This window comes from Collinsella sp. LCP19S3_D5, assembly GCF_052121415.1.
GTDB lineage: Bacteria > Actinomycetota > Coriobacteriia > Coriobacteriales > Coriobacteriaceae > Collinsella.
In genome coordinates this window covers 1-47,373 of record NZ_JBQKEH010000016.1, presented here as the reverse complement: position 1 = coordinate 47,373, position 47,373 = coordinate 1, and the positions used below count along the sequence as shown (strand labels likewise).

The window sequence follows — 47,373 nt, the reverse complement described above, 5'->3', positions numbered from 1 at the left end:
CCGATCTCCCGGGGCCGGCCGATCCGGCCCTCAGGGTATCGGGTTCCCACATTCATCCGCACATGTACGGATGAATGTGGGAGGTGTTCGGATAAAGTTGATAATCAAGGGGAGCGATGCAATTTAAAAAATGCCAAGTTTTTGGTTTGCACTTTGCGATTCCTCGTGTATACTGACTTTCGCATTTAACGGAGAGTTGTCCGAGTGGCCGAAGGAGCACGATTGGAAATCGTGTAGGCGTCAAAAGCGTCTCCAGGGTTCAAATCCCTGACTCTCCGCCAGTTAATTCCAAAGCAGGCCTTTGTGCCTGCTTTGTTTTTACCCCACGCGGAGGGGTGGCAGAGTGGTTGAATGCGGCGGTCTCGAAAACCGTTTGGCCTGTATAAGGTCACGAGGGTTCGAATCCCTCCTCCTCCGCCATTTTGGTTGAGAAAGCTCCCAACAAAGGGAGCTTTTTTGTTTTGAGTCCCTTACAAACAAATACGGCGGAGGAGGGGTTCGAACCCGCCAGGGCGTTCAACACCAACCCAGATCTCCAAACATGTACATCGCCCTCCAAAGATGTCAAAAAATGTCGTTTTTGGAGGCTGATGTACATGTTTGGAACCTGTGACCGCGCCCAGTCCCGACCGTTTACCGAGCAATGGGGTCACGACCTCCCACAACCATGTACTATGTACGGGCGTTTTCCAATCCAACTACCCAAAGGAACCCACCTTGCCCGTCATCGCCACTGTAATCGTTACCGCACACGCCTCGGATGCCATGGTTGCCATCCCGTTTTGGCTCGAGATGTTCGCTGTCGTCGCGGCGTCGATTTCGGGTGTACTGGTTGCGCGCGAGCACAAACTCGATCTGGTGGGCGCTGTCGCGCTCGCCGTGGTCTGCGGTCTGGGCGGCGGTCTTTTGCGCGATATGACGCTCCAGGTGGGCAACGTCTACATCCTTAACCAGCCCATGGCGCTTCCGCTGTCCATCGCCACGGCGGCCATCATCTACATCTTCCCTGCCATCGTCGACAAGCCCGACAAGCTCATCCCCCTGCTCGACATCATCTCGGTGGGTATTTATGCGGCAACCGGCGCAGATAAGGCGCTCGTGTACGGATTTGCACCGGTCGTGTGCATCATGATGGGCTTTTTCACCGCGGTAGGCGGCGGCATGCTGCGCGATGGTTTTATGGGTGTGGTGCCGGGTATTTTCCAGCGCACCAACTTCTATGCCATCGCGGCTATCGCTGGATCGGCAAGCTATGTTTGCCTTGTCATGAGCGGCCTGGTCAGCAAAGTCGTCGCGCTGGTCGTTTGCGTCGTAGTGACCATGGGCCTGCGCTGGCTCTCGCTGCGCTTTGACATCAAAAGCCCCACCGAGGACGATATCGCGCGTTTTCTACATCGTAAAAAATAGATAGCACGGCCCGGCCTATCGCAAGGTGACAGCCTATCCACAACCGGCCGCAGGCCCGATATCCCACGACACCTTACGTAGGCAATTGCCCATGCAGAATACTGCAACCGCGAGTTTCTTTTAGAGCGAAGGCGCAATGGGTACCATATTGGGCGTATGCAAATCACCAAGCAAAGGATTCACCATGCCTCACAACCAACCCGCGGCGGCGCAACGTCACAACATGCGCGGACACCTCATTATGGCCTTCGCGCTTATCGCGCTGGCGTTTACCGCGCTGCCTTCCATGGCATTCGCCGGCACCGACACCGCGGGTAATGTTTTCGTGTCCGACGGGGATTCCAGTCCATCCGGCGTCGGGGGCGATCTGTACTGGGCCGGTCAAAGCCTTAGCCTGGACGACGCGTCCATCGACCGCGATATCATCGCCGCCGGCGAAAGCCTGTCGATTCGCGACTGCACCGTAGGCGGCGCCGTTCGCCTGGCGGCGCGCACCATCGATATCGCCAAGACCACCATTGATGGAAGCGTGACAGTTGCCGCTCAGCACGTCGTACTTAACTCCGGCAGTACCGCCAATTGCTTCTATGCCGCAGGTGAGACGGTTGCCCTGCGCGGCTCCGCCAAGTCGGCAGCGCTCGCGGGCAGTACGGTAACCATCGACGGCACTGTCGATGGCGATGTTGAGGTCTGGGCCGACAAGCTGGTGCTCGGCAAAAACGCCAACATTACCGGTACCGTAAACGCTCATGTCTCACAGGATCCCGAACGCGCCGACGGCGCCAAAGTGGGAGCCCTCAAGATCGACCGCACCGAGAACGAGGATACCTCCACCATCAACGACGTCATCGGCGGCATCGTTGCCGCAGCTCTTTCCACCTGCTTTGTCGCGATTCTCCTTGAGCTTGTCTTTCCGCGTGCAACAGCCAGCGCGGCCGGCATGCTTCACCAGCACCCCGCCCCGCTGTGGGTGAGCGGTCTTTTGGGCACGGTAGCCGCCGTTCCCGCCATCTTGCTGCTCATCATCTCGATTGCCGGCCTGTCGCTCGCCGGAGCCCTGATGTGCGGCGTCATCGGCATCGCCCTGGTCTCGGCGGCCTTTGCGGGCACCGCGGTCGCACGCATGGTCGGGCACAGCCAGAACCGCTACGCCATGGCCGCCGTGGGCGGCGCCATCGCCGGCGCCCTTACGGCACTTCCCCTTATGGGCAACTTTATCAGCGGCGTAGCCTTCGTCTTTATGCTGGGCTATCTCATTCAGATCATCTGGCGCAGCGCCCACGTCAAACCGCAAAAGGCCCCCAACACCCCGGGCCTTCCCTCCGCCTAACCGCCAACCACCGCAAAGGTGTCCTTCCTCTTTGTGGTGGTACAAAAAGGGCGCCGGCCGCGATGGTCGACGCCCTTTCTTGTGAATGCTACAGAGCTCAGCGCTTATTTGTTGACCTGACCGGCGCGAACGGCAGCCTTCTTGCGATCGGTGGCGTTGAGCAGACGCTTGCGCAGACGGATGTTCTTGGGGGTGATCTCCACCAGTTCGTCATCGGCGATGTACTCCAGTGCCTCCTCCAGCGAGAAGGTGCGAGGCGGCACCAGCTGCACGGAGATATCGGAGGTCGAGGAACGCTGGTTGCCTAGGTTCTTGGTACGGGCGATGTTGACGACCATGTCGCCGGCCTTGCTGCGCTCACCCACGATCATGCCCTCGTAGCACTCGACACCCGGCTCAACAAACAGCTGGCCGCGCTCCTGCAGCGTGCCCAGGGCGTAGGCAACGGCTTTCTCGGTGGTCATGGAGATCATGGCGCCGTTCTGACGGTTGCCGATCTCGCCGGCGTAAGGACCGTACTCCAGGAAGGTGTGATAGAACACGCCCTCGCCGTGAGTGACGTTCATGATGCGGTTCTTAAGGCCCATGATGCCGCGGGTCGGGATCTTAAACTCAAGGTGCGTCACGATGCCCGAGGTGTCCATGCTGGTCATAATGCCGCCAGAGGTGCCAAAGACCTCGACGACCTTGCCCGAGTACTCGTCCGGGCACTCGACGACGGCCTGCTCGACGGGCTCCATCTTGTTGCCGTTCTCATCCTTCTTAAACAGAACGCGGGGACGGCCGACCTGGAACTCAAAGCCCTCGCGACGCATGGACTCCATCAGGACGGACAGGTGCAGAATGCCGCGGCCCGAGACCTCGACGCCGCTCTTGTCCTCGAGCTCCTCAATCTTCATGGTCACATTGTTCTCGGCCTCGTTGAACAGGCGCTCCTTGAGCTGACGAGCGCCCACAATGTCGCCATCGCGGCCGACGAGCGGAGAGGTCGAGGCCTCAAAGACGATGGACAGGGTCGGCGGATCGATCTCGATAGGCTCGAGCTCGACGGGGTTCTCGGGATCGGTGTAGACATCGCCGATGTCGGTGCGCTCGATACCCACGACGGCGGCAATGTCGCCGGCGCCGACTTCCTGGCACTCGGTGCGGCCCAGGTAGTCGAAGGTAAAGAGCTGCTTGACGGTAGCGGTGGCGCTGGAACCGTCGTTCTTGACGACCAGGATCTGATCGCCCTGGCGAATGCTGCCGGAGTACACACGGCCAATGCCGATGCGGCCGACAAAGTTGGAGTGGTCGATGGTCACGCACTGCATAGCGAGCGGCGCGGTCTCGTCAACCTCGGGCGCGGGCATGTCGTCGATGATCATGTCGAGCAGCGGGTACATGTCCATGTTGCCGTCGTTGGGGTCAAGGCGGGCAAAGCCATTCATGGCGCTGGCATAGACCACGTGCTCCATGGCAAACTCGAGCTGGTCGTCGGTGGCGCCCAGGTCGGCCATAAGGTCCAGACAGTCGTTGTAGGCTTTCTCGGGGTTGGCGCCCGGACGGTCGATCTTGTTGATGACGATCATGATCTTAAGGCCGGTGTCGATGGCGTGGCGTAGGACAAAGCGGGTCTGGGGCATGGGGCCCTCAAAGGCGTCGACCAGCAGCAGGGCACCGTCGGCCATGCGCAGCACGCGCTCGACCTCACCACCAAAGTCGGCGTGGCCCGGGGTGTCGATGACGTTGATCTTAACGTCCTTGTACTCGATAGAGATGTTCTTGGCGAGAATCGTGATGCCGCGCTCGCGCTCCTGGTCGTTGGAGTCCAGGACGCGATCCTCGACCTGCTGGTTGGCACGGAAGGCGTCCGTGGCACGCAGGAGCTTGTCGACCATCGTCGTCTTACCGTGGTCGACGTGGGCGATAATGGCGATGTTCCTCAGATTGTCTACGCGCATGTAGTTCCCCTATCTTCTATCTATATACAAACGGCACGCGTATGCGACCCGTCCAGCAACACAACGCTCGGCGGGAATATTGAGCCTTTTACCGAAAACTCGTTTATTTTAGCGATTCTAGATGAGAGGGGTTTCCTCACCTGCAGGTTCAGGGTCGCTCCACATAAAACCATCGCCGGCGCCCATGCCCTCGTACAGCACATATGCCGAAAAACCGCTCTCGAGCGTGGTCTCGAAGAAGCTAACGAGCAAAGCGTCGTGATATCCGCCCTCGATCTCCACACAGCCGGTGTAGCCGATGGCATAGCGGGCGATGCGGCCCAGGCCTTCGTCCTTGAGACCCATCTTGTGCTCGGAGATAAAGTTGGTGGCAGCCTCCAGGCATGCTTCCTCACCGTCCTCGTCGAGAGCCGCAAGATAGCGGTTGGAGGCGGCATCCTCGATCGCCACGACAACGCCCGGGTTTTCACCGGCGGCAAGGTCGTCCAAAAACGCACCGATCAGATCGCACACCATGGCGTCGAGCTCGGCGGAGACGTTACCGGCGTCCTGCATATCCTGTGCCATCTTTTGACCTTCCCATCGCATTCGGCGTCGTTATAACTCCTGTGCCTCGGCCGCGATTCTGGCGGCAGCGTCACGGGCGCGAACCATATCCGCCGCGCGCTTGTCGAGCACCTTGATCTGGTTGGTCAGCATTACCGCATCGACCACGCCCCAGATCACCAGGCCCGTCGAAATCGAAAACCCAAGCGCACCAACTGTACCACGAAGCCGCGACAAGATTACCGCGGCAAGCGCGGAGACAACAACCATCTTGATATAGGAGTCACGGCGCTCGCGAAGAGTGCGAGCCTGCGTCACATACGCAATGCGCGCGGCCTCAAATGCCTCGGCGCGCATATGGGCCTCACGCGCGATAGCGGCTGCTTCGGTCGACACACTGGCACCCATCAGCGCTCGCCGTGCATCGTGCTCAACCGACATTTAGAAATCATCGGGCGAGAGGGTGTGGACAAACTCGTCAAACTTCTCGAACTCACTCTCGTCGTCAACCTCGTCGGCAAGCGGAGAGACGGTGCCCAAGCGATTCATGATGTCGTCCTCCACAAACATGGGGGCATTGCTGCGCACGGCAAGGGCGATAGCGTCGCTCGGTCGTGCGTCAAGCATACGCTCGCCCCTATCGGTGTGCACGACGACCGTCGCGTAGAACACCGGCGGCTCGGCGCGCACGATCTCGATACGCTCGATCTTCGCTCCCACCACTTCGATGGTATCGAGCAAAAGATCGTGGGTGATGGGGCGATCGGTGCGGCCGGTATCGATACCGCGGCTGATGGCCGCCGCCTCGTAGGAACCGGTCTGGATGGAAAGAGAGCGCAGCGGCGCGGACGAATCCGACTTACGGCAACGCTCGCGCAAGACGATCAGCGATGGCACGGGACCGGCGGCCATGACGATGGTCTCTATGTCGACACGAACCATGGAACACCTCCGGTACGTTGTGATTGGCATGCGCGGCAGCTCCGCCGCATTGAATAGCTATACTACCCAAACTTTCGCACCGCACACAAAATCAAAGTAGTTAATTTGGGACGGGGCTATTTTGACTACTTTTGTTGGATTAGAAAAAAGCCCCGAGGCAATACCCCAGGGCTCTTAACGTTTTGATGGTGGACCTGACAAGATTCGAACTTGTGACCTCCCGGTTATCAGCCGGACGCTCTAACCAACTGAGCTACAGGTCCATCATGGTGGAGGTTAGGGGGATCGAACCCCTGACCTCAGGCTTGCAAAGCCCGCGCTCTCCCAGCTGAGCTAAACCCCCACGGAGACAGTAATAAACACCCCAGCGGCGACTCGGCTCTCGCTGGGGTGTTTATTGCGAAAGAAAGTGGTGGACCTGACAAGATTCGAACTTGTGACCTCCCGGTTATCAGCCGGACGCTCTAACCAACTGAGCTACAGGTCCATCGCGCAAGGGATATATTAGACGAGTCATTACGCACGCGTCAACAACTTTTTTGAAAATCTTTGAAGGGTGTCGGCCCCGGCTGCCCGGCGTGGGGTTCAAAGATTGTCAAAAAAGCGGTCGGCGCGCAGTGCGCCGACCGCCGATATATGGGGTCTGATGATTTTTACCAGCTAGGGCCTCTTACTCGTCTAGGAGATCTTCTGGCATGTCGTTGCCGTCGCCTGGGTCGACTGGGGCCTCTTCGGTGACGTCTGCGGTCTCGGCACTTTCGCCCTCGGGCTTCTCTTCGGCGGCCGTCATGCGGGCAACGGCGCACACGCGGTCGTCATCGCTTACGGTCATCATCTTGACACCCTGCGTGGTTCGACCGGTCTGGCTGATCTCGTCGGTCTTGACGCGAATGACCGTCGCGCCCTCCGTCACGATAAACAGCTCGTGCTGCGGGCCGACCGCCTTCATGGCCGCAAGGTTGCCCTTGCGCTCGGTCATTTGGATGGTGTAGACCCCCTGGCCGCCGCGGTTTTGCTCCGGATAATCCGAGACCGGCGTGCGCTTGCCGTAGCCGCACTCGGTAATGACAAACAGGTCGCCCTCGCCGTTGGTGACCTCCATGCCCAGGACACTCACGCCGTCCTTCATGCCAATGCCGCGGACACCGCTGGTGTCGCGGCCGGTAGCGCGAACCTGGTCCTCGGGGAACATGATCGCCTTGCCCGCAGTGGTGGCCATGATGATCTTGTCGCCCTCGCGCACGCGGCGCACGGCGAGCAGCGCGTCGTCGTCCCTCAGGTTGATGGCGATGAGGCCATCGCGGCGGCTGCGATCATAGGCGCTCATCACGGTCTTCTTGACCATGCCGTTCTTGGTGGCAAACATCAGGTACTCATCGGCGGGGAACTCACGACAGCTAATGACGCTCGCGATCTTCTCGCCTTCCTCAAAGGGAAGCAGGTTGACGATTGCGGTGCCGCGCGCCTGGCGCGTACCAACCGGCAGCTCGTGCACCTTCAGACGGTAGACCTTGCCCTTGCTCGAGAAGAACAGCACATACTCGTGGGTGGACGCGATAAACATCTCGTCGATAACGTCGTCCTCTTTAAGGTTGACGCCCGACACGCCCTTGCCGCCGCGCTTCTGGGCGCGGTAAGCGGCCACCGGGATACGCTTCACATAGCCGGTGTGGGTGATGGTCACGACCATGTCCTCGTCGGCGATGAGGTCCTCGACGTCCAGATCCTTCTCGACCTGGCTGATCTCGGTACGGCGCTTGTCGCCAAACTTCTTGGAGATCTCGCGCATCTCTTCCTTGATGACGCCCAGAATCTTCTCCTCGTGCGTCAGCAGGTCCTCGTAGTAGGCGATAGCACGGCGCAGGCCGTCCAGCTCTTCCTGGATCTTGTCGCGCTCCAGGCCGGTCAGGCGACGCAGCTTCATCTCGAGGATGGCCGTGGTCTGCTCGGGCGTAAAGCCAAAACGCTCGATCAGGCGGCTACTGGCCTCGGCATCGGTCTGCGAGGAGCGGATGATGCTAATGACCTCGTCGATATGGTCGAGGGCCATAAGGTAGCCCTCAAGGATATGTGCACGGGCCTTGGCCTTTTTAAGGTCAAAGTGGGTGCGGCGGGTGACTACGTCAACCTGGTGGTCGATGTAGTGCTGCAGCATCTCGCGCAGGCTCAGGCATTTAGGAACGCCATTGACGAGCGCCAGATTGTTGGCACCAAAGGTGGTCTGCAGCGAGGTGTACTTATACAGGTTGTTAAGTACGACCTGCGGGATAACGCCCTTCTTGAGCTCAATGACCAGACGGATGCCCTTTTGGTTGGACTCGTCGCGCATATCCGAGATGCCCTCGATGCGCTTGTCGTTTACGAGCTGGGCGATTTTCTCCTGCAGGGTGCCCTTGTTGACCATGTAGGGAATCTCGGTAAAGACCAGGCGGCTGCGGCCGGTCTTGGTGGACTCCACATGGGCCTTGGCACGCACGGTGATGGAACCGCGGCCGGTCTCGTAGCTCTGCCTAATGCCGGCGCTACCCATGATGATGGCACCAGTGGGAAAGTCCGGGCCGGGCATAATCTGCATGAGCTCGTCGACGGTGGCGTCGGGGTTGTCGATCAGGTAGCAGGTGGCCTCGATCGCCTCGGTGAGATTATGCGGGGCGATATTGGTGGCCATGCCTACAGCGATGCCTTGGCTGCCGTTAACCAGCAGGTTGGGGAAGCGTGCGGGCAGTACCACGGGCTCGGCGAGCGACTCGTCGTAGTTGGGCTGCCAGTCGACGGTATCCTTCTGCAGGTCGCGGAGCAGTTCCATGGCGGGCTTTGCCAGACGGCTCTCGGTGTAACGCATAGCTGCGGCACCGTCGCCGTCGATGTTGCCAAAGTTGCCGTGGCCGTCGATAAGCGGCGTGCGCATGGAGAACCACTGCGCCAGACGAACCATGGTCTCATAGACCGCGGAGTCGCCGTGGGGGTGGTACTTACCGATAACTTCGCCGACCGTCCAGGCCGACTTCTTGTGCGGGCGGTTGGGGTAGATGCCGCTCTCGTTCATGGCGTACAGGATGCGGCGGTGCACCGGCTTTAAGCCGTCGCGCACGTCCGGCAGGGCGCGTGCCGTAATGACCGACATCGAGTATTCGATAAACGACTGCTTCATCTCGCGGCCAAACTCCGAAATCTGGAGCTGGCCGCCGTTGATGTCCTCGCCGGCCGAGGCACCGCGATCGACCGCGCCAAAGCTCTCCTCGAGCTCGGCGTCGTCATCCTCTTCCTCTTCATCCTCGACATCGGGGTTGTAGGAATCCGGATCGCCATCCTCGCCCTGCTCGGCGCGGGCGAGCAGGCGCTTCAGATCATCGGGCATACCGGCGTCGCCGGCCGCGTCCATACCCTCGTTGTTGTTGATATCGTCTGCCACGTTACCTCCTCATGGTTTGCGTGGTCCATTAGTTCCCTACCACGGAGACGGCTTTTCCAGGTGCCGCAGATTCGCCCGAAAGAGGAGGGAAGCGTACTTGGATACGCAACCGACGATTGAGGGCGAAGGTGCGGTGGCTGGGAAAGCCGAACAGGTTAGGCATCTAAGAAGCGTGCATCATGCGCATGCTTTTCAATGTACTCGCGGCGATAGCCCACCTCGGAACCCATGAGCTCGCGTACGGCACGGTCCGCCACCACGGCATCCTCGATCGTCACGCGCTGCAAAATGCGGGTCTTGGGGTCCATCGTCGTCGAGGCAAGCTGCTTGGGGTCCATCTCACCCAGGCCCTTGTAGCGCTGGACGGTATAGCCCTTGCGCTTCTTGGTGATCTTGCCATCCTTGGCCTTGCCGTCCTCGTCGGTGTCGTCGGGGTTCAGGCCCAGGCTCTGAATGGTGTCACGCAGGATCTCGTCTTCGGGCTGTCGGCCGTTGGGATACACGTAGTGGATCTTGTTGCGCACCTTAATGCCAAAGATGGGCGGGCAGGCAACATAGACATAGCCGGCATCGATCAGCGGACGCATGTACTTGTAGAAGAACGTCAGCAGCAGGATGCGGATATGCGCACCGTCGACATCTGCATCGGTCATGATGATGATCTTGTGGTAGCGCGCCTTGGTGATATCGAAGTCGCCGCCGTCGCCGGCGCTCGTCGTGACGCCGCAACCGATCGCGGTGATCAGCGACTGGATGGTGTCGCTCGAGAACGCACGATGGTCGCCCACGCGCTCGACGTTCAGAATCTTGCCGCGCAGGGGCAGAATCGCCTGGATGTCTCGGCGACGGCCGTCCTTGGCCGAACCGCCTGCCGAGTCGCCCTCTACGATGAAGAGCTCGGTCAGCTCGGCATCGCGCACCGAGCAGTCGGCGAGTTTGCCGGGCAGCGACGCCGTCTCGAGCAGGCTCTTGCGACGGGTCGCCTCGCGCGCCTTGCGGGCGGCGCAGCGGGCCTTGCAGGCCTGCTGCGCCTTCTTGACGATCTCGCGGGCGGGCTTGGGGTGCTCCTCGAGGTAGTCGGCAAGACCGTCGGTCACGATCTTGAGCGTAAGCGCGCGCATGTAGGAACTACCGAGCTTGGCCTTGGTCTGGCCCTCAAACTGCGGATCGGGCAGCTTGACCGAGATGACGGCCGAGAGACCCTCGCGCACGTCGTCACCGCTCAGGTTGGCCTCTTTCTCCTTAAGCAGGTTCTGCTTGCGGGCGTAATCGTTAATCACGCGGGTGAGGGCGGTGCGGAAGCCCTCAAGGTGCATGCCGCCCTCGGGGGTGTAGATGTCGTTGGCAAACGACATGACGTTCTCGCCATAACCGGCGTTCCACTGCAGGGACACCTCGACCTCGCCCATCTTGGCCACGGGCGCATCCGGGTCCGATTTGCCCTCAATGTAGATGGGCTCCTTAAAGGCCTCGGGGACGTCCTTGCCGTCGTTGAGGAACTTGACGAAGTCGATGATGCCGCCCTCGTAGCAAAACTCCTCCACGCGGGGAGCCGCCTCGCGCTCGTCAGTCAGCACGATTTTGAGGTTCTTGTTGAGAAACGCCGTCTCTTGCAGACGATTGTGCAGTGTATCGAAATCGTAGACGCAGGTCTCGAAGATCTCGTCGTCGGGCCAGAAGGAGACGGTGGTGCCTGTCGAATCCGAGGTGCCCACGACCTCCATCTTCTTGACGGTCTTGCCGCGCGAGAATTCCATCTCGTAGATATTGCCGTCGCGGCGCACCTGTACGACCACGCGCTTGGACAGGGCGTTGACAACGGAGATGCCCACGCCGTGCAGACCGCCGGAAACCTTATAGGCCGAGTTATCGAACTTACCGCCGGCGTGAAGGATCGTCATGACGACTTCGAGCGTCGGAATCTTTTTGACAGGGTGCTCGTCGACGGGGATGCCGCGCCCGTTATCGACGACCGTAATGGAGTTGTCGGCGTGGACCGTCACCTGAATCTCGGTGCAGAAACCGGCCATGGCCTCGTCGACGGAGTTGTCAACGATCTCCCACACCAGGTGGTGCAGACCGCTGGCGCTCGTCGAGCCGATATACATGCCCGGGCGCTTACGGACGGCTTCGAGACCCTCGAGGATCTTAATTTCGCCGCCATCGTAATCGTTTTCGCTTGCCACACGTCCTCCTTCGGTTAAGAAAATCTGTATAGCCTTACTATTTTATCGTAAAAAATACCCTCGGGGACGAGGGTATTTGCCTATACAAGGCCACCAGATGCGATTTAAGACTCTTTTTTGCTTTGCACGCCCTTGGCCCACTCGGCACTGGCCCTCATGGCGTTCTGGAGAGCCTCACGCAGTTTTTGGTCTTCGATGGGCGACACCTGGCGCTCGATCTCGGCACGCTCGGCTTCATTCAGATCGGCATGCGGCGCGGGCGGGCGCTCGGGCGCGACCGGGCGCAGGCGCTCTTTTGCCGCGGGCGGCGTGTGGCCGGGGCGGGTCGTCTTAAATACCAGGCCATCCACATGCGCGCCGGCACGCTCCATGCGTGCGCGGATTATCTCGCGCAAAAGCGTCATCTCCTGTGTCCACGAGGGCGAATCGAGATACACCAGCAGCTCGTTGGACTCGGGAAGATAACGCAGCCCCGTCACATGCCGGCCCTCGCGCGTGCCCGAGCACACCGCGTTCCAAGCACGGTAGACCGCACGCGATTCCTCGGCGGCCTCCATTTGCGCACGACGCTCGGGCGTAGCCGACGCCAAGATGCGCTGGCGCTCGGCACCCAAAAAGTCACTGAAGGCAGCCGTGCCGTTCTCACGCTCGTAATTAGCATGCCTCACCCATGCTCACCACCTTGGCTCGATCAAGCAACTCATCGGTAAAGTATCCCAAATTGGTGGTGGTTATGACTGTCTGGATGTCGTCGCCGATCAGCTGCAAAAAAGCGGCGCGGCGATCGCCGTCGAGCTCGCTCATCACGTCATCCAAAAGCAGCAGCGGGGCGGTACCCAGAATATCGCGGGCTACGGCCACCTCGGCCACCTTCCAGGCCAGGACCAACGTACGTTGCTGACCCTGACTGGCAAACGAGCGGGCCGAGCGGCCGGCGACCGAAAACTCAATCTCGTCGCGGTGCGGACCCACGAGTGTCACGCCGCGGCGGATTTCCTCGTCGGCGCGCTCGTCGAGCGCCGCGAGCATGCGCTCGTATGCCCAGCCCCTCAGCTCCTCGCGGTCATCGGTCTGGGGCAGCTCTCCCAACGTGGACGCATAGGCCACATCGGCCTCCTCCCCGGACGCAACCAGCCCGTAGGCATTGCGCACGTGGGCGTCCAAGCGATCGAGCAGGGCCAAGCGGTGCACCAGCAGGGCCGATCCGGCGCGGGCAATCGACTCATTCCACGCACCGAGCATCTCACGGCAGCGCCATGTCTCTTTGAGCAGGGCGTTGCGCTGCGTCACGCAGCGGCCATAGGCGCTTGCCAGATCGGCATAGCGGGCGCTCAGCTGCACACCAAAGTCGTCGAGCGCAGCGCGACGCACGCTGGCACCGCGCTTAACCATATCCAGATGATCGGGGCAGAACAAAACACTCGGCAGCACGCCGCGCACACCAGAGGCGGCACATCGCTTGCCGTTGCGGCTAAACGAACGCTTACCGTCCTCCACGCATAGGCCCATGTCCAGCACGCGGCCATCGCCCTCGAGCCTAAGCTCGGCCTTGCACAAACCCGTGCCGTCGTGCACAAGCTCGACGGCAGTGGAATGCCTAAACGAGGCGCCGCTCGTTAGCAGCTGCAGCGCCTCTATGAGGTTGGTCTTTCCCGCCGCGTTGGGCCCCGCGAGCACCGTCACGCCATCGCTCAGTTCCAGGCGATAGCTATCGAAGCTGCGGTAGCGCGCGACGGAAAGATCGCGGGCGAACATGGCCATAGGGCGCCGCTAGATGCGCACCGGCATGACCAGGTACAGATAGTTGATCTTGTCGTAGGACTTAAAGATGCCGGCCTGCGAGTAGCTCTTGAGCTCCAGCGTGATCTCCTTCTCCTTGGACAGGGCGTTGAGACAGCCAAAGATGTAGTGGTAGTTAAAGGCAATGGTGCCCGACTCGCCCTCGGCCTCGACATCGATCGTCTCCTGCGCCAGATCCTGGTCATTGGAGATGGAGGACAGGCCCATCTGGCCGTTCTCGACATCGATCTCAAACTTGACGGCGGGGTTGGCGCTCGCGATGACCGCCACGCGCTTGAGGGCGGCATTAAAAGCCGCCACGTCGATCTTGACGCTCGTTACGCACGAATCGGGGATGAGCTGCTTGTAGTTGGGATACACACCCTCTATGCGGCGCGACACGTAGGTGGTGTTGCCGGCTTCAAAGACAACCTGGGTGTCGGTGGCACCGATCATAATGGTCGCCTGGCCCGCCATGATGCTCAGGGCGTCGTTGAAGGCATCGGCCGGCACGTTGAGCTCAAAGGAGCCCTCGAGCGTCGAGGTCTCCACCTGCGTATCGCACACGGCCAGACGGAAGGAGTCGGTCGCCACCAGGCGCACGGTGTTGTTTTCGACTCTCATATGCACACCGCCCAGGATGGGGCGGGCCTTGTCGGTCGAGGTGACGCGCCACACGCGGCTGACCATCTCGGACAGAATGTCGGTCGGGAGCTCAACGGCGCTCTCGATGGCATAGGCCGGGAACTCGGGGAAATCGTTGGCATCGAGCGTATTCAGGCGGAAGGAACTCTTCTCGCAACCGATCAGCACCTGGCGCTCCGAAAGCTCAAAGGTAACTGGGGCATCGGGAAGGGTCTTGGTGATGTTGGAGAGCATCTTGCAGGGGATTACCATCTCACCTTCCTCTTCCACATGTGCCGCGATGCGGTGACGAATCGAGATAGTGTAGTTAGAGGTCTGGAATTCCAAGATGCCGTCTTGTGCCTTGATGAGCACGCCCGACAGAATAGGGAGGGTGGATGCCGAAGCGACACCCTTCATGACGACGCCGATTGCTTGCGTAAGCGAGCTCTGGCTGACGGTGAACTTCATCTTTTAATACCTTTCTATAGATATAAATATCTTAATAATAGTAATAGTACTGACGAAACTGTTGATTACTCCCAAACATGCAGGTCAAACCCAAAAAGAGAATCGACAGTTCCCTGTGTGCAACAGGGGTCGTTTTCCACGTTCAAAACCTGCGCAAAACTTTTCATCGGAGCGGGCTGGGTTTTAGACACCTTATGCCCGCGGTTTCGACAAGTTTTCAACAGGTGTGCCTATTTCCCTACGAGCGCAGTGTAATTTTGTCTCGTAGCGATTTGAGGTCCTCGGTCACGGTCCGGTCTTCCTGGATCATCTTCTGGACTTTTTTGTAGCTCGTGCTGACGGTCGAGTGGTTGCGGTTGCCAAACTCCGCACCCACGGCGGTGGTTGTCATCTCGCACATCTCGATCGCTAGGTAGATGGCGATATGGCGCGCCTTGGCGATATTGGCATTGCGGCGCGGACCAATGAGCTCCTCATGCGTCACGCCGTACTGCTCCTCGATAACAGACTGAACTGTCTGCACGCTGATCTTTTTGGCCGACGTGTCGAAGTACTGGCTGGCGATGGCATCGATGTCGTCGAAGCTCAGCTCGCTACCCTCGCGCTCGCGGTCGCCCGCCTCCCCGGCGCAGCGCTCGCAGAAGCTCTCGAGCTCACGGATGTTGGTGCCTGATACCTCCGCCATATGTTTAAAGTGCTCGTCGGTCAGATGTCCGCTGTCGCCACCGTAGGCCGCCAGCAGCGAGTCGTCGCCCGCCTCGGGCGCCGCCGCGATCGTGTTCTCGTAATAGCGCTGCAGAATCTTGTACTTCATCTCGTAGCTGGGCTCTGCTACCAAGCAGAGCATGCCAGCGTTAAAGCGGCTGGTCAGACGCTCGTCCATGTTCAGGTCCTTGGGCGCACGGTCTGCGGCAATCACGACCTTCTTGTTGTTGCGGATAAACTCGTCCATGAGCTGGAAAAAGTAGTCTACGCTCGCGCGCTTGCCGATGATGTTTTGGATGTCATCGATGATGAGCACGTCCACGCCGTGGTATGCCTGCATGATGGGAGCGTTACTCTTCTTTTGGCGGTCGAATTCTGTCATCAGATCATCGATGTATGCCTGTGAGTTGGCGTATTTCACTTTGATCTCGGGCGACTTCTCGGCGAGCTCGTTTTTGATGGCGAGCAGCAGGTGGGTCTTGCCTAAGCCCGATTTGCCATAGATGAACAGGGATGTGCAAGTACCGCGTTCGTCTGCGAGTGCGGCGAATTTAAGCGCCGAACGATAGGCGTGGCTGTTTTCGGGGCCGTAGACAAAGTTTTCGAAGGTGAATTTTGAGTTGGCTACGAGGGGTGCGCCATCGGCGTCCTGCTCGCCCGGCGCCGCAGCCGCAGGCACGCTCACAGGCGATGTCGAGGCTGGTTTTGCGCTCTTGGCGGGTGTCACGCCCTTCATCTGATTCATCATGCGGCGGAAATCGTCGGCCGACAGCGTGTTTTTGATCGCGATGCCCGGTTCTTCGCCCGGCGCCGCGTCGTGCGCGACGGGCATGTGTGAAACGCTGGGCGCGGTTGCTATCGGCACGGCTGTTGCGTGGGGCATGGTTTCACGGGAAACATCGCCCGCATTGGTCTCCGGGGCCGTCACGGGGGCGGCGGTCGTCAAAGGGGGAGTGACGGGTGCCGCCCCCGTGACGCCTGTCGTGGGACCCTGCGGTGCCACGATGTTGAGCGCGATCGGCGCAAAGGCAATCTCTTCTAGGTAGTGCTCGATAGTCGGCTGGTGCTTTTTGAGCTGCGCAATGGCAAAGCGCGACGGTGCCTCGATGGTCAAGGTATCCTCGGTCAGGCTCACGGCACGCGATTGCCCCAACATGTTGATGAGGCGTGCATCTTGGCCGTCGCGCTGGCAAAAGGCGATGGCATCCTCCAGGATGATGCTTGCTTCCTCGTCCACTGTCTCTCCCGTTCCTTAACTTTGGGCACGCACGCGAGCGCTGCCGAGTTCGGTCAGATGGTATTTCTGACCGTGTTTGATTACCAAGCCGGCCTGCGCCAAGTCATTGAGTGTGCGTGACCACGTGGGTGCGGAGTTTCCAAATGCTCGCGCCAGGTCGGTGGCGCCGCACTCTTGGTTTTGAGCCAGATATCCCAGCGCCGCGTTGCCGCGCTCGCTCACAAATACGTCCGGTTGCGGCTGTGCGTATTGATTCGCCGCATTAGGATACATCATTTGAGCTGCTGGTTGTTGAGAACTCTGCATGGTTGGCATCGGCTGTTGAAAACTTTGCGGCCACTGTTGGTATGGCTGCGGCGGCATCTGCTGGGCCCAGGGATGGTACGGCTGCGGCATCTGCTGATACGGCTGCTGATAACCCTGGGGGTACTGCTGCATATATTGCTGGGGGTATCCCTGCTGCGGCATATATTGTCCCGGATATGCCTGCGGGTACGGTTGGAAGCCCATCTGCCGAGCTCCTTGCATGCCCGCCACCTGCTGCATCGCGGCTGCATCCAAATCGGCCGGGACCATGGACTCCGCCGAGCCTTGAGTTGTCGTCTGTCCCGCGGGCTGGGGGTCCTGCATGGGCGGCATGCCGGGTTGATGCATCTGCTGCGAAACCATGGGCTGTTGCAGTGGGGGCGCGGCCATGGTTTGCTGCGGAGTCATCATTGCTTGCTGCGGAAATGCTCCCGGCAGTGGGTATTCCTGCTGCTGGGCATCGGGGCGCACGGCTGCCCCGCGCCCTCCCGCGCGCTCAATTTCCTGCACGCGCTTGGGGTCGAGGCTCACCGTGACCACGGTGCCGTTGCCCATGTTATCTTCGATGGAGACTGCCCCGCCGGCGTTTTCCAGGTATTCCTGCACCATGGGAAAACCTGCCCCGGTGCCGCGTATATACCGCTTCATCTTGCTGTTTGCGCTGGTGACGCCAAAGTCGAAGGCGCGCTCTTTGTCGTCGATGCCCGGACCTTGGTCGGCAAAGCGGATAGTTTCCCCGCCGTCCAGGATCGAGATAATGGGCTCGGCAAAGTGGGCGTGGATAAAGTTTTCGACAATCTCGCGGATAACCATGAGCGAGATGTGTCCGCCTTGCTCTTTCATGCACTGGTAGACGGTGTTAGTCGTCTCTTCCAGATACGTGCGGATGTCTTGCGGCTCGATGACGATCACGCGCGGGGTCGAAAGCATGTCGTCATAGACGGCGATGCGCGCCGCATACATGGTTTTCGGTGTCTGTTTCGATGTCTGCTCGCCCTCTTCGCGCTCTTCGCGTACGCCGTTGATGTGCTCGTTGTCGGGTGCCGGGTCACCGGAATCGACCATGGTGTAAAAGTCGTCAGACATGCCGCTCGCAATCTTTCAAAAGGTTTCGGATAAATAGTAGCTCACCGCGCAATGTTTCTCATCTTTCGACAAGTTTTCAAAACATGTTGAAAACTTTGGAAAATGGGCGAAAAGTTCTCAACATTGCCAACATGACCTGTTGAAAACTCGGTGAAATATCGTGAAAAGTTGAACTCATACTCAAAAACTCATCCGGCTTATGGCGGAACCGTGTGAACTGCGCAACCTTTTACCTTTGATTTCTTGACATTTGAACATTGATTTCCCTACAATCTTCAAGCTCACGTGTCTATATCTGCGTCCGCGCCCTCGCGGACACTCGAAATGCAGCAGGAGGAACTTAAGATGAAGCGTACGTATCAGCCTAATAAGCGTAAGCGTGCCAAGACCCATGGCTTCCGTGCCCGTATGGCCACCAAGGGTGGTCGTGCCGTGCTCGCCCGTCGCCGCGCCAAGGGCCGCAAGCGTCTCACTGTCTAGCAGCGATACACACATCTCGCATGAAGACTATTAAGTCTCGGCAAGATTTCGAGCATGTGTTCAGTCGGGGGCGTCGTTTCAATCATCCTCTGATTCGAATGACCATATGTGAATCGGTTGGCGAAGGCGACTCTGGAAGGGTCGCCTTCGTTGGTGCTAAACGACTCGGTTGCGCAGTTGTGCGCAACCGTTCTAAGCGTGTGATGCGCGAGGCCGCCCGCAGCTGCGGATTTCCCGTTGCGGGTTATGACATCATCTTGTTCGCGACCCCCAAGACGAGGATCTCGTCGCCGGAGGAGATGAACGAGGCATTGCGTTCGCTTGTGATACGCGCCGGCGTTGCCGGGGAGGAGCGATGAGCAATCACGTTTTGCGACGTGTTGCCATCGCTCCTATTCGCATATATCAACAGGTTATTTCGCCCTTATTGCCTGACGCCTGCATTTATTATCCAACGTGTTCTCATTACGCCGTCCAGGCTATCGAGAAATACGGTGTTTGTAGAGGCTGCTGGCTTGCCGTGAGGCGCATCGCTCGCTGCAATCCCCTGCACGTCGGCGGTTATGACCCTGTGCCCTAGCGGGCACTCGCTATCGGAGGAAAAATTACATGTGGGATTGGATCGTTAACATCCTTTTCGAGCTGCTCAAGCTCATCCAGACCTTTGCGGTCGACTGGGGCCTGTCCATCATTATCCTGGTGGTCATCGTCCGTCTGCTGCTGACGCCGCTCATGCTCAAGTCGACCAAGTCGACGGCCCGTATGCAGGTGCTGCAGCCCAAGATGCTCGAGATCCAGGAGCGCTACGCCGACGATCCCCAACGTCAGGCCGAGGAGATGCAGAAGTTCTACAGCGAGAACAAGTTCAATCCGCTGTCCGGCTGCCTGCCGCTTCTGATTCAGATGCCTATCCTCATCGCCCTGTTTACGCTTCTGCGCAACCTGCCGCATTACTTTAACGAGGGCACCTTCTCGTTCTTCAACATTCTGCCCGATCTGACTACCACGCCGAGTGCCTCTTTTGCCGATGGCTTTATGGTCGCACTGCCTGCGCTGGTTTGCCTGATTCTGTTTGCTGTCCTGACCCTGATTCCGCAGCTGTACATGTCGCGCAATCAGACTGGTCAGCAGGCCCAGAGCATGCGCATGATGGCCGTCGTCATGACCGTCATGATGCTCTGGATGGGTTGGAGCCTGCCCGTTGGTGTTCTTTTGTACTACGACGTGTCTTCTGCCTGGCAGGTCATCCAGCAGATCTTTGTGACGCAGAAGGTTATCGAGAAGGCTAAGGCCGAAGAGGAGGAGCGTCTTAAGAACGCCCCGCTGCAGGTTGAGGTCACGCGTCGCGAGAAGAAGCCGCGCCCGCACAAGAAGAAGTAGCGGTATAGTAATCTTATTTAGGTACCTAACTTTTGGAGTACGTTATGTCTGAAGAGATCGTCGAGGATATGCTTGAGGAGGTTGCCCCGCAGGCCGCGGGCGATTATCTCGAGATTGCACAGCGCTACAAGGCTGGTGAAGAGCTTACGGACGAAGAACTCGACACCATTGCCGATGTTGCGATTTCTATTCTTCGTTCCATCCTTTCGCATTTCGACGCGGCCAACTCTCCTATCGATGAGTATGAGGGCGACGAGGGCGAACTGATTCTTGATGTAACGGCTCCCGACCTTGCCGTCCTTATTGGTCGTCATGGTCGCACCCTTGATGCCCTTCAGGTTATGTTCTCGCTGTTGGTGAGCCGCAAGCTAGGCTTTAGGTATCCGGTCGTCGTCGACGTCGAGGGATATAAGAGCCGCCGCCAGGACAAGGTTGCCTCTATGGCTCAGTCTGCTGCCGAGCGGGCAGTGCGCACTCATAAAAGCGTTTCACTTCCGCCCATGAATGCCTACGAGCGCCGTCTGGTTCATATTGCTCTTCGCGGCAACGATGCCGTCGACACGCATTCTGAGGGTTCTGACCCCGATCGTCATGTTGTGATTGTTGCTCGATAACCTAAACGAGCTTATCTTAAGGGGGGCGTGGTTTCCACGTCCCCTTTTTTTGTCAAAAGTTCTTGATACACTGATTTATGTCAGATAGGAGTTTGTCTTGTTTGTACTAACCGATGATCAGACAAGCCAGATGCTTAGTCGTCTAATTTCGTATTGCGAAGACTATTCTTTAAAGGTCTCCAATGATGCCCTTCGCTCCTGTATTGAGCATCTAGATCTTGTATTGGAGTCTAATAAGACGACCAATCTTACGCGCATCCTAAATATCGAAGATGCGGCTGTTCTTCATATTCTTGATTCGCTTGTGTTGCTTCCCTATATAGACATAGCTCCAGAAGGCGCTTTGTTAGACATGGGTACTGGTGCTGGGTTTCCTGGTATCCCTTTGACAATTGCTAGCGGACGTAAGGCTACCTATATCGATTCTGTTGGCAAGAAGGTTGATGCCGTTAACTCATTTGTTGAGGCTCTCAGTCTCAAGCATGCTCACGCGGTTCATGATCGTCTTGAAGAATATGCCCGAAGCCATAAGAAACAGTTTGCTGTTGTTACTGCTCGTGCACTTGCACCGTTACCAGTTCTCGTCGAGTACGCTTCACCATTTCTAATAGATAGTGGTCTCTTTGTTATTACTAAGGGAAACCCGTCAGACGTCGAACTTCAGTCTGGTCTAACTGCCGCTAGCATATGCGGGTTCACCACATTTATGACAGATGATTTAGATTTGCCAAATGGCTTGGGTCATCGCGAGTTTATCATTCTAAAAAAATCTCGTCCGGCAGCTATTTCGCTTCCACGTGCTAATGGCATGGCGAAGAAGAATCCGCTTGCCTAGATGTTTCACGTGAAACATAATGGATAGTAATTACTTGTTATGTTTCACGTGAAACATAACAGATGATGAATCGGAATGTTTCACGTGAAACATCCTCCGTTTAACAGCTTAAAATACACCAGGAGGGACCGTGGGATTTCGCGACGTTAAGCGTTCAAAGAGCGCAAAAGACACGCGTATCATTGCAATCATCAATCAAAAGGGTGGTGTGGGTAAGTCCACCACAGCAGTAAACCTTGCAGCAGCACTGGGTGAACAGGGTCGAAAGACGCTGATTGTCGATTTTGATCCACAGGGTAATAGCACGAGCGGCTTTGGAATCGAAAAAGAAGAACTCGATAACTGCATCTATGATGCATTGCTGAATGATGTTCCGGCAGAATCGCTTGTTCTGGATACAAATTGCAGTAAAGTATTTCTAATTCCGGCTACTATCCAGCTTGCAGGTGCCGAAATTGAGCTTGTAAGCGCAATTGCACGAGAAACACGCTTGAAGGATCTGCTTGAGCCTGTTAAGGATGAGTTTGACTTTATATTTATCGACTGTCCGCCTTCACTTGGCTTGTTGACTATTAATGCGTTGACGGCGGCGGACAGTGTTCTGATTCCGATTCAGTGTGAGTATTACGCACTCGAAGGTGTCACCAAGCTGCTTGAGTCGATGAAGATGGTCAAAACACGCCTAAATAAGAGCCTTGATACCTATGGCGTGCTTATGACGATGTATGATTCGCGAACATCGCTCTCAAATCAGGTTGTCGAAGAAGTGCAGTCGTACTTTGGCGATAAGGCATTTAAGACCTTGATTCCGCGTACGGTTAAAATATCAGAAGCACCGTCGTTCGGTGAGCCGGTAATTACATATGCGCCGCAAAATAAGGGTGCAAAGGCGTATATGAACCTTGCCAAAGAGGTGATCAAGCGTGCCTAGTCCTAGGAAGCGTGGCGGTTTGGGTCGCGGACTCAATGCATTGGTATCCGAAGCAGAATATGAGACCGGTGGATCTGCGACGTCCGCATCCAATACTGCTTCGAAAACTAAACTTCCAATCGAAGATATCGTTCCAAACCCCAACCAACCCAGAATTCATTTTAATGAGACCGAGCTTCGAGAGTTGAGTGAGTCTATTCAGGAGCATGGTGTTCTTCAGCCGCTTCTTGTACGCAAGCACGGTAATGGCTATGAGATTATCGCGGGTGAGCGCCGTTATCAGGCTTCTAAGCTCGCTGGACTTGAGGAAGTTCCTGTCATCATAAAAGATGTTGATGATGAACAGATGCTTGCGCTTGCATTGATTGAAAATCTGCAACGCTCTGATCTCAATCCCGTCGAAGAGGCTAAGGGGTATCGACAGCTCATCGATGCGAGTGGCATGACTCAAGAGGCCTTGTCGAAGGCTGTTAGCAAGTCTCGCTCTGCAATCACCAATTCGCTGCGCCTACTTGATCTTCCAGAGGTTGTTCAGCAGATGATCTTTGAAGGTAAACTGACTGCTGGCCATGCTCGTGCAATTCTTGCAGTTCCATACGAAGATGCACGCATTAAGTTAGCTGAGAAGGTTGTTGCGGAAGGATTGTCCGTCCGCGCGACAGAAAATCTTGCTCCGTTGTTTTCTGCCGGAGAGACACCAAAAACGCCTCGAACCGCAACGCCTCAGTCTTTTAAGAAGGCGGCACGCGTTCTGCGTCAGGTGTTTAACACGAACGTTCGCGTAAAGAGCTCGCGCGGCAAGAACAAGATCGAGATTGAATTTAAGGATGAAGAGGAACTCTCTCGCATTCTTGGCGAAATCATTCAGTTTGATCAAGGAGGTCAGGATGAGGAATAAAGTTCTGATTGCTGTCGCTTTGGCTGCTACTGTTGCAGTTGGCGCTTTTGCCGGTTATAAGATTGCGACAGATGATGAATTGCGTGGTCGTTTACTTCGCGGAGCGCAGGATATCGTTGATACCTCAAAAAAGAAAATGGATGTTATGACCGAGGACGTTGCCATGCGTACGGCTCAGATGACTAAGAATCCCAAGATCAACCAAGATTGGGTTAATCATCAATGGGAAAATGTAGGCTTTTAGGTACCTAACAATGACTCATCTATTCTGAAGGGTTCCTTGTCTGATCACCAGTACAGGGATCCCTAATATCGTCCTAAATAATGCTGGACAATCGTATGATGCAGATAATCGATGAATATGAAACAGCCCCGGTTGCAATTAAGCAACCGGGGCTTTCTGATGTTTCACATGAAACGTTTGGGCTGGTCTCCCCTACGCGTTCTTCTGAACTTTGAAACGCTGCTTGAGTTGGCCACAAGCCGCATCGATATCGTTGCCGCGGGAGTTGCGGATCGTGGTCTCGATGCCACGGGACTCAAGACGGCGTTGAAGGTCTTCTACCTTATGGATCGGTGACGGCTTGAGCGGGCTGCCCTCAATATCGTTGAGTTGAATCAGGTTGACGTGGCACAGCGTGCCCTCGCAGAAGTCGCAGAGCGCCTGCATTTCGGGGTTGGTGTCGTTGACGCCCTCGATCATGGCATATTCGTACGTCGGACGGCGGCCGGTCTTCTCGGTGTAGAGCTGCAGCGCCTCGTGAAGGCGCAGGAGTGTGTATTTCTTGACACCGGGCATGAGCTTATTGCGTGTGGACTGAATGGCGGAGTGCAACGAGACGGCCAGGGTGAACTGCTCGGGAATATCGGCAAACTTACGGATACCGGGAATAACACCGCTGGTAGACACGGTGAGATGGCGCGCTCCAATGCCGATACCGTCGGGGTCATTAAGGATGCGCAGTGCCTTAAGAACCTCATCGTAGTTGGCAAAAGGCTCGCCCTGGCCCATAAACACTACGCTTGTCGCGCGCTCGCCAAAGTCATTGGAAACGTGAAGTACCTGGTCGACGATTTCCTGGGCGGTCAGCGAGCGCCTGAGGCCGTTGAGACCGGTAGCGCAAAAAGCACAGCCCATTCCGCAGCCGGCTTGGGTGGATACGCAGACAGAGAGCTTGTTACGACGGGGCATGCCGACGGTCTCGACAGAAATGCCATCGTGGTACTCGAGTAGGTATTTACGAGAGCCGTCCTTGGACACCTGCTTGGTGAGCTCGGTCGGCGTGTCGAAGGCAAATGCCTCCTTTAACTGCTCACGGAAAGCCTTGGGAAGGTTGGTCATATCGTCAAAAGAACAAACGTTCTTCTCAAAAACCCATTCAATGAGCTGCTTCGCGCGGAAAGCGGGCTGGCCGAGTTCGGCCACGAGCTCGCGAATATCGTTTTGGCCCAAGTCGCGAATGTCCTGAGATTTAGTCCTGGGATTCATGGAAGCCTTTCGATTTTGGGGAAACGTAAGGGGTATCGCTACAATATGGTATCAGCTGCAGAAATCATAGAGGAGGAGTCTGCCCATGCCGGGTAAAAGCCTAGAGAACATGCACGTAGCGGTCTTGGCGGGCGGCCATTCCGCCGAGCGCGAGATTTCGCTCAATTCGGGAAAGAACGTCGTGGTGGCCCTAAAGGAGGCTGGCTACACTTCGGTGGAGCTGCTCGATACGGCTGCCGATGATTTTATGGTGACTATGGCAACTGGCGATTTTGACGTGGCGTTTATCGCCATGCACGGCGCCGGCGGCGAGGATGGCGCCATGCAGGGAGCCATGGAGACGCTGGGTATCCCCTATACGGCGTCGGGTGTGCTCGCCAGCGCGTGTGGCGCCGATAAAGAGGTTTCAAAGCTTCTGTATGCCAAGGCAGGCATCCCCATTGCCCCCGGTTTGGCGCTTGAGGCGGGCGACGAGGTTGATATCGATCGCATCGTTGAGATTTGCGGCGAGCGTTGCTTTGTAAAGCCCGCCGTCAACGGCTCCAGCTACGGCATCTCCCTGGTACACGAGCCCTCTGAGCTGCCTGCCGCCATCGCCAAGGCCTTTGAGTACGGCGATAAGGTGCTGGTCGAAAAGTGCATCGAGGGAACCGAGATTACCGTAGGCGTCTACGGCGAGGATGACGTGCGCGCCCTGCCGATCGTCGAGATTCGCAAGCCTGAGGACTGTGAGTTCTACGACCTGGATGTGAAGTACGTCGATCCCACGGATATCCACCGTATTCCGGCGCAGATTTCGCCCGAAAACTATGCTCGTGCCCAGGAACTAGCCTGTGCGGCCCACAAAGCCCTCGGCTGTCTGGGCATTTCGCGCAGCGATTTTATCGTGAGCGAGGACGGCCCCGTCATCCTCGAGACCAATACGATTCCCGGTATGACCGATACGTCGCTGTATCCGGACGAGATTCGTCATACCAAAGACATGACCTTCCCGCAGGTCTGTGACAGTCTGATTCGCATGGGTCTCCGTCGAGCGGGCATTGCATGCTAATCGAGGATGCTGTATCTCCTGGAACGCCGCAGTTTGTCATTGATTCCTATGCAACGCTTGCCGAGCGTGCCCGCACACAATCGTTTGGCCTTATCGAGGAGGATGTTATCGTCCTCGATACCGAGACCACGGGTCTTTCGGTCCAGGACAACGAACTTATCGAGATTTCCGCGGCCCGTCTTTCGGGCCGCGAGGTCGTTGACCGCTTTGACACGTTTGTGCATCCCAAGCAGCTGATCCCTGCCGAAATCACTGAGCTCACAAGCATCACAAACGCCGATGTGGCCGATGCCCCCTCGGCTGTAGAGGCCGTGGCTGCGCTCGCCGATTTTGTGGGCGGGTGCCCGGTTATCGCGCACAATGCCACGTTTGACCGATCATTCATCGAATCGGTCAAGGGCGGTGTCAACGTCAGCGACATATGGATCGATTCGCTGGCGCTGTCCCGTATCGCGCTGCCGCGCCTGGCATCGCACAAGTTGTCCTTTATGGCCGATCTGTTTGGCTGCGACTCCGTGTCGCACCGTGCAAATGCCGATGTCGATGCCCTGTGTGGGGTGTGGCGCGTGCTGCTGGTTGCCCTTACGGACTTGCCGCAGGGCCTTATGGCGCGTCTGGCGGATATGCACGCGGATGTTCCTTGGTCCTATCGTCCCATTTTCTCGTTTTTGGCAGGCCAAAACCCCGGCTCGATTTTCTCGCTTGCCGCCGCCCGCGCCGACGTGCTCAAGGCCGATCGCGCCGATGATCGCGTGGATGCCGACGAGCTGCCAGTTCTTAACATGCCGAGCCGCGAAGAGATCGAGGCGGATTATGCCCCTGGGGGCCTAGTCAATCGCATGTATCCCACTTATGAGCCGCGCGACGAGCAGATTGCCATGGCGCTCGAGGTACGCGACGCGTTGATTACGGATACGCATCGCGTGATAGAGGCCGGTACGGGCGTCGGTAAATCGATGGCGTATCTCGTGCCCTTTGCCGAGGCCGCCCGCCGAAACAACATTACCGTTGGCATTGCGACCAAATCGAATAATCTTGCCGATCAGCTTATGTACCACGAGCTGCCAAAACTCGCCGAACAGCTGGACGGAGGCTTGTCATTCTGTGCGCTCAAGGGATATGACCACTATCCGTGCCTGCGCAAACTCGAGCGCATGAGCCGAAGTCAGGCCGAGATTACCACCAAGCGCGATCCTGCCGACACGCTCACAGCGGTTGCGGTGATCATGGCGTATGTGTGCCAATCTGCCGATGGTGACCTCGATTCGCTCGGCATTCGCTGGCGCAGCGTCAACCGTCCCGACTTTACGACGGCCTCGCGCGAATGCGCTCGCCGCCTGTGTCCGTTCTTCCCCGATAAATGCCTCGTCCACGGTGCCCGTCGTCGCGCGGCGCATGCCGATGTCGTGGTCACAAATCATTCCCTGCTGTTTCGCAACGTTGCGGCCGAAGGGAGAATTTTGCCTCCCATCCGCCACTGGGTAATCGACGAGGCCCATTCCATCGAGCGCGAGGCGCGCCGCCAGTGGGCGCGCGTGGTCTCGGCAAACGAATCTCGCGTGCTATTTGAGCGCCTTGGCGGGTCGAGCTCCGGTGCATTGAGCCAGGTATCTCGTGATTTGGCGACATCCGAAGGCTCCACGCTTTATCTGGGGCTCACCGCGAAGGCGACGTCTACGGTCGCACGCGCGAGCATGGCACTCGCCGAGGTGTTTGACGGCGTGCGTGAGCTCGGCCGTCGCGCCCGCGGTGGCTACGACAGCGCAAATCTGTGGATTGGCCCCGAGTTGCGCGAGTCGGATGACTGGCATGACTTCTTGCAGTCTGCCAGCGCTGCTATCGATGCCCTGGAGCAGGCGGATGAAAATGTTGCCGCGCTGGTGCAGGCTGTCGCTGCCGATAAACCCGAGGTCGTCGTCGACCTGGGCGATGTTTCGCGCCGTCTGCACGAGCTGGCCGAGAACCTCAAGCTCATCATTGACGGCACCGACGAGCATTATGTGTACTCGCTGCAGGTCAACCGCCGCCTACGTGCGGGCGGAGAATCCATGACCGCCGAGCGCATCGACATCGGCGAGGCCCTGGCGAACGAGTGGCTGCCCGAGGTGCATACGGCCATCTTTGCCTCGGCAACCATGACGGTGTCCAAGAGCTTTGAGCACTTTAACCATGCCGTAGGCCTCGATCGCATTGGCGCTTCGGCATCCTCGTCACTACATCTGGATTCGAGCTATGACTTCGATTCGAACATGGCCGTAGTCGTGGCGGGGGACATTCCCGACCCTCGCGACCGCGAGGGCTATCTGTCCGCGCTCGAGCGCGTGCTGGTCGATGCCCATCTTGCCATGGGCGGGTCGGTGCTCACGCTGTTCACCAATCGCCGCGATATGGAAGACCTGTACGCTCGGGTTGAGCCCAAGCTAGCTCGTGCCGGCCTGGAACTCAATTGCCAGCGGCGCAATTCGTCTCCCCGTCGCTTGCGCGATCGCTTTATCAACGAGTCGACCTCGTCGCTCTTTGCTCTCAAAGCATTTTGGGAGGGCTTCGATGCCAGCGGCGAGACGCTGAGATGCGTCATTATCCCCAAGCTGCCATTCTCGAGCCCCACCGATCCTCTCTCGTGCGAGCGCAATCTGCGCGAGGACCGCGCCTGGGTACGCTACTCGCTGCCCGAGGCGGTTCTCGAGGTCAAGCAGGCGGCTGGTCGCCTGATTCGTTCATCGACCGATTGCGGCGTGTTGATTTTGGCCGACCCGCGTCTGGTGACGAAGGGTTACGGCAAGAAATTTCTGACATCGCTGCCTACGAGCTCGTATCAGCGCATCGAAACGGCGCAGATCGGCCACTATCTTCAGTTATGGCGCCAAGCGCACGAACGCCATCGCTAAGAACGGAAGGCCAGTGCCTCGGCGGCATCACATAGGCGCTTTGAAAGGGCGGGGTCGTCTGCGATGCGGATGGCTCCGCCCGCTGCGATAATCTGGCTAAACAGCCAGTTTTCGGAGCTATAGGAAACGGTCACGCTTGCCGTACCCTCCCCATCGGCTTTAATTGACCTGATACCTGCCCACCTCACGCGTTCTGCCATATCGAGCGGCATCAGGAGCTTAACGCTCTGGCTTGCCTGTGCAAGGGAACCGTGCAGGGACGTGGTTTCGGTCGTGTGACGCACGACGGAGTCTTCCGTCAGCAGAAGCTCCTCGATCTTGTCCATACGGTAGGAGCGCTGCCCGTCTGCCTCGACATCCCAGGCAATCAGGTACGTTTGGTCTCCATTGGTCGTGATCTTTAGGGGGTCGATCAATCGCCTGCGTGGATGCTGGTCGTCCAGGGAGCGGTAGGTGACGAGGCATCGCACACCATCCTGAATTGCACAGCAGAGTTGCTGCCAATAAGATCCGCGGGCGACGGTATCGACAACGCGTTGGTTGTATCCGAGTTCCGCCGGAAGGAGTGCGCGCCGGATGCGCGCCGCCGCGCACTCCTCGATTCCGAGCGACTCCAATTCATGGTTGAGTACGGCGCCCTCGGCGGCACTCAGGCGAAGCGGCAGCACACGGCCCGCATCGCCGATGAGAACCACACGTTCATCGCGGCATTCGCAAATGATGCGCGCGCCCGATTCGCGGTCTGCGAGCGTCGAGATGATGCCGATGATCTCGTCGAGCGAAGCTCCGGAGATATCGAAGCGACTGCAGATATCGTCTCGCGTCATGCCCGCCTCGCCGGCGGCATAGAGTGCCTCCATAATGTCGATGGAGCGCGAGAGCCTTTGTTCGCTGGTGAGCTTACGCACGGCCATGAGCGCTCACTGTCCTTTCGATGAGGCGGTTCCACGCCTGCTTGAGTTCGTTGGGCGCTACGGGCCTCATACCGTCAACGCTGTGTTCCATGCAAAATGACGCCGCCGCATTCAGGTCGCGAACGTCAACGGTCCAGGTCCAGCCGTCTTTGGCGTGCTCGAGCCTTCCTCGCCCACGTGTGAGGCCGTGGACCATGTCGGATTGAGCCTGCGGAGCAAACGAGAAAGTTGCCGTGACGGGCTGGCAATCGGAGAAATCGAATTCAAAGAAGAGGTAATCGTTGAGATTGAAGTCCGCGGGAATGGCGTAGGCCCGCGATGGGCGCCACGCACGAACGATGCGATCGCAGCGAAAGGTTCTGATTTTTCCGGTGGCGTCATCTAGGCCGCAAAAGTAGGCTGTTCCTTCACGCTCGAACATGCCGTAGACGCAAACAGTGCGTTGTCGTTGCTCACCCCGTCCGTTTTGATACAAAAAACGCAGCGCGCATCGGTCGGCAAACGCGCTCCATACCGCATCGACCGTCGGCGAGTGAAGAACGGGGGGCTCGGCCGTATTCGTCTCGCCGGTAAGATAGGCAATTTTGGAGCGTATGTCGGCGAGCGGGGTCGCAAAGGCCGAAGAGCCCGTGGTGAGGGTCTGATCGATAGCGTTTAGCAGAATGTCGGCATCGTCTGCGGTGATCAAGCCGCCCGCGGCAAACGTATGCTCACGGTCGATTGTCCAGGCGCTCTCCTCGGTCTCCTGGGCACCCGCGGCGCGAACTTCCTTGATCACAATGCCCCGCTCGAGCAGCTTATCGCGGTCGCGGCGAAACTTTCGCTTATCCGAGTCGACGTTGCCCGATCCGTAGCCTAGGTCAGAATCCAGCACGATCTGCTCGGTTGTTAGAGGCTCGGGGGAACTGTTGAGGACAAAGAAAAGGTTGAGGATACGCTGGGCGGTTTTGTCGAAACCGGGTTCTGGCGCATTTGTTTTGTTTGTCGCGGTCATATCGCTTACCGTCATAGAATCCTCGCATGGGAAGGTTATTTGATGCCATGATTTTAATCCGATATGGAGATTAGGCTATATCCTTGTCCGCTCAGTGCGTTAAGATGCCCAGATTTCGGCCGATTGCGTTCGCTCGGGGTATACTTTCGACTATATACGGTTCTAATGTGCAAGCATTGGGCCTATTTGTCGGATTATGGATGTGGAGCGCACATGGCGAACACCCAGAACTATATCAATCACCTGCTGCAGGGCACGGGCATCACGCCGGCGTGCAGCGAAGAAGAGCGTTTGGCTGCCGAGGATATCGCCCAGATCTTCCGCAATCATGGCTTTGATCCCGAAGTCCAGGAATTTAACGCTCCTGCACCCAGCAGGCTGGCATTTGCCGTCACAGGCATCCTGTCTTTTGCCGGTGCCCTGCTTATGGGTATTGGCGGCAGCATCGGCTTAATCGGTGTTCTGCTGGCCATCGCCGGTGCCGTGTTGTATGTGCTCGAGCGTACCGGTCGCCCTGTTATCTCTCGCCTGGGCAAGACGGGCGTGAGTCAAAATGTCATTGCCTATCACAAGGCCACAGGTCCGCTTGCATCTCCGCGCAACCGTCCGGTGGTTGTTGTCGCTCATTACGATTCTCCGCGTGCCGAGCTCCTCGCTCGCGAACCGTACGCGCCGTATCGCGCGCTCATCGCCAAGATGCTGCCGGTCGCCACGATTGTCCCCGCTGCCGTCGCCATTCTTCGTATACTGCCGCTCCCCGGCGCTCTTAAGGTTCTGCTTTGGATCGTTGCGATCCTCGCCTCTCTTGTGGCGCTCGCCAACGCGGCCAATATCATTGCCAACCGTTTTGTTCTTCCCTATACGTCCGGTGCGGTCTGCAATAAGTCTTCTGTAGCCGCGATGCTCGGTGTCATGGATAACGTTGCCCCTTACCAGGGCGAAAACGAGTTCCCCAACGACATTCCGTTTGATGACTATTTTGGTGAGCAAAAGCGTCGTGCCGAGGAGATGGCGCGCGCGGCGGCTGAGTATGCCGCTGCCCAGCAGCAAAACGACTACGGCAACACGATCGAGTACGAAGAGCCCTCCTACACCGAGGACGAGTTTGGCCAGCCGATCGCTCCCGAATCCGAGCAGGGCGAAGTTTTTGACGAGCAGATCGATGGCTTTGAGGGTGCCTCAGCTGACGAAACCCTGATTGGTGTCATTGCTCCCGAGGCTCAGGCTGAAGCCGAGGTTACTGCCGAGCCGGTCGCGGATGAGGATGTCGTCGAGTCGATTGGGGCGCCCGCTGTCGCTGAGCCGAGCGAGCCCGAGCCCAAGCTGTATCGCAATGCTGCCGGTAATATTCGCTTTGGTTCTGATGCCATTCGTGCCTTGGGGATGCTTCCCGAGTCGTGCACGCTTGATTACGAAGAGGGCGAGGAGCCGACGATCGATCCCGAGTCTGCTTCGGTTGAACCTGTCGCCGCGCCTGCCGACGAGCCCGTCGTCGATACCGAGCCCGAGACGGAACCCGAGCCCAGCCCTGCACCCGAGCCGGACACCGCTGCACCCGCTCCGGTGGTTCAGGATGTGTACGACGATCCCGCCAGCGATTACGATGAGTATCCGCAGCGCGTTTCCTATGAGAGCGATACCGATTTTTCGGCCGATCTACCGGTCGCGACGCCCCATGCCGATATAGCATCTGCGTTCTCTTCGATTGGAGCCAGCGCTTCAAGCTTCTTTAAGGGCGCACTCGCTAAGGGTAAAAAACTTGTCGACGACCTTGAGGAAAAGCGTGCCGCTGCGCGCGAGGTGGCAGAGCAGGAGGCTATTGCCCACCAGCAGGCTGCCGAGGCCGAGCGTGAGCGTGCGGCGCGGGAATTTGAACAGCATGAGGCTGAGCAGCCTGCCGCGACGGAGGTCGCCGAGGCTACGACGTCCTTCGAGGCCCAGCAGCCAATCGACGCCACGGAGACGCTCGATGCCGCGAAGTTCGATGCCACGATAACGTTCGAGAAGCAGGGTACTGCCATCGCCGAGCCCCTTTCTGTTTCCGATGAGTCCCAGGATGCTGCAGATGAGATCGAGGCGCCCGAAGCCGAGCCGGCTGAGAGTGTCGATGCCGAGCAGGTTGAGAACGTTGACGCCGAGACGAACACCGCCGACGAGATTGAAGCCGACGCGACGGTCGTCGTTGAGCAAGAAGAGACCCCGGTGATTTCTAACGCCGATGAGTCCAGGCCGTACTCTACGCAGATCTTTACCATGCCTGCCCCGAGCGATCCCGGCTCCACGGTTGCCAACCCCGCATCGGCGCAGGTCGAGACGGTTGATTCGCTCATGGCACAGATTTCGTCCAAGGCCGCACCGCGTCCGCAGATGAATATCCCCGATCCCGCTTCTGCTCCGGTGCTCACACCTTCTTCTTCGCCGCTTGCCTCGGTCCCCGATCCGTCGCTGCCCTCGATGCAGCAGGCCAACGTCGCATCCCGCACATCCCTCTTCGATCTCCCCGACCCCTCGGCTCAGGCCGACGATCCTTTCGCGACAGCTCAGGGGCCCGAGCCCACGTCGGCACCGGTTGCCCCCTCCATGCCCGTTTCTTCGGGCGCTCAGCCCATCGAAACCATCTCGGCTCCCGTCGCCAAGGAGGCAAAGCCTCAGAAGCGTGGTCTGGGCGGCTTGTTCGGACGCAAAAAGAAGAATGAGCAGAACAGCATGAGCGACTGGCTGGGCGTCGAGGATGACTACGATGCCAAGAAGTCTGGCCGCGGTATCGGCTCTTGGGATAACTTTGAGGACGATGATAACGGCTGGAAGGGCGGTGCCACCTCTTCTGACGGCGCTTCTGCTGAGGACATGCTTTCGGCTGTTGCCTCCATGGGTGATGACGAGCTGCTTGGTCACGATATCTGGTTTGTGGCAACGGGTGCCTCGGATTGTGACGGCGCCGGTATGAAGGCGTTCCTCGAAGCCCATCGCGATAAGCTGCGTGGTGTGTTCTTTATCAATCTTGAGTCCATTGGAGCCGGTAGGCTTTCGGTCGTGACGGTCGAAGGCGAGCAGCAGTTGCTCAAGGGTGATCGCCGCATCATGAATCTGGTCAGCAAGGTGTGCAAGTCGTTCCACGTTGATTGTGGCGCGTTTGAGATGCCCTATGCCAAGACCGATGCCTATGCCGCGCTCGAGGCGAGCCGTCGCGCCCTCACAATTGCCGGTGTCGATGGCCCGCGTCTTGCCTGCGCGCGCACCGAAGACGATTTGCCGTACAACGTCAACCCGACGAACATCGCTACGGTGTCCGAGGTTGTCACCGAGGTCATCCGCCGTTCGTAGCGGACCTCTAAGGAGTTAGCGTGTTTTCATACATCAAACGCCATTGGCCCGTCTATGTGGTTCTGTTTTTGATCGCCATCGCTATGGGTCTGGGGGCCGCATATATCGTGGGCGCTAAGGGGTCGACGCCCAGGTCCACGATGAGCGAAGAGGTGGAGCAAGAGCAGAGTTTGGGTGCCGACGGTATTTTGGATGGCGATCTGGAACTTGTTGACGGCGGGTCTGCGTCTACGGAATAGCCTTTGGTTACATACGCCAGATAACGGGCGAGCCGGCATATCGGCTCGCCCGTTATTTCTACCTACTCCTCTTTTGATGCCGAGCTTAGCCAAGTGAGCCAAATTGCTGTGCCACCGGCGGTCAATAATGCGGTGAGAAAAGAGATGATGGGTGCATTGCCCGTATTTGGAAGATCCTGCGGAATGGCGCATTTTTGAACAACACGATCTTTATCGTGCGACTCGAGTTTTTCGCCTCCTCCGTTGCGGCAAAGGTCAACACGGGCACTGTTGGCGAGTGCGGTTTGGGGCGTATAGGATGAGGTTGCACACATCCGGATGATTGCTCCGTGTAAATCCGATTTGAGGGATGCCGCCGCGTTGTCAAGGTCGTCATGCTCGTCTTTAAGCCCATTGCGATTCCAAGAATCGTTGTCGCGCCGGGTCGTAAAGTCTGCGGAAACCGAGCCATACTCAAAGCGAATCCCCGTGATAACAGTGTCGTCCGAAAGCGTAAGGTCCTTTACTTCGAGGGTGGAAGACTCCGTGGTCGAGACATCGGCTTTCCAAAGACTCCAGCCATCGTAATCGACAATCCGCACATCCTCGCCCAGCCGCTCTTTGACCTCGGCTGTCTCGAGCCACGGGTTGGTGTGTTCATCGTCAAGTGTGGCGTTGGCCTTTTCCTTTATGCCCAACTTGTCTGCCGGTGACGTTCGATACCAAACATTGCAGAGCCCGTTTAAGTCGCCGACGGCGATCGGGGTTTTAATGGCGACAAGTTTGGCCGTGCCGTCTTTGGCACATTCGAGATCGTCGGTGACGGTGAACTCGTCGACCCAGGTGCTCGATTCGTTTTGAGCGTCGATGGTGTAGGAATAGGAGCCCTTTCTGTCGGGTTGCGTCGCCGCCCGGTTTTTACCGTCGCCGTTCGCCACTGTTCCCTTTGCGGTTGGCCGCGCGATTTCTTGTCGCTTGTCGACGCTCCCCTTAATCTCAATCGGTGCATCCTTCATGGTTACGGCCTGGATCTTCCCCGTATCCTCGACTTCAAAGGATACGTCTTCAGCGAGGTCATAGGAGCGCGGGGACATTGTTTCGCGTAGGGTATAAGAACCGGGTTCAAGGTGCTCCACGCGATGGGGCTGCTCGGATGATATCCAAGAATCAATTTCTGTTCCATCGGCGTCGCATAAGACCAGTCGGGCGCCTTTAACTTCATGCTTGCCTGTCATATCGACCTTGGAGAAATCGACCTTGGTGTAATCATTGGGCAATTCGATCTGCGACTCGACCACGGGGACCTTCTGGTCGATATAAGTAAGCTCAACGATATGTGCTGTCCGATCAAGTAGATAGCCGTCGGGAGACTGGGTTTCAACGACTTCGTATCGTGCCGTTCCGCAACCCAGCGAAAGGTTGTCTACGCGAGCTTTACCTTGTTCATCGGTTGTGACGGAGGCAACGGCTTCACCGGCAAGGGCGGCAATGTGGCCATCGGGGCAAACGATATCGTCGGCAGCGCGAATTTCAAACTTGGCACCAGATAGGGCACTGCCGTCTACTGCGTCAGCCTTCACGATCTCGATGCTTCCGGTTGCCGCGCTGTTGAAATACGAGACGGCGGCGATAGGTGTGAGATCTGCATCGGCAGGAATCGTCACCTTCATTTCGTCGCCCACAAGGTAGGGCGCTTTGGCTGCGACTTCTCGTACGTAATATGTGCCCGGCTTGAGCGATTCTGGCAACGTGACGGTGCCGGTCGCATTGGTGGTAAAGGTGTTCATAACGTTGTGCGTCGGATACCAGCATGTTTGAGAGATGGGTTCACGGTTGCTGTTGAGCAGCTGAAAACTAAAGCCGGCAAGGGGGACGGAAGCTCCCGTCCGGGCATCGCGTTTGATGATTTGGAGATGTGTCGAAAGGGCGTGATTGTCCACTATGTACTGAAGCTTGGCTCCGTCGGCGATTTGCTCGGGCGCGATGGGCCAATCTTCTGCCCGCTTGAAGCCTGCGGGAACAGTTTCCGGGACCTCGCGAACGGTATAGCCCGCACGATCGTAGGGGATGGCTCCGTGGACGCCGTCCGGTCGTGTGCCCGCGCCAAACCAGGCCTTGGGCTGGTCTTTGGTGGATGCGAAGCCATAGATATTTGTCGTCAATGTGCCTACGACCTGCTTAGAGCTGTTGCTGACAATTTCAAAGACGACGCCTTCCGCTGGCTGTTCTAATCCCGATTGCTCGCCGTTCCCGTAATCCTTGAACTTGGAAATCTCGAGGTCAAACGCAACATGAGTATTGGGGATGCGGCGTTCGAGCTCAACGACACCCATGTCGTTTAATTGATTGGGACCGACCGTATAGGTCCAGCTGTCATGGGGGAGCAGGTAGCCCTCTGGTGCTTTCGATTCGTAGAGGGTAAAGGTTCCCAGGGGAATGTCGCTTAAGGTCGCCTGGCCATCGCCTTCGGTCGTGAAGGTGCGCGTCCACCCAGGGGTAGATTGCGAGACACAGGTAAATTCGGCTTTGGCGAGCGAGGTTCCCGCCTGCGCTCCGGCACTCGTTGCGGCATCGGTTTTGACGACACGCAGCGTGATAGAACCTGGCTGCTCGTTGATTGTGACATGTCCGCCGCTTTTTCCGGTGGTAAAGGCAATGCGATCGCGTCGGGGCAGATAGCCTGTCGGCGCTTTGGTTTCGATTAGGTAGTATGCCGTGTTGGGCAAAAGTGTTGCCCGTGCACGACCGTTGCCGTCCATTTTGATGCTGCCGACGTGTTTGTCCGTGTTTTTCTCAAAGATGTTAAACGTCGCCCCACCTAACTGATACGTATCGTTCCCGCTGGTAATGACAGTGTTCGCAGACCTTTTCTCAAAGGATACGGTGATGGTGGGCAAAACGTAGAGCATATCCTGGTGCCGGCCTTCGTTAGAGACGGGTCCGTGATAGCGTCTGGCGCGATGCGGGTCGGCCTTAATATTTCCGGCTTTTGCGTTGTCGTAGAGCCAGCGCGCCGCCGCGACAACCTCGGCGTCTTGATCGAACTTGCCGCTTTTGGCAACGCCGGCGTTGTTTGTATACGCAAAAGAGCCATCGGGGCGCGTGGTTCCTTTGAGCATCCACACGGCAATCTGGGTTGCGGCGCGGGCGCGTTCGGCCGTTAGGTTATGGCCGCCAAATGATGTGGCGGAAGGGTATCCATGGCAGATGACGGCGGCAAACTCGTTGTCGAGCCATGTCCAACCCTGATTGTAGGTCCGCCAGGGTCCTCCTGGGCTGCTGGGGCCGGGGCAGTCTTGGTTCATGCAGTAAGAAATCGAGGCGTCTTGTGCCTCGTACTTGCCAATGCCAAACGGTCCGCACATATCGCTGATGGTGCGAAAACTAAGCGTATCGTTTCCGTCGACGGCGCAGGCGGTACCAGGCGTGGCGCAGGCTAGAAACAACAAGAGGAATAGGAGCAGCGGTGCTGTTGCGATTGCGCTGTGGACAGAGTGCGTGGGTGCATTGGACATGGCTGCTCCTTATCCTTTGTGCGCCGCGCTGGGAGATTGCGGCGCGTGGGATGAGATTAGCGCCGGGGGTCATACGGGTAAGTACCGCGAGCTGACCAAGAACTTGCCAAGTTCCCAACAAATGGAGACCGGTTTTAGATAATCAAACAAAAGAGCAGGTAGAAGACGGTGTAAAACAGGTTACTCGAGTCCCTGTTTTCGCAATTCGAGCAACAAGAAGATGATTTTCCATGCGTAAAACAAGGGTTAGTGCCCTTGTATCAAACAAGACAACCGCGTTATACTATCCCCCACATATGCGGGCATCGCCAAGTGGTAAGGCATCAGCTTCCCAAGCTGACACTCGCGGGTTCGAGTCCCGTTGCCCGCTCCAGTTAAAAGTACAAGCACGGCACCATCACGGTGTCGTGCTTTTTTCAATAAAGCGCCGGGACTCGAACCCGACAGGGTGTGAGCGTTAAGCAAACGCGAAGCGTTTGTAGCGAGCAGGTGAAGGCGCCGACAGGCGCCTGAAGCCGGTGCGGATTTGCGAAGCAAATGCGCGGATGTCCCGTTGCCCGCTCCAGTTAAAAGTACAAGCACGGCACCATCACGGTGTCGTGCTTTTTTCAATAAAGCGCCGGGACTCGAACCCGACAAGGTGTGAACGTTAGGCAAATGGCAAAATGTTAGGTTAATACCTGCTGCCTATACTTGCACCTGCGCACGGTACAATGGTTGAGTTACGACCAACGTGCCAATAACCAAAAAGGAGCCGCTATGATCGATCGCTATACCCGCCCGGAGATGGGACACATCTTCTCCCTCGAGAACAAGTACGCCATTTGGCAGGAGATTGAGGTTCTGGCCTGCGAGGCCCAGGCGGAGCTCGGCAAGATCGGTATTTCTAAAGAAGAAGCTCAGTGGATCCGCGACCACGCCAACTTTGAGAAGGCGAAGGTCGACGAGATCGAAGAAGTCACGCGCCATGACGTCATTGCCTTCCTGACCAATATGAAGGAGTATATCGACGCCGATGTTCCCGAGGGCGAGCCTAAACCCAGCCGTTGGGTTCACTATGGCATGACCAGCTCTGACTTGGGCGATACGGCCCTGTGCTATCAGCTCACCCAGGCCTGCGACCTAATTATCGAGGACGTCAAGAAACTCGGCGAGATCTGCAAACGTCGCGCTTTCGAGGAGCGTAACACGCTCTGCGCCGGTCGCACTCACGGCATCCACGCCGAGCCTATGACCTTTGGTATGAAGTTTGGCTCTTGGGCCTGGGAGCTCAAGCGCGATCTGGATCGCCTTGAGGACGCTCGCAAGAACGTCGCCTTCGGTGCCATCTCGGGTGCCGTTGGCACCTACAGCTCCATCGAGCCGTTTGTCGAGGAGTATGTCTGCGAGCACCTGGGTTTGGTTCACGACCCGCTGTCCACGCAGGTTATCAGCCGCGACCATCATGCCTACCTCGCTGGCGTCCTCGCCACCACGGCGGCCACCTGCGAGCGCATTGCTACCGAGGTTCGCAATCTGCAGAAGACCGATACACTCGAGGCCGAGGAGCCGTTCCGCAAGGGTCAAAAGGGCAGCTCCGCCATGCCGCACAAGCGTAACCCCATCACCATGGAGAAGGTCTGCGGCCTGTCGCGCGTCGTGAAGTCCAACGCCCAGGTCGCCTTCGACAACGTCGCCCTGTGGCATGAGCGTGACATTTCGCACTCTTCTGCCGAGCGCGTCGCCCAGGCCGATAGCTTTATCGCGCTTGACCACATGTTCCAGTGCCTTATCCGCGTTATCGATGGCCTCCAGCTGTATCCGGCTCGCATGATGGCCAACCTCAACAAGACCCGCGGTCTCATCTTCTCCTCCAAGGTTCTGTTGGCCCTCGTCGATACGGGCATTACCCGTGAGGACGCCTACGCAATCGTGCAGGAAAACGCCATGGCGACCTGGCATGAGGTGCAGGACTGCGTTTCCGGCCCCACCTTCAAGGAGCGCCTCGAGGCCGATCCGCGCTGCACCGTCAGCCAGGAGAAGCTCGACGAGATCTTTGATCCGTGGGACTTCCTCACCCGCATCGATACGGTCTTCGATCGTCTGGAGCAGCTGAGCTTCGAGTAGGTTCGGGCATAACGTTAGCTTTTTAGGGCGCTTTGCTGGTAATGTGTGTTGCCGGTAAAGCGCCTCGTTGCATTTATGGAAAGACGGGGATAATAGTCGTCTCGAATGACATTCTGAGAAGGAGATCGCATGATTTCGTTTGATTACAAGCCCCAGGGCGTGTGTACTCGCAATATTCACCTCAATCTTTCCGATGACGGCAGCAAAGTGCTGGGCGTTGAGTTTACCGGCGGCTGCAACGGCAACCTCAAGGCTATCTCTAAATTGGTCGAAGGTGCTTCTTCCGATCGTGTGATTGAGGTGTTGGCCGGCAATACGTGCGGCACGAAAAAGACCTCCTGTGCCGACCAGCTTACGCGTGCCATCGAGGCCGCGCGTGCCGAGATTGCCCAATGAGTATTTTTGATCGCGTTAAGAATGGGGTAACGCGCCGAGGATTTGTGTTGGGTGGTGCTGCCGCGAGTGCTGCCACGCTGCTTGCGGGGTGCTCGAAAAAAACGGGCACCAGCGATGATGCTGCCGGTGAGCCGCAGGTTATCAAAGATGATTCCAAGATCGTCTCGATTACCGAAGAGTATGAGGCCGTCGACATTGATCTTAAGCCGACGGCGTCGTGGACGTTGCCATTGGGGACGCTGCTGTACTACTGCGATGGCGGTTACGCTGCGGCGATGATGGCGCCCGCATCTGCGCTGCATGCCAACACGCTTGGCGTGTTCAACATGGGGGACGGCTCACTCACCACGTTGATTGACGATCCTGTCGAGGGTTCCGGTTATGCGTTTTACGACGTTCGCGCCACCGATAGCGTGTTTGCGTGGGTTGAGATGAACTACGCGAATTCGTCGTGGAAGCTCTATGCGCAAACCCTGTCGGGCGCGGCGCTTACTGGTAATGCCGTTGAGCTTGATCGCGGCGGTGAGGATTACGACCCTCCGCTGTTTACCGCCTTTGACTCGTCGGTCATCTGGTACAAGATGCCTTCGACCGGTGGCAATAAGACCGGCAGCGATTCATATTGCTACCGCCGTTCGCTCGATGAATCTAAAGCGGAGGCAATCTGGAAGTCGACAGGCCGCTTTGCGTCTGCACCACGCGTGAGCGATGGCATCCTGACTATCTCACCCCGCGTGCGCAATGACGAGGGCGTCTACTACGGCATGACGGCGATCGACCTGACGGACGGCAACAATACCAAGAGGGCTCAGCTGGTCCTTCCTTCGTCGGTGTCACCTTTCGAGGCCGTATATATGGGCGATACGTTTGTGTTCTCCATTGAGGCGACCTATGCCGGCGTGGGCGGCCTGGGCAATATGGGTACCTACATTGGTAACGAGGGCGGCCCGTATCAATTTCTATCGCGCGAACCGCTTGCGTGCGCCGCCGGCAGGAAGGGCAAATATCTGGTTAAGGTTCAGGCGTCGCATTTTCTGATCGATACCTCCGCTAAAACCTATGGTTCGCTGCTGTCGCCCGACCGCGCTCTCGAATATGGCGATTATCCAGCTACGGCGGGAAAATCGAATACGTTTTTAACCTATGCCACGGTGCGCAATAGCCAAGGAATTCCCGAGACGGTTACCGCTCGCCTGTTCTCTCTTTAGCGCCGAGGGGTTAAAAAGGCGCCAACGGGGGAATAAGCCCAATGTAACCGTGAGTACCGCCCGCCGAGCTGTCGCGCCCATGCGATGCCCGGTGGGCTCAGGTGCGTTAAAATGGGCTTGTTCTTAGCTAATTGAGACAGGGGGGCCGTGTTATGGCTTCAGATGCAAAAAAGATTCTGCTGGTCGAGGACGAGAAGGCGATCCGTGACGCTGTCGCTGCCTATCTCGAGCGCGAGGGCTACTGGGTTGTTGGCGTTGGCGATGGCCAGTCTGCGATCGAGGAGTTCGAGAAGCACCAGTTCGACCTGGTTGTGCTCGACCTTATGCTCCCCAAGATCCCCGGCGAGCGCGTTTGCCGCACTATCCGCGATACCTCGGATGTGCCCATCATCATGCTTACCGCCAAGGGCGAGATCGAGGATCGCATCATCGGCCTCGAGCTTGGTGCCGACGACTACCTGATCAAGCCGTTCTCGCCGCGCGAGCTCGTCGCCCGCGTTCGCGCCCTGTTCCGTCGTGCTCACCAGGCAGACGAGCCCGCCGTTGAGGTACTCGACTTTGGCGATCTGGTCATCGATATCTCGGGCCACAAGATCTTGGTCGAGGGCAAGGAAGTTGATTTGACCGCTTCCGAGTTTAAGCTGCTTACCACGCTTGCTCGCCATCCCGGTCGCGTCTATAACCGTATGGAACTGGTCGAGAAGGTGCTCGGCTACGACTTTGAGGGCTACGAGCGCACCATCGACAGCCATGTGAAGAACCTTCGCGCCAAGCTGGGCGACGACCCCAAGAAGCCTAAGTGGCTCTATACCGTTCACGGCGTCGGTTATCGCTTCGAGGCTCCGGCCAAGACCGATAAGTCGGACGAGAAATAGGTAAATCACATATGACACCTGCGCGCTTTGAAATCGGACAAAAGCACAAGCAGGAGAACGAGGCGGGTTCCAAGGCAAGTTGGAACACGCCTCGTTCCGATTCACGGCCGGCGATGAGCTATCCCTCGCGTATGGCTTTGGCTTTTGCCCTGACATCGCTCATGACGGTATTGGTGCTGGTGGGCGTTGTCTCCGTTGTGTGGGGCACCGTCTTTTCGGATTACACGCGCTCCAATATCGTCGAGATCGCCAATTCTGCTGCCGAAAAGCTTGCGACGTCGTATGAGGAAAACGGCAATTGGACTGCGGGCGAGCTGCGCACGGTCGCGACATCGAGCTTGGTGTCCGACGACCTGGGTATGCAGGTCGTCAACAAAAAGGGCGTTGTCGTTTATGACGACTCATGGCCTTCGGCAAGTGCGACCGCCGATGTGCGCGAGAGCGAATTGCCGTCGAGCAGCTCGAGCGGTAAAAAGGCCTCGCATAGCCCGGTCTCGTCAGCGCCCACCGACTCCGATAGCGTTGCCAACGTCGAAATCGTTACGTCCTCTGGCGAGCATGTCGGACAGGTAAAGCTATGGGCTATCGGCTCCGACGCTCTGCTCACTAAGGCAGATTCTGCGTTTAGGGAGAAGACCTTTAACGCCATGGCTCTTGCCGCGGTTGTTGCAATCTGCATCTCGGTCGTTATCGGATCGCTCGTGTCGCGCATGCTTACCAAGCCGATTCATCGTATTACGAGCACAGCCAAGCAAATTCGCGACGGCGATCTGTCTGCTCGTACGGGCTTGCGCGGCGATGACGAAATCGATCAGCTGGGTGAGACCTTTGACGAGATGGCCACCTCGCTCGAGAAAGATATGAAGCACGAAAAGCGCCTGACCTCGGATGTCGCACACGAGCTTCGTACACCGCTCATGGCCATGCTTGCAACGGTCGAGGCCATGCAAGACGGCGTGTACCCCACCGACGACGAGCATCTGGAGACGGTCGCTTCCGAGACGCGTCGCCTCGCTCGTTTGGTGCAGCAGATGCTCGACCTATCGCGTATGGAAAACAGCACGGCTCCGCTCAATCTCGAACCGGTGGACATGGTTCCGTTCGTGCGATCGATTGTGAACGGCCAGGAGCGTCTGTTTGCCGACCGTGACCTTCGCCTTCGCTTTGCAGATGAAACCCAGGGGCACGACGATGTCGTCGAGGCCGATCCCGACATGATCACGCAATGCGTCATCAACCTCATGAGCAACGCCATGCGCTACACCCCCGAGGGTGGTTGGGTCGTAGTGTCGGTGCTCAGTGACCGCAAGCATGTCAGTATTGCCGTTTCGGATACCGGTATCGGTATTGCCAAGGACGATCTGTCGCGTATCTTCGGACGATTTTGGCGCGCCGATGCCAGCCGCGCCCGCGAAGCTGGCGGCCTGGGCGTCGGCCTCGCCGTAACTAAACAGATCGTCGAGCGTCACCATGGCTACATATCCGTGGAGTCGGAGCTTGGAAAGGGTACGACTTTTACGATTCATCTGCCCCGCGAGCACACGGCGGACGCGGCATCTACTACAATGGAGCACTAGCTTTTCGCTATTCGGTGAAGGAGGGACCGCGTCCCTGCCGCTCCGAGTTTGCGAAAACGTGCGGTAAAGAACCCGCATTTCTGTCGTATTTAGGTAAGGAGTGACTCACGTGACAACGATGGAGCGTCGTCCGGATTCCCGTGGCAAGGTTCGTGATATCTACGATGCCGGCGAAAACCTGTTGATGGTCGCCACCGATCGCATTTCTGCGTTCGACTTTATTCTTCCCGACGAAATTCCGTTTAAGGGAGAGGTGCTCAACCGTATCTCGGCGTTCTGGTTCGACAAGTTTGCCGATATCGTCCCCAATCACCTCGTCTCCATCGATCCGGCGGATTTCCCCAAGGAGTTTGCCGAGTATCGTGACTATCTCGCAGGCCGCGCCATGCTGGTTAAGAAGGCCCAGACGATTCCTATCGAGTGCATCGTCCGCGGCTATCTGACCGGTTCGGGCAAGAAGACCTACGACGAGAACGGCACCGTCTGCGGCATCCAGCTGCCTGAGGGCCTGACCGAGGCCTCCAAGCTCCCCGAGCCGCTGTTCACCCCGTCCACGAAGGCCGAGATCGGTGATCACGACGAGAATATCTCGTTTGAGCGTTGCTGCGAGATCGTTGGCGAGGACATCGCCACGCAGATCCGCGATCTATCTCTTAAGATCTACAAGGCTGCCGCCGAGTATGCAGCGACCCGTGGCATCATCATTGCCGACACCAAGTTTGAGTTTGGTGTCATCGATGGCAAGGTCACGCTGATCGACGAGTGCCTCACGCCCGACTCCAGCCGTTTCTGGCCTGCCGCCAGCTACGAGGAGGGTAAGATTCAGCCTAGCTACGACAAGCAATTCGTCCGCAATTGGCTCAAGGCCAACTGGGATATGACGGGGGAGACCCCGCATCTGCCCGCCGAGGTCATCGATGGCACGTCCGAGCGCTATCGCGAGGCCTTCCAGATCATCACGGGCTCCCAGTTTACAAGCATGAAGGAGAACGCGTAAGTGAGTACCCGCAGCGCCACGAACAAGCGCACGCAATCCCACGAGGTTACCGGGGTTGCGCGCAAGTCCGCCGCATCCGCCAAGCCAGCTCGTCAGGCAGCGAGTTCTGTTCGCGTCGTGCCGGCATCATCCAAGGCACGCCGCAAGGAGCTCGAGAAGGGCGAGAGCCTCGAGGGCCTCTCTAAAGAGGAGAAGCGCGCCCGCAAGGCTAAGCGGCGCGCCAAGGAGGACCGCATCTACACGGTGTCGAGTATCCTTCTCAAGCAGGATGAGGACTACACCAAGCGCCGTCGCATCTGGTGGGCTGTGCTTACTATCGGCATGGTGCTCGTCGTGGCCATTTGGTCTTCGCTGTACTTCGCTCCCGCTGGCATGGTGTCCAGCCCCGTCCAGATGGCCGGCATTGTTTTGTCCTACATCGTCATTCTGGGTGACTTCATCTACGACTTCGTGCGCATCCGTCCCTTGCGTAATATGTATCGCGCGCAGGCCGAGGGCATGTCCGATAACAAGCTCAACGCTATTATCGAGCGCTCGGCTGCCAAAGAGGACAAGAAGGCCTCCAAGAAGAAGTAGTAGCGTTACAACCTATAGATATCGCTAAGATATAAGGCGCGTCGTTTTTTGCGGCGCGCCTTTTTACTGTCCTGTAGATAGATGGAGTGGCACATGATTCGAGCTGCCCTGACGGTCGAAGAGGCTCTGGAGGGTATGAAGTCCCTGGAGCCCAAGATTAAAAATTATGCGCGTCTCGTTGTCCGCAAGGGCGTCAACGTTAAGCCCGGTCAGGAGGTCGTCGTTCAGTCTCCCGTCGAGTGCGCGTCATTTGCGCGCGTGGTGGTTGCGGAGGCTTATGACGCCGGTGCCGGTCACGTGACGGTCATCTGGGCTGACGATGCCGTGACGAGGCTTACCTACGAGCATGTCGAGAAAAGCTATTTTGAGCAGACTCCCGAGTGGAAGCGCATGCAGCTGGATTCGTTGGCTCAGGACGGAGCCTGCTTTATCTTTATTGAGGGCACGGACCCTGCTGCCCTCAAGGGCATCGATCCCGCTAAGCCTGCCGCAGCTTCTAAGGCGAGGAACATGCAGTGTAAGGTCTTCCGCCGTGGACTGGACTACAACATTAACCCGTGGTGCATCGCCGGCGCTCCGGTCGCTGCTTGGGCGCGCGAGGTATTCCCGGGAGACGCCGATGAGGTTGCAGTCTATAAGCTGTGGAATGCGATTCTGCACACCGCTCGTGCTGATGGCCAGGACCCGGAGAGCGACTGGGAGCTCCATGACGCCACATTCGAAAAGAACCTGCGCTTCCTAAACGATAATCAATTTGATTGCCTGCGCTACACCGCTTCGAATGGAACTGATCTGACGATTGGAATGACGAAAGGCCATGAGTGGGCCGGCGGCAAGGGAAAAACTCCCGACGGTCACCCTTTCTTCCCCAACATTCCCACCGAGGAGGTCTTCACCTCGCCCGATCGTATGCGCGCCGACGGCATCGTGTACTCGGCTATGCCGCTCATTCACCACGGCAATAAGGTTGACGATTTTTGGATTAAGTTCGAGAACGGCCGCGTAGTGGACTATGACGCTTGCGTGGGTAAGGCAACGCTTGCAAGCATTATTGAAACCGATGAAGGTGCTGCTCATCTGGGCGAGGTCGCGCTTATTTCCAAGAACACACCGATTCGTGAAAGCGGCGTTCTGTTCTACGACACACTCTATGACGAGAACGCCAGCTGTCACCTTGCGTTGGGTGTCGGTTTTCCCGAGTGCATCGAAAGCGGGTATGACATGTCCAAAGAGGAACTTCTGGAGCATGGCGTCAACGTTTCGAGCACGCACGTTGACTTTATGATTGGCACGGACGACATCGATATTACGGGCATTACACCTGATGGACGTGAAATTGTGATTTTCCAGAACGGACAATGGAGTTGGGAATAGTCTCAGACCGTGGTACAATGCCATCCGCGGGCCGTTAGCTCAGCTGGCAGAGCAGGGGACTTTTAATCCCAAGGTCCAGGGTTCGAACCCCTGACGGCCCACCATAGAATAGAAAAGCGACTGGCGGATGCCGGCCGCTTTTTTTGTTGCCGGTGCACGGGTTCGAACCCGAAAGGGCGCGGAGCTGAGGAAACGCGTCAGCGTTTGCCAGCGCAGCGCGCGAGGCGCGGAGGCGCCGAAGCGGCCGCCCGCGCAGCGGGCCCGAACCCCTGACGGCCCACCATAGAATAGAAAAGCGACTGGCGGATGCCGGCCGCTTTTTTTGTTGCCGGTGCACGGGTTCGAACCCGATCTTCTCTATATATAAGGACGCCTGGCGGCCAAAACCAGCCTTTTACCGACAGGAAACCAAAACCAGATGCCGTTAGAGTAAAGTAGCGCACCAGAGATGACCGATACCTCAACACCTATAAACCAGCTGGTCATCGCCAATACCGGAAGCCGATGCTTCAGATATGACTTCAGTGGAACAGCTGAAGGATCAATTTATTTGTGAACAAAATATGGAGTGCGTGATTCCCGCCCCGCGGGCCCCTCCGGTCTGGCAATATATCTCCTTGCCGCGCGGCCCGGTCGGACCGGGAACCGGCGCAGGCGTGCACCTTGAGAACCGGATACTGCGAGGATGGACACACCAGATGTGTCGCATCCGGGCAGACATCGAACCATTTGAAATGGTCTGACTTGGATTCGTTTTTC

38 protein-coding genes and 7 tRNA genes are annotated in these 47,373 nt (G+C 57.7%); 27 read left to right on the top strand and 18 right to left on the bottom strand.

What is annotated here, in order from left to right:
* Positions 1-190 precede the first annotated feature (190 nt).
* The 4 genes from ACTQXO_RS07455 (at position 191) to ACTQXO_RS07440 (ending at position 2,737) form a co-directional block, all read left to right on the top strand.
* A tRNA-Ser gene (locus ACTQXO_RS07455) sits at positions 191-281 on the top strand.
* Between the two features lie 48 nt (positions 282-329).
* Positions 330-420: transfer RNA gene (locus ACTQXO_RS07450), tRNA-Ser, on the top strand.
* 297 nt (positions 421-717) lie between these two features.
* Positions 718-1,407, top strand: coding sequence for a trimeric intracellular cation channel family protein (locus ACTQXO_RS07445; RefSeq protein ID WP_441032656.1), 690 nt, complete (start codon positions 718-720; stop codon positions 1,405-1,407).
* Positions 1,408-1,591: 184 nt separating this feature from the next.
* The gene (locus ACTQXO_RS07440; RefSeq protein WP_441032653.1) at positions 1,592-2,737 is read left to right on the top strand and encodes a polymer-forming cytoskeletal protein; all 1,146 of its coding nucleotides are present in this window, start codon (positions 1,592-1,594) and stop codon (positions 2,735-2,737) included.
* A 104-nt stretch (positions 2,738-2,841) separates the two neighbouring features.
* On the opposite strand, the gene typA is transcribed toward ACTQXO_RS07440, so the two are convergent.
* From typA to ACTQXO_RS07370, 14 genes are all read right to left on the bottom strand, one after another.
* Positions 2,842-4,680, bottom strand: a complete 1,839-nt coding sequence (gene typA, locus ACTQXO_RS07435) for a translational GTPase TypA (RefSeq protein ID WP_441032650.1) — start codon at positions 4,678-4,680, stop codon at positions 2,842-2,844.
* A 117-nt stretch (positions 4,681-4,797) separates the two neighbouring features.
* A complete protein-coding gene (locus ACTQXO_RS07430; RefSeq protein ID WP_154516767.1) occupies positions 4,798-5,247 on the bottom strand; it encodes a hypothetical protein in 450 nt (149 codons plus the stop codon).
* Between the two features lie 30 nt (positions 5,248-5,277).
* A complete protein-coding gene (locus ACTQXO_RS07425; RefSeq protein WP_441032647.1) occupies positions 5,278-5,667 on the bottom strand; it encodes a hypothetical protein in 390 nt (129 codons plus the stop codon).
* A complete protein-coding gene (locus ACTQXO_RS07420) occupies positions 5,668-6,168 on the bottom strand; it encodes a bifunctional nuclease family protein (protein WP_427748159.1) in 501 nt (166 codons plus the stop codon).
* Positions 6,169-6,354: 186 nt separating this feature from the next.
* Positions 6,355-6,431, bottom strand: a tRNA-Ile gene (locus ACTQXO_RS07415).
* 4 nt (positions 6,432-6,435) lie between these two features.
* A tRNA-Ala gene (locus tag ACTQXO_RS07410) sits at positions 6,436-6,511 on the bottom strand.
* Positions 6,512-6,578: 67 nt separating this feature from the next.
* A tRNA-Ile gene (locus ACTQXO_RS07405) sits at positions 6,579-6,655 on the bottom strand.
* Positions 6,656-6,838: 183 nt separating this feature from the next.
* A complete protein-coding gene (gene gyrA, locus ACTQXO_RS07400; RefSeq protein ID WP_441032659.1) occupies positions 6,839-9,550 on the bottom strand; it encodes a DNA gyrase subunit A in 2,712 nt (903 codons plus the stop codon).
* A gap of 185 nt (positions 9,551-9,735) precedes the next feature.
* A complete protein-coding gene (gene gyrB / locus ACTQXO_RS07395; protein WP_441032644.1) occupies positions 9,736-11,766 on the bottom strand; it encodes a DNA topoisomerase (ATP-hydrolyzing) subunit B in 2,031 nt (676 codons plus the stop codon).
* A 104-nt stretch (positions 11,767-11,870) separates the two neighbouring features.
* Positions 11,871-12,434 (bottom strand): DciA family protein, encoded by a 564-nt coding sequence (locus tag ACTQXO_RS07390; protein WP_427729032.1) that lies wholly within the window; start codon positions 12,432-12,434, stop codon positions 11,871-11,873.
* Positions 12,421-13,527: a DNA replication/repair protein RecF gene (gene recF / locus ACTQXO_RS07385; RefSeq protein WP_441032640.1), complete on the bottom strand. Its 1,107-nt coding sequence runs from the start codon at positions 13,525-13,527 to the stop codon at positions 12,421-12,423. Before recF ends, ACTQXO_RS07390 begins: the two co-directional genes overlap by 14 nt.
* Positions 13,528-13,536: 9 nt before the next feature.
* The gene (gene dnaN, locus ACTQXO_RS07380; RefSeq protein ID WP_427795619.1) at positions 13,537-14,640 is read right to left on the bottom strand and encodes a DNA polymerase III subunit beta; all 1,104 of its coding nucleotides are present in this window, start codon (positions 14,638-14,640) and stop codon (positions 13,537-13,539) included.
* Positions 14,641-14,878: 238 nt separating this feature from the next.
* Entirely contained in the window at positions 14,879-16,582 is a 1,704-nt protein-coding gene (locus tag ACTQXO_RS07375) for a DnaA ATPase domain-containing protein (RefSeq protein WP_441032636.1), read from the bottom strand.
* A gap of 15 nt (positions 16,583-16,597) precedes the next feature.
* On the bottom strand, positions 16,598-17,974 hold the full coding sequence (locus ACTQXO_RS07370; protein WP_441545590.1) for an ATP-binding protein: 1,377 nt from the start codon (positions 17,972-17,974) through the stop codon (positions 16,598-16,600).
* A gap of 345 nt (positions 17,975-18,319) precedes the next feature.
* Here ACTQXO_RS07370 and rpmH point away from each other — a divergent pair, with 345 nt between their 5' ends.
* The 9 genes from rpmH to ACTQXO_RS07325 all read left to right on the top strand — a co-directional run bounded on the left by rpmH (position 18,320) and on the right by ACTQXO_RS07325 (position 23,356).
* Positions 18,320-18,454 (top strand): 50S ribosomal protein L34, encoded by a 135-nt coding sequence (rpmH, locus tag ACTQXO_RS07365; RefSeq protein ID WP_019127408.1) that lies wholly within the window; start codon positions 18,320-18,322, stop codon positions 18,452-18,454.
* Between the two features lie 20 nt (positions 18,455-18,474).
* On the top strand, positions 18,475-18,813 hold the full coding sequence (rnpA, locus tag ACTQXO_RS07360) for a ribonuclease P protein component (RefSeq protein WP_441032629.1): 339 nt from the start codon (positions 18,475-18,477) through the stop codon (positions 18,811-18,813).
* Positions 18,810-19,034 carry a membrane protein insertion efficiency factor YidD gene (yidD, locus tag ACTQXO_RS07355; protein WP_154516787.1) on the top strand — a complete coding sequence of 75 codons (225 nt, stop codon included), beginning with the start codon at positions 18,810-18,812 and terminating at the stop codon, positions 19,032-19,034. Before rnpA ends, yidD begins: the two co-directional genes overlap by 4 nt.
* Positions 19,035-19,063: 29 nt before the next feature.
* Positions 19,064-19,834, top strand: coding sequence for a YidC/Oxa1 family membrane protein insertase (locus tag ACTQXO_RS07350; RefSeq protein ID WP_427717906.1), 771 nt, complete (start codon positions 19,064-19,066; stop codon positions 19,832-19,834).
* A gap of 44 nt (positions 19,835-19,878) precedes the next feature.
* Entirely contained in the window at positions 19,879-20,448 is a 570-nt protein-coding gene (locus tag ACTQXO_RS07345) for a Jag family protein (protein WP_154516793.1), read from the top strand.
* A 97-nt stretch (positions 20,449-20,545) separates the two neighbouring features.
* Positions 20,546-21,283, top strand: coding sequence for a 16S rRNA (guanine(527)-N(7))-methyltransferase RsmG (rsmG, locus tag ACTQXO_RS07340; RefSeq protein ID WP_441032624.1), 738 nt, complete (start codon positions 20,546-20,548; stop codon positions 21,281-21,283).
* Between the two features lie 130 nt (positions 21,284-21,413).
* On the top strand, positions 21,414-22,214 hold the full coding sequence (locus ACTQXO_RS07335; protein ID WP_441032621.1) for a ParA family protein: 801 nt from the start codon (positions 21,414-21,416) through the stop codon (positions 22,212-22,214).
* Between the two features lie 19 nt (positions 22,215-22,233).
* Positions 22,234-23,112, top strand: a complete 879-nt coding sequence (locus ACTQXO_RS07330; protein WP_427748147.1) for a ParB/RepB/Spo0J family partition protein — start codon at positions 22,234-22,236, stop codon at positions 23,110-23,112.
* Positions 23,102-23,356: a hypothetical protein gene (locus ACTQXO_RS07325; protein WP_441032616.1), complete on the top strand. Its 255-nt coding sequence runs from the start codon at positions 23,102-23,104 to the stop codon at positions 23,354-23,356. Before ACTQXO_RS07330 ends, ACTQXO_RS07325 begins: the two co-directional genes overlap by 11 nt.
* A gap of 192 nt (positions 23,357-23,548) precedes the next feature.
* On the opposite strand, the gene rlmN is transcribed toward ACTQXO_RS07325, so the two are convergent.
* Positions 23,549-24,601 carry a 23S rRNA (adenine(2503)-C(2))-methyltransferase RlmN gene (gene rlmN, locus ACTQXO_RS07320; RefSeq protein WP_441032613.1) on the bottom strand — a complete coding sequence of 351 codons (1,053 nt, stop codon included), beginning with the start codon at positions 24,599-24,601 and terminating at the stop codon, positions 23,549-23,551.
* Positions 24,602-24,686: 85 nt separating this feature from the next.
* Here rlmN and ACTQXO_RS07315 point away from each other — a divergent pair, with 85 nt between their 5' ends.
* Positions 24,687-25,652, top strand: coding sequence for a D-alanine--D-alanine ligase family protein (locus ACTQXO_RS07315; protein ID WP_427748142.1), 966 nt, complete (start codon positions 24,687-24,689; stop codon positions 25,650-25,652).
* Positions 25,646-28,540: a helicase C-terminal domain-containing protein gene (locus ACTQXO_RS07310; protein ID WP_441545589.1), complete on the top strand. Its 2,895-nt coding sequence runs from the start codon at positions 25,646-25,648 to the stop codon at positions 28,538-28,540. Before ACTQXO_RS07315 ends, ACTQXO_RS07310 begins: the two co-directional genes overlap by 7 nt.
* Here the strand turns inward: ACTQXO_RS07310 and ACTQXO_RS07305 are convergent.
* Together ACTQXO_RS07305 and ACTQXO_RS07300 are read right to left on the bottom strand one after the other, a co-directional pair.
* A complete protein-coding gene (locus tag ACTQXO_RS07305) occupies positions 28,537-29,454 on the bottom strand; it encodes a helix-turn-helix transcriptional regulator (protein ID WP_441032607.1) in 918 nt (305 codons plus the stop codon). The two genes, ACTQXO_RS07310 and ACTQXO_RS07305, sit on opposite strands and share 4 nt — an antisense overlap.
* Positions 29,441-30,463, bottom strand: a complete 1,023-nt coding sequence (locus tag ACTQXO_RS07300; RefSeq protein WP_441032605.1) for a helix-turn-helix transcriptional regulator — start codon at positions 30,461-30,463, stop codon at positions 29,441-29,443. Before ACTQXO_RS07300 ends, ACTQXO_RS07305 begins: the two co-directional genes overlap by 14 nt.
* A 198-nt stretch (positions 30,464-30,661) precedes the next feature.
* Here ACTQXO_RS07300 and ACTQXO_RS07295 point away from each other — a divergent pair, with 198 nt between their 5' ends.
* Together ACTQXO_RS07295 and ACTQXO_RS07290 are read left to right on the top strand one after the other, a co-directional pair.
* The gene (locus ACTQXO_RS07295) at positions 30,662-33,772 is read left to right on the top strand and encodes a hypothetical protein (protein WP_441032602.1); all 3,111 of its coding nucleotides are present in this window, start codon (positions 30,662-30,664) and stop codon (positions 33,770-33,772) included.
* Between the two features lie 20 nt (positions 33,773-33,792).
* Positions 33,793-34,011 carry a hypothetical protein gene (locus ACTQXO_RS07290; protein ID WP_427717880.1) on the top strand — a complete coding sequence of 73 codons (219 nt, stop codon included), beginning with the start codon at positions 33,793-33,795 and terminating at the stop codon, positions 34,009-34,011.
* 62 nt (positions 34,012-34,073) lie between these two features.
* Here ACTQXO_RS07290 and ACTQXO_RS07285 read toward each other — a convergent pair whose 3' ends face one another.
* Positions 34,074-37,505: an MSCRAMM family protein gene (locus ACTQXO_RS07285; protein ID WP_441032599.1), complete on the bottom strand. Its 3,432-nt coding sequence runs from the start codon at positions 37,503-37,505 to the stop codon at positions 34,074-34,076.
* Between the two features lie 298 nt (positions 37,506-37,803).
* Here ACTQXO_RS07285 and ACTQXO_RS07280 point away from each other — a divergent pair.
* From ACTQXO_RS07280 to ACTQXO_RS07235, 10 genes are all read left to right on the top strand, one after another.
* Positions 37,804-37,878 (top strand) — tRNA-Gly (locus ACTQXO_RS07280).
* Between the two features lie 386 nt (positions 37,879-38,264).
* Positions 38,265-39,611, top strand: a complete 1,347-nt coding sequence (purB, locus tag ACTQXO_RS07275) for an adenylosuccinate lyase (RefSeq protein ID WP_154516820.1) — start codon at positions 38,265-38,267, stop codon at positions 39,609-39,611.
* Positions 39,612-39,740: 129 nt separating this feature from the next.
* On the top strand, positions 39,741-40,007 hold the full coding sequence (locus ACTQXO_RS07270) for a TIGR03905 family TSCPD domain-containing protein (RefSeq protein WP_441032596.1): 267 nt from the start codon (positions 39,741-39,743) through the stop codon (positions 40,005-40,007).
* 44 nt (positions 40,008-40,051) lie between these two features.
* Positions 40,052-41,215, top strand: a complete 1,164-nt coding sequence (locus tag ACTQXO_RS07265; protein ID WP_427794048.1) for a hypothetical protein — start codon at positions 40,052-40,054, stop codon at positions 41,213-41,215.
* A gap of 152 nt (positions 41,216-41,367) precedes the next feature.
* Positions 41,368-42,090 carry a response regulator transcription factor gene (locus tag ACTQXO_RS07260; protein ID WP_006236208.1) on the top strand — a complete coding sequence of 241 codons (723 nt, stop codon included), beginning with the start codon at positions 41,368-41,370 and terminating at the stop codon, positions 42,088-42,090.
* 11 nt (positions 42,091-42,101) lie between these two features.
* Positions 42,102-43,667: a sensor histidine kinase gene (locus tag ACTQXO_RS07255; protein WP_154516828.1), complete on the top strand. Its 1,566-nt coding sequence runs from the start codon at positions 42,102-42,104 to the stop codon at positions 43,665-43,667.
* A gap of 118 nt (positions 43,668-43,785) precedes the next feature.
* Positions 43,786-44,664 (top strand): phosphoribosylaminoimidazolesuccinocarboxamide synthase, encoded by an 879-nt coding sequence (locus ACTQXO_RS07250; RefSeq protein ID WP_154516897.1) that lies wholly within the window; start codon positions 43,786-43,788, stop codon positions 44,662-44,664.
* Entirely contained in the window at positions 44,665-45,240 is a 576-nt protein-coding gene (locus ACTQXO_RS07245) for a hypothetical protein (RefSeq protein ID WP_427717870.1), read from the top strand.
* A 93-nt stretch (positions 45,241-45,333) separates the two neighbouring features.
* On the top strand, positions 45,334-46,614 hold the full coding sequence (locus ACTQXO_RS07240; RefSeq protein ID WP_441032590.1) for an aminopeptidase: 1,281 nt from the start codon (positions 45,334-45,336) through the stop codon (positions 46,612-46,614).
* 28 nt (positions 46,615-46,642) lie between these two features.
* Positions 46,643-46,718, top strand: a tRNA-Lys gene (locus ACTQXO_RS07235).
* The last annotated feature ends 655 nt before the right edge of the window (positions 46,719-47,373 follow it).

What these genes read in the sequence shown, in the direction of transcription:
- ACTQXO_RS07440 (WP_441032653.1), top strand. Translation starts at nt 1,592, where the DNA reads ATGCCTCACAACCAACCCGCGGCGGCGCAACGTCACAACATGCGCGGA.
- typA (WP_441032650.1), bottom strand. Translation starts at nt 4,680, where the DNA reads ATGCGCGTAGACAATCTGAGGAACATCGCCATTATCGCCCACGTCGAC.
- ACTQXO_RS07430 (WP_154516767.1), bottom strand. Translation starts at nt 5,247, where the DNA reads ATGGCACAGGATATGCAGGACGCCGGTAACGTCTCCGCCGAGCTCGAC.
- ACTQXO_RS07425 (WP_441032647.1), bottom strand. Translation starts at nt 5,667, where the DNA reads ATGTCGGTTGAGCACGATGCACGGCGAGCGCTGATGGGTGCCAGTGTG.
- ACTQXO_RS07420 (WP_427748159.1), bottom strand. Translation starts at nt 6,168, where the DNA reads ATGGTTCGTGTCGACATAGAGACCATCGTCATGGCCGCCGGTCCCGTG.
- gyrA (WP_441032659.1), bottom strand. Translation starts at nt 9,550, where the DNA reads ATGGACGCGGCCGGCGACGCCGGTATGCCCGATGATCTGAAGCGCCTG.
- recF (WP_441032640.1), bottom strand. Translation starts at nt 13,527, where the DNA reads ATGGCCATGTTCGCCCGCGATCTTTCCGTCGCGCGCTACCGCAGCTTC.
- dnaN (WP_427795619.1), bottom strand. Translation starts at nt 14,640, where the DNA reads ATGAAGTTCACCGTCAGCCAGAGCTCGCTTACGCAAGCAATCGGCGTC.
- ACTQXO_RS07370 (WP_441545590.1), bottom strand. Translation starts at nt 17,974, where the DNA reads ATGTCTGACGACTTTTACACCATGGTCGATTCCGGTGACCCGGCACCC.
- rpmH (WP_019127408.1), top strand. Translation starts at nt 18,320, where the DNA reads ATGAAGCGTACGTATCAGCCTAATAAGCGTAAGCGTGCCAAGACCCAT.
- rnpA (WP_441032629.1), top strand. Translation starts at nt 18,475, where the DNA reads ATGAAGACTATTAAGTCTCGGCAAGATTTCGAGCATGTGTTCAGTCGG.
- yidD (WP_154516787.1), top strand. Translation starts at nt 18,810, where the DNA reads ATGAGCAATCACGTTTTGCGACGTGTTGCCATCGCTCCTATTCGCATA.
- ACTQXO_RS07350 (WP_427717906.1), top strand. Translation starts at nt 19,064, where the DNA reads ATGTGGGATTGGATCGTTAACATCCTTTTCGAGCTGCTCAAGCTCATC.
- ACTQXO_RS07345 (WP_154516793.1), top strand. Translation starts at nt 19,879, where the DNA reads ATGTCTGAAGAGATCGTCGAGGATATGCTTGAGGAGGTTGCCCCGCAG.
- ACTQXO_RS07325 (WP_441032616.1), top strand. Translation starts at nt 23,102, where the DNA reads ATGAGGAATAAAGTTCTGATTGCTGTCGCTTTGGCTGCTACTGTTGCA.
- rlmN (WP_441032613.1), bottom strand. Translation starts at nt 24,601, where the DNA reads ATGAATCCCAGGACTAAATCTCAGGACATTCGCGACTTGGGCCAAAAC.
- ACTQXO_RS07315 (WP_427748142.1), top strand. Translation starts at nt 24,687, where the DNA reads ATGCCGGGTAAAAGCCTAGAGAACATGCACGTAGCGGTCTTGGCGGGC.
- ACTQXO_RS07310 (WP_441545589.1), top strand. Translation starts at nt 25,646, where the DNA reads ATGCTAATCGAGGATGCTGTATCTCCTGGAACGCCGCAGTTTGTCATT.
- ACTQXO_RS07305 (WP_441032607.1), bottom strand. Translation starts at nt 29,454, where the DNA reads ATGGCCGTGCGTAAGCTCACCAGCGAACAAAGGCTCTCGCGCTCCATC.
- ACTQXO_RS07300 (WP_441032605.1), bottom strand. Translation starts at nt 30,463, where the DNA reads ATGACGGTAAGCGATATGACCGCGACAAACAAAACAAATGCGCCAGAA.
- ACTQXO_RS07295 (WP_441032602.1), top strand. Translation starts at nt 30,662, where the DNA reads ATGGCGAACACCCAGAACTATATCAATCACCTGCTGCAGGGCACGGGC.
- ACTQXO_RS07285 (WP_441032599.1), bottom strand. Translation starts at nt 37,505, where the DNA reads ATGTCCAATGCACCCACGCACTCTGTCCACAGCGCAATCGCAACAGCA.
- purB (WP_154516820.1), top strand. Translation starts at nt 38,265, where the DNA reads ATGATCGATCGCTATACCCGCCCGGAGATGGGACACATCTTCTCCCTC.
- ACTQXO_RS07270 (WP_441032596.1), top strand. Translation starts at nt 39,741, where the DNA reads ATGATTTCGTTTGATTACAAGCCCCAGGGCGTGTGTACTCGCAATATT.
- ACTQXO_RS07260 (WP_006236208.1), top strand. Translation starts at nt 41,368, where the DNA reads ATGGCTTCAGATGCAAAAAAGATTCTGCTGGTCGAGGACGAGAAGGCG.
- ACTQXO_RS07255 (WP_154516828.1), top strand. Translation starts at nt 42,102, where the DNA reads ATGACACCTGCGCGCTTTGAAATCGGACAAAAGCACAAGCAGGAGAAC.
- ACTQXO_RS07250 (WP_154516897.1), top strand. Translation starts at nt 43,786, where the DNA reads ATGGAGCGTCGTCCGGATTCCCGTGGCAAGGTTCGTGATATCTACGAT.
- ACTQXO_RS07240 (WP_441032590.1), top strand. Translation starts at nt 45,334, where the DNA reads ATGATTCGAGCTGCCCTGACGGTCGAAGAGGCTCTGGAGGGTATGAAG.